Genomic DNA, 40576 nt, shown 5'->3' with positions numbered 1-40576 from the left:
CAGTAGGATTCGAACCTACGACCCCCTGGTCCCAAACCAGGTGCACTACCAGGCTGTGCTATGCTCCGATTTCTCAGCTTTTAGTGTATCGCACATCGTGCGGTACGGTGTGCATTCTAGGCGCGACGCCCTAGAACGTCAACACCTATTTTTCAAAAATATTAAAAATCCTTACCAAATGTATATTTAACAAGCATCTTGATGCTTTTTAACGCTTTAATGAGGCACTAAAGTTCAACATTCGATCTAAAGGCAATTTAGCGCGTTCCGCCAAGGCCGGATCAACGTGTATTTCTTGATCGGCATGCTGCAAGACATGCAAAATTCCATCCAGTTCGTTCATTGCCATCCACGGACAATGTGCACATGAACGGCAAGTTGCCCCCTCACCTGCAGTTGGTGCTTCAAATAATTCTTTATCAGGCACCGCTTGCTGCATTTTATAGAAAATACCCCGATCGGTTGCCACGATCATTTGCTGATGCGGTAAAGTCTGGGCAGCTTTGATCAGTTGCGAGGTACTTCCCACGGCATCGGCAATATCGACCACCGATTCAGGTGACTCTGGGTGCACCAATACCGCTGCATCTGGATAAAGCGCTTTCATTTGCGCAATGCCGCGGGCACGGAATTCTTCATGCACGATACAGGCACCATCCCACAACAACATATCAGCGCCAGTTTTCTTCTGAATATAGCGGCCTAAATGCTGATCTGGTGCCCAAATAATTTTTTCACCCAAACTGTCCAGATGCTCAATGATCTCAACCGCACAACTTGAAGTCACCACCCAGTCAGCACGTGCTTTCACTGCTGCTGAAGTATTGGCATACACCACCACGGTATGATCAGGATGCTGATCACAGAATGCCGCGAACTCATCCACAGGGCAACCCAAATCCAGTGAGCAGGTTGCTTCCAGTGTCGGCATCAATACCGTTTTTTCCGGTGACAAGATTTTGGAGGTTTCACCCATAAACTTTACACCCGCTACCACCAGCGTCGTTGCAGGATGATCGCGACCAAAACGCGCCATTTCCAATGAATCAGAAACACAGCCACCCGTCAGTTCTGCAAGCTCTTGCACTTCCGGATCACAGTAATAGTGCGCCACAAGCACAGCATTACGTTTTTTAAGCTCTGCTGCGATTTGAGCGAACTTTTCTTGTTTCACTTCTGGGCTGAGGCTATTGTCCTTTGGCTCGCCCAAACGATCTAAATGCGCCTGCACAATATTTTTGGCTTCGTTCGCAATTAAATTCGCATCATTCATAAAACGTCTTCTCTATCCTGCGTGCTTGCATCATTGCAAAGCTATAACGTGGGTGTCGGGGTGATCATTTATTAAGAATCACACTGTCCACAAACCAGCTTATAAAAAAAGCCCCACTGTGGAGGCTTCATTATAACGCAAATTTATGAGCGATAATCGGCATTAATTTTCACATAGTCGTAAGAAAAATCACAGGTATAAACCGTGTCTTTTGCCGTACCACGACCAAGATCAATCCGGATGGTAATTTCTTTTTCAGCCATCACCGCAGCACCTGCTGCTTCGGTATAGTCTGGGTTTGCACCACCATCCAGGCAAATTTGCACGTCACCCAACCAGACTTGAACCTTGCTACTGTCGAGATTTGGCACGCCCGCCTTACCAATCGCCATCACAATACGGCCCCAGTTTGGATCTGACGCAAATAATGCAGTTTTAATGAGTGGTGACTCGGCAACGCTATACGCCACATCACAACATTCTTGCGTATTTGCACCGCCCTCAACCTGAACCGTGATGAATTTGGTTGCACCCTCACCATCACGTACGATTAATTGCGCCAGACGATCCATAATACGTGCAAGTACATCGAGCACGTGTTGATAACGTGCATCGTCTTGGTTCTGGATTTCTGCACCACCTGCCAAACCGGTTGCCACAAAGATACAGGAATCATTGGTCGAGGTATCACCATCAATGGTAATGCGGTTAAAGGAATGCTCAACCGTGGTTTGCAATAAGCGCTGTACCAGTTCTTGGCTAATCGGCGCATCGGTTGCAACGAAGCTGAGCATGGTCGCCATATTCGGACGGATCATACCTGCACCTTTACTGATTCCCGTCATGGTATAGGTCACCCCATCCAGTTCGAACTGTTCGGATGCACCTTTCGGCGTAGTGTCAGTGGTCATAATGCCAGATGCCGCTTCAGCCCAACGATCTGCATTTAACTCATTTAATGCAGGCTGAATGCCTTGCAGTAAACGCTCAATCGGGAGCTGCTCACCAATCACACCGGTTGAAAACGGTAAAATCTGGTTGGTCTGTACACCGGTTAACTCAGCTAGTTTGGCACAAGTCGCTTCTGCATTTTTATAACCGACTGTTCCTGTTGCAGCATTGGCATTACCCGTATTGATAATCAGGTAACGTGGGGTATTTTCTGTTAAATGCTTTTTACTCAATTGAACAGGCGCAGCCGCAAAAGCGCTTTGGGTAAATACCCCGGCAACCTTTGATCCTTCAGCAAATTCAAAAATGACTAGATCTCGTCGATTTGGATAACGTACATACGCCTCAGTTGAGCCAATTTTTACACCCTGCACCACATGCATAAGTGGCATAGTTACGTCACCAACAGCCATTTTTAAACTTCCATTCAATTTGTTATGAAAAAGAAAATGAATACATACCCTATATATGAGACTCGGAAAGGTCATCTACAACCTGCGTGGTATTTGTAATATCCCGTTTCTGCAATAGATAAAACAAATGCAACAAGTGAACAGGTTTTGTAGATGACAATGCCTTTGGTTACTTTGGGCGAAACCAAAGTAACTCGAACCGAAGGTTATTCCTAATATTGGATTACACTAGGCAAGACACCGCCTCGCGAATAACCGAGTTACCGTTCAAGTCATAAAATATGTGGATTCATATCTGTTAAGTAGCTTATTCCAAAAAGAAATGAAAATCGAGTATTAACACTACGGATTATGGAATTTGGCTTTGCTCTAAACTGAGTAAAATCTGCTTCTTATCCAGACCACCTGCAAAACCCACCAACGCCCCACTCGAACCAATCACCCGATGACACGGCGCAATAATCGAAATCGGATTCTTACCATTGGCAGCGCCCACCGCACGCACCGCTTTCGCGTTCCCTAGCTGTACTGCAATCTCTTTATAACTGCGCGTTTCCCCATAAGGAATATTCAATAATGCTTGCCAGACCTGTTGCTGAAAAGCCGTTCCCTGAAAGTCCAGAGGCAAGTCAAATTGCTGACGTTGCCCTGCAAAATACTCTTGTAATTGTTGCTTTACTTTATGCAATATCGGATGCTGGCGATCTTCAACTAGCTCGGCTAAACGAACCCGTTTATGGTCTTCGTTATCCCACATCACCGCAACCAGTGCCTGATCATGTGCAACCAGTTTTAATACGCCTACAGGCGAATCCATATACATATAAACCAGTTGCATCATGTTCTCCTTAAGTGGTTAATTTGATGACAGTTTCATCAACATCAAACCCGATACGATCAAGACTGCTGCAATCATTCGCATCGCGGTCATCGGTTCGTTTAACACCATGATCCCGACAATAAAAGATCCAATCGCACCAATCCCGGTCCAGATGGTATATGCCGTTCCCAGCGGAAGGGTGCGCATTGACATCGACAGCAATACCACACTTAAAACCATGAAAACAATGGTCACGATACTTGGCGTTAATTTGGTAAATCCTTCAGACAACTTCATCGAGTATGCCCAGATGACTTCAAAAATACCTGCCAAAATTAAAATTGCCCACGCCATTTTATTACGCTCAACTTTATCAAGGGTTGGGTCGTCCCAACGTGATTCTTTCGAGGGAGGTCGTCCTCCTAAGCTCAGCAGTGTACTGTAAAATAAACCATGATGTGATTTGTTATGTTTCAACTCGGTTGAAAGTTTAAGGAATAATCAATGACTGATCCTATTTCTTGCATAAGGCTTTTAACCATTGTGCGAAACGTGCAAGAAGCTTGGATAAAAACTGTTGCAGCTGATATAAAGCATTTTCATCTGAACGGTTCAATTGACCAGTAGCTGTCTTTTTCTTGGCAGTTGCAAGCTCTAAAGGCTCATAATGTGGCATGGTTTGCTGTAGCTCAGCCCCCAGATTGAGGCGCTGTAAAGCCGCAGTGACAGTCTCAATCGGGTCTTGATGATAAAGCGCCAAATGTCGGGCATCTACATCAATACAGTGTTCAAGTAACAGTGCTGAAAAAGGAATGAGGGCCTGTCTTACCCGCTGTTCATGTGCAGCGCTACACATTGCCGGAATATGATAAAAACTGACATACATGCTACCCTCAGAGAGAATGCGTTCAGATTGAGAAGTAGAGACGTGCTGAGGCTTTTCACCCGCTGGAGTAGCGTGAGTATTTTTATCTGTTATTGGATTGTGTTGTTGTTCTAAAGCCATTTATGCACCATGAATGACTCAAAAAAGATACTGTTAGTATAAACCAACAGTATCCCGAAAAAATGACATTTTAAACAAAATATCAAAACTTTAGCGTAAGACCTGCACCATAGATCCAACCTGTTTTAGAATCCGAAGCTTCTTGCCAATCAGTTGCCTTGCGTCCCTTGTTATAGCCATAAGCCACATCAATAAAAGGCATTACACGGTTCTTCACAATTTCATAGCGGGTTTTAATCCCGAGTTCCGCATCGGCAAGCCCGGTTTTGGCTGCATATTTGGATTGATCTCGTAGTACCCATTCCATTTCCAGATAAGGCTGCATAATCAACTTTTGTGTGAGCAAGAAATCACGTTCAGTTTCTAGCACAAAGCGCCATTGCTGATCCTGTCCCGCATACAGATGGGCATCGGTTTCAAAGAAATATTGCGCCATGCCGTGTAAACCCACAACACCTTCAAACTGTTCCTTATCGACTTGATGCTCAGCGTTATAACGATAATTTACGCCAGCTTGAACATCCCAAAAATCTGAAATATTACGGCTATATAAGGCCGCAATACGTTGCTCCGATTTTTCAGACTCGGCCTTGGCATAATCGGCGTTGATAAACAGTTTATTTTCATCGCTGCCCACCCAGGTTTTTAACTTAGATTTAACCGTACCCGTGCCATCTTCATCCAGCAACCATGCAGTATCCAACTGAGTCGACTGATAGATTTGTCCACCATGTTCACGGGTATGGTCGTGCTGCCCATGTTCTGTTTCAGGTCGTTGCTGAACTGTTATCTCGCGTTGATGTTGTGAATGATCCATTGGAGATGCAGCAGCCACCGGCATATGCTGCTGTGCGGGCATCTCCATTTGCATCATCTGATCATGTCCTTCATGCGCATAGGCAAATGCACTGAACGAAGAAACCAAGCCACCGATTGCCAACAATTGTGTATATCGCTTCATTTTGGAAACTTGCTTAGTGATGTGCATGGCTCGCTCCTTGAGATGATTGAACAGGGGCTTGAACTGGCGTTTTTGAATCGTCCACATTGGCAACAATCAGCTTGCTCATCATGCCTGCACTCATGTGATATAACAGATGACAATGGATTGCCCACTCCCCTAATTCATCCGCAGTCAACAAGGCCGTTACCGTCTTGCCAGGCGGCACAATTACGGTATGTTTATTCGGCATATCTTGCGGTGCCTGCCCATTTTCCAGTTGCATAAACATGCCATGTAAATGCATCGGATGCGCCATCATGCTGTCATTGACGAATTTCAGGCGGATACGCTCACCATAACGCACCGTTAAAGGCTTAAAGTCAGGATCACTAAACTTCTTGCCATCAATGGTCCAGATATAACGCTCCATGGTTCCACCCAGACGAATCACCACTTCACGCTCTGCTGGACGGCGATACTTTTCTGGCTGGGGTTGCAAGGATTGCAGATCGGCATAGGTTAAAGCTTTCTGACCTGCAGGTGTTGCTGCATTGGCCCAGCCCTGCACAGTATCCCTGCCTTCTTGTGCAGAAGAGTCTGCCATTTGATGCTGACCATGCTCCATCTCTTTCATGTTCATCTGTGCATGGGCACTATGATCCATTTGCGACATGTCCATATTTTCTTGTGAACCATGATCCATACCGACATGTTGTTTAGAGGCATCGGCCTGTTTGTCCTGAGCAGTCTGATGCTGGCTATGATCCATCTTGCTCATATTCATTTCAGCATGTGCACTATGATCCATGGCAGGTTGTGAGGATGTTGCAGCCTTCTCTTGTTGCTGTGGCATCTGGTGCTGACTATGGTTCATTTCGCCCATTTTCATTTGACCATGCGAGCCATGATCCATGCCCATGTCTTCCATGGTTAATAGGGCACGTGGACGTGCTTTTGGAATCTGGACACTGGTCGGACGGGTCAGCATTTCATTCTGCAATGAGCCGATGGCAAAACCAGAACGATCGATCGACTCTGCTTCAATTTGATAATGTGCCTGTTTTGGCTCGACCAGCACATCATAAGTTTCTGCGGTACCAATACGGAACTCACCTACAGGAATAGGCTTTACTGGCTGTCCATCAGCACTGACCACGGTCATTTTCAGGTTGGGAATACGTACATCAAAAAACGACATCGCCGATGCATTGATAAACCGTAAACGAACCTTTTCTCCCGCCTTAAAAGCACCGGTCCAGTTTTGTTGCTGGGTCTGACCATTGACCAGAAAGGTATAACCCGTGACATCGGACAAGTCCGTTTTCAGCATGCGCATCTGGTTCCACATCGAACGATCTTGCCAGGTTGCTTTCAACCCTTGTTGCTTGAACTGTTTCCAGACGTCACCGACTGTTTCACGCTGGTTCTGGTAATACTCGGCTGATTTCTTCAGATTTGCCATGATCTTGTCGCTTTCGGTGTCATGGAAATCAGACAACATCACCACATAATCACGCTCCGCTTGTTCATGGGCCGCGACAGGCTGTTTTCCTTTGGGATAAATCACCAAAGGACCATATAAACCATCCTGTTCCTGACCCTTGCTATGCGCGTGATACCAGTAAGTGCCATTTTGACGAACCTTAAAACGGTACTCAAAACTGCCATTCGGCTTAATACCTTTGAAACCGTTAAAGCCTGGTACACCATCCATGAGTCCGGGTAAAAGCAGGCCATGCCAATGTAAAGAGGTATCTTGATCTTTGAGCTGGTTATGAACATGAATGACAGCTTCATCCCCCTCCTCAAACTCAAGCAATGGGGCAATAAACCTGCCATTTACGGTGATACGTTGCACCGGTTTACCCGTCACATTGACAGTACCCTGATTAATATTGAGATGATATTCCTTGATTGCAGCCACACTATAAGATGCAAACAATAAGCTTAGGCTAGCGACAACACCAGCATATATTTTTGAGGACATGATGATTTCCTAATCTGTTAACTTTAAAAATGCTCAGCTCCCTTTTCACAAAGAGCAAGAGCCTGCAAAGACAGATCAGGTTCTAGGTGGACGTAAAATCTCTTGCCAATAGCCTGCCAGATGCCGCGCCTGATAATCCGCATGGATATGCATACTCAGCTCTAAAAATGGCGAAGCAGAAAGGCTTGGGGTATTTTGGTCTAAAGCGAAATTGATGCTTTGACAATGCGAGGTACTATTACAATCCTGACAATGCAGATGGTCCTGCATTTGCCCGTCATGACATTGACCGGGACTCATGCGATCTGCATGTGAGCTTTGTGCAGAATGATGTTGCATCATTTGCTGATCATGACAGGATAAGCTTGAAACCGTAGATGAATGATGAGAATGAAGCTCTTGAACTGCTGCAACGGCCGCACTGCTGCCCCCAATGAAAAAGATCATCAGGAATACAAACCACAGATGTCTGTATTGCTTGCGAAATTGCACTAAAGGTTCCTTGTTTCCATCAATTCAGGTGATTGAATATGCCTAGCATAATTTCTTTCTACTTTATGCACAATGATCTCACTGTTTAAATTCTTACACACCATTCAAAATCATTATGCTTTTGCTGTTTTATTGGTCACTCCAACCACTTTCATCCACTGCGCAAAAATAGTGCAAAATAAATAAGTTAGCGCATAAAAAAAGGACAAAAACTTGTCCTTTTTCCATTATTTTGCTGCCAATATAAACAACTGAAATCATTTTGTTTATTTTAACAACATCTTATCCACTTGGTTATCAACACGGTTATCCACCCAGTTATAAACAAAGTTATCCACAATCCTAGGTGAAAAATAGGATGAAAACACTAAACTTCTGTTGCACCCACTTGAGCCAGCTCTGCACGCATTTGGTCAATCACGGCTTTATAGTCTGGTTGACCAAAAATTGCTGAACCAGCAACGAACATATCCGCCCCCGCCTCGGCAATCTCACGGATATTTGCAGGACCCACACCGCCATCGACTTCCAGACGGATATCACGACCACTGGCATCAATAATCTGACGCGCCTGACGTAATTTATCCAAAGTCATAGGGATGAATTTCTGTCCGCCAAAGCCCGGGTTTACGCTCATTAATAAAATCTGGTCGACTTTATCCAACACATAATCAAGGTAATGTAAGGGTGTCGCCGGGTTAAAGACCAAGCCCGCTTTTGCACCACCCGCCTTGATCAGTTGCAAAGAACGGTCAATGTGATCGGTTGCTTCCGGATGGAAAGTAATGATTTCCGCACCTGCTTCAATAAAATCACCAATCATGCGATCCACAGGCGAAACCATCAGATGCACATCAATGGGTGCTTTAATCCCGTAGTTTTTCAGTGCTTTACACACACCTGCACCAAACGTCAGGTTGGGTACATAGTGGTTATCCATCACATCAAAATGTACAACGTCTGCACCTGCAGCTAGAACTTTTTCCACCTCTTCACCTAAACGCGCAAAATCAGCAGATAAAATCGAAGGAGCAATCAAATAAGGCTTGGACATGGATGACCTGGCAAACTCTGAGAAAAATGATAAGGCGATTATAGCAAATTCAGCCCACTTAGGGCTGTTACAAAGTCATTATTCAAGCATTGCAAACTTGCAACAACGCGTTGCATCTCAACTATTTTTATCTGCTTTATGCTTTGTTATGTTAGTCAATGAAATAAGAGGAAGAAAAGCAACATGAATAGCAGCACCAATATCACGACGACTGAAGGAAAACGCATCAGTAAGCGTTTGCTTAATCACTGGAAGCATAAGTTTGAAGTTGCAGAAACGGAAACAGAGACAAAAATCTTTATGCCTACTGCAACCGTTACCCTCACACCGCATGAACAGCATTTGGCGGTACTGATCGAAAACCAGCAAGAAGATGTCGCACATCTCGAACAGGTGGTGATCAATCACTTAAACCGTATGGCGCAGCAGGAATTTGTGGCTGAATGGCAGCACAATTAACAAGAAGCTCAACATGAGCTTCTTTTTTTATCCCGCTACTTTTTCAAGCTGAATGGCGTGAAACTGGAGATGATCATCAATAAAACTTTGAATAAAGTAATAGCCGTGATCATAGCCCTTATGCAGGCGTAAAGTGAGCGGTTGCTTCGCCTCAAGACAGGCCTGTTTGAATTTCTCGGGGTTCAACTGAGCAAAGAACTGATCATCCAGTCCCTGATCAATCAGGATTTCTTCAAATAACCCACCTTTTTGCTGTACCAGCGCGGTGGCATCATGGGCCGCCCATTGCTGCTGATCCGGTCCCAAATATTGGCCAAATGCCTTTTCGCCCCACGGGCAAATGCTGGGTGCGCAGATTGGCGCAAAAGCTGACACCGATTTGAATTGATCCGGATATTTAAAGGCTAAGGTCAATGCACCATGTCCGCCCATGGAGTGACCAAAAATTCCGACCTGATTTTCAGCGACCGGGAATTCTTGTAAAACATGTGCATAAAGCTCATCAACCAGATAAGACTCCATTTGATAATGCTCAGCCCAAGGTTGTTGGGTGGCATTAATATAAAAGCCAGCCCCTTGCCCAATATCCCAATGATCACCTTGTGCAACATTATCCCCACGCGGAGAAGTATCAGGTGTAATTAAAATCAGGCTGAGTCGGGCCGCCATGCGTTGTGCATGCGCTTTAATCGCAAAGGTGTCTTCGGTGCAGGTTAAGCCTGCAAGATAAAACAGGGCTGAACATGCTTTACCTTCCAGAGCAGCAGGCGGCAAATAGACGCCGACTTTGGTGCTACCTTTCAGATGTTGAGAATCAAGTTGATAAATACGTTGCTCACCCTCAAAACAACGGTTTTTTTGCAGTAGCTGCATGTTCATCATCCTGTGTTTTTGTAATGTCTGTTGATGCAATATTTTGTGTCGGGAACAGATACGGTTCAAGCTGTGGCAGCATCAGCTCCATATTACGGCCCATCGACCATTGCGGTTCAGAGGGTTCAACACCTTGTGCCACTTCCCACTTGGTCACGGTCTGTTTGGCCTGCTCAAAGGCTTTCTTCATTGAAGATTGTTCGCGCATTGCCAGATCAAAAAACGCCCGACCAAAATAAGTATAGTCTGCTTCGTTATTACAGCCAAAAGAAGTTTTATCTGCCGCAGAAGCAGTAATGATTAAAGTATCCGGTGATTGTAAAGCCGGAATAAAACTGCCCGAATAACAGGCTGAGATCACAATCACACGCCAGCGAATCCCAGATTTATCCAGCGTTTCTCTTAACCATTTTGGATCAACCTGATCCAGATTCAGCGGTGCATTTTCAATTTCAAAATGATTCCGCTCACCATGTGAGGTCATATACAGAAACAAGACATCGCTATCACGATTCATTTGCTGACCAATACGGCGTAACGCCAGTTCCATGCTGGTTTTCGATGCGATTGGCACTTCTAAACGCGTAGCTGGGTTATTGATGAGCATGATGGAACGCCCAAAGGTGCCAAAACGGGTATCAAACTGTTCTCTGATGCGTTCAATTTCCGACTTGAATACATCCACATAGCTATCCCCCGCCACACCCATAAAATACCAGTGGCTTTGGGCAATATCGCCATATTGAATCTGATCCAGTGCCTTATCCAGCAAATGGCTTTGCGCATAAAAGGCATCTTCGGCAAAACTTGGCGGGGTCTGCTCCACTTTCCAGATCGGCTGATCCTTCACGGAAAGCTGCCATACCACCATGGTTGCAATGGTTGCCACAAAGACCAGTGCACGTTCCCACCACGGCCAGTTGAGGGCACGTGAAAACACCCAGATCACTGCCAGACTTTGCCAGACAAATAGCCCAACAAACAGCGGTGGCAAGAAACCGTTATAGATACTGTCAGGAATAAAATTCAGATAACCGTTAGAACCCAGATACTGGATAATGCATTGTAACAGCAGAATATTGGTATCAAGCACTAGCCACAATAAGGCAGGCACCAGCATCAAACGTGGCTGATTCATCCGTTGCGAAAGAAAAATACCGACAATCAGGGCAATAAAAGGCCATAGTGCATAGCCAATCAAGCCTTGGGAATTAAACTCTCCCATTTGTCCAGCCACCAGCCAGCTATACAGCGAGTTGGTACAGCCACCGAGAATTCCCCAGAGAATCAGTTGGGTAATGGATGGATGCACAACCTGTAAGGAACGGCGAGACCCGAGGAACAACCACATTCCAGCAATTTGGTTACTTTTAAAATCATGCCAGAGATTAATGGACGGTTTGAGGTCTATCATAAAATTCTTCGGGAGTTTCTCTTTTCAAGCCTAAACTGAAAATATGCCATCCTAATATTTGAATGTGCAGTACTTTTCCTAAAAGACGCAATGCGTGACTGTAGTGTAAGCTCGACAAGAATTTTTTAGCAATCATGCTTTTGCACTATATCACAAAACTTTACCGAGCATTGACGCAAGCCAAACAATCATTTGAATCTGATTTAGAATTAACCTTTTGGAAAATATGCATCAAAACGGCAAGCATCACCTAGCCATTGGTGATCAGGGCTTTGATCTGCCAGATAAACCGCATGTCTTGGGCGTTTTACAATCACCCGTTTGCCAATCTGGCTGGCCAGATGCAAGAGTTGATCGCCAAGATCCATTTCCCCATCTTCAGGCAACAACAGATGTAACAACTGCATTTGCTTCTTGACCTGAGCCTGCTTCTTTGCCGCTTGCTGATTCTGATCCCGTTGCGGAAACATCGGATCCAGATACACCACATCGACCTGCTCACCGTGCTGGACCAGTTGTTGCAAATAGCTGTTGGAATCCGCATAGATCAGTTGAATACGCGACATGAACGACTGTAAAAACGGATCTTGCTCAGCCTGTGCTTTGGTATATTCCAGTAACACAAACAGGATGGGATGGCGCTCCACCAACCGGACTTCAGCACCCAAATAGGCTATCAGTAAACTGTCATGCCCCAAACCTGCAGTTGCATCGATCAAGCTTGGCTTTTCCCCCAGTTGGCAGGCTCTGGCAATCATCTCTGATTTTAAGCTGGCTCTTTTTAAACGGGGAATCTCGGCACGCCAGTCCGGTTGCATTTTCATGCCGTTGGCAGCCAGGCTAAGCCCATCGCTATCGATGACCAAAGCCATCTCTGGATTCAAACGTAAAAAACGGGCATTGATCTTTTCAACCGCTTGACCGTTCAACTGAACCTTCAATTCAGCCAAACGGCTTTTCAGTTGCTGAAATGCCTGTTCATATTCCGCTTGATAGTAACACTGCATCTGCATTACCAGTGCACCCAACCTGTCCACCACGTCGCCAGAATAAACAATCCAAATACGATACGATAATAGGCAAAAGCGGTGAAGTCATGCTTGGACACATAGCGAATCAAGGCACGGATCACCACCAAGGCTGAAATAAAAGCAACGATAATACCGACGGCTAACACCAGCATGTCATTGCTGTGCAAGTCATGACGCATCTTGTACATATCCAGCAAGCCAGCGCCCATCAATACAGGGATGCCCAAGAAGAATGAAAATTCGGCTGCGGCTTTACGAGATACACCCAAGAATAATGAGCCAATAATGGTTGACCCTGAACGTGAAGTTCCTGGAATCAAGGCCAGACACTGAATCAGACCAATTAAAGTCGCTTGCTTAAAACTCAGATCATCCACCTCTTTGGTGACGATCTGATGCGGGCGACGTTCCGCCCATAAAATGATAAAACCACCGACAATCAAGGCAATCGCAACAGTAATGGCATTAAATAAATAGGCTTTAACCACATCACCAAAAGTCAGGCCAATAATCACAATTGGAATAGAGGCGATGATCAGGTTCAGACTCAGACGGCGGCCCTGTTCCTGTCCTGTGAGCGCACCAATTAGCGCGCCCCACAATTTGCCCCAATACTCATAAATCACCGCAGCAATTGCACCAATCTGCACAGCGACAGCAAACATATCGCGCTTTTCAATGGTCCAGAAATCAAGCAGTTGACCTGATAAAATGAGATGACCTGTGCTTGAAATGGGCAGGAACTCGGTAATCCCCTCAACCAAGCCCATAATTGCTGCTTTAAATAGCAATAAAAGATCCATAATTAACCTTAATTCGCCTTACCTTGTTCTGGAATTTTTTTCCACGCATCATCACGCAAATACACGGGCAATGCCTGCTCAGCATCAACCCATTTTTGCTGTGCCGCATATACACGGGCAATGGTCGCAATGTCCTGTGCCGTTGCCTTAATCTGTACCCATGCTGTGTTTTCAGTGGAAGCCTCAGCGGAGTCTATTGCTGTTGGCTTAATTAATTCTGAACCCGAGCCAATCGGCGTAAATTTGCAATACGCAGCTGCTTGCTCGTAATTCATTAATTTTTCTTCATCCAGCGCCTGCATTATGCCCTGCTCATCCAGACGGAAGTTGGCGATATACACTTCCTGCATACGCGCATCCAGAACCGCGGTGACTTGCGCTAAACCTGTAACACGATAAGCGGCCTGTGCCAGAGCCTGCAAGCTGGAAACTGGAATCACCGGTAAATCCTGTGACCAAGCCAATGCCTGTGCAACAGCAGCATTAATTCGCACCCCACTAAATGAACCCGGGCCCCGGCTAAACGCAATTGCCGACAAATCAGCAAGTTGGCTTTGTGTCTGTAATAGAGCTTGTTCAATTAAGGGCAAAATGGTTTGCGTTTGTGCTTTCGGTCGGTCATCCAACTGAAAGTAGAGTTCTTGAGTATCATCAATCAATGAAACAGAACACTGCTCATTTGCAGATTCCAATGCCAGCAACTTCATGCAAAAACCTTAGCCCGAAACAGATAAAAACGTCGAGTATCATACTCCACTCAAACGCGATAGGCGAGTTATTGGCTTTTTTATCTCCATAAAAAGCCAAGCATAAACTTGGCAACATGAAGGCTTGATTTTTAAACGTCCATTAAAAAGTAAAAGCTTCCAGATTTAAAAAGTTTTTGTAATGTTCAGCATAATGCAAGGCACTTAAACGCAAGCGTGCAGCGCCCTGTTCATCCAGTGTTTTCACCACTTTTCCTGGTGAGCCCATCACCACAGAATTATCTGGAATAATCTTTCCTTCTGGAATCAAGGCATTGGCACCAATAATACAGTTCTTGCCAATCACGGCGTTATTCAAAATCACCGCATTCATGCCAATCAGTGAATTATCACCAATCGTACATCCATGTAACATCACCTTATGCCCGACCGTCACATACTCGCCAATAGTCAACTCGATGCCGGCGTCGGTATGTAAAACTGCATTTTCCTGAACATTGGAGAAATCACCAATCCGTATCACGCAATTATCGGCACGCACCACGGCGCCAAACCAGATACTCACTTGCCGACCAAGTTCTGCTTGGCCAATGACAGTAGCCGTTGGTGCAACCCAGCCATCCCAAGGTTCATGTAAAGCTTTCGGACTCAATCCCTGATAGGTATACATCATGATAAAAAACTCTTAAAAAAATTAGAACTTTGCAATCCCAAAGTGCGGTGGATTCACGAGAAAAGGCCAGCTTTTTTGATAGCCTAATCCATATTGAAATAATGACACCAGCATCCGGGCAGTCAGCCCCCAGACCACTTCACTGTCTACCTGCATGCTCGGGAAATATAACGATTGTCGAGCTAAACGCACTTCATAAGGTAAAGGGGGAGCATCAATCAGTTCTTGCAGCGGAACAAAGAAAATCCGGTCAATCTCAGTCGGCTGGGCAATCAGTTCGACCTGCGCTGGAATTAGCCCGACAATCGGCTTAACCGACAAGCCACTACGCGCCCGCTGAATCGGTAAGTCACCCAAGAGCTTTACATCAAAGGGATTCAGTGCAGTTTCTTCTTGTGCTTCACGGAGCGCCACCACGATATTACTGGTATCGCTTGGATCACGTTTCCCCCCAGGAAAGGAAACCTCCCCTGCATGTTGCGACAACTGCATCGAACGACGGGTGAGCAAAACTTTAGGCTGACTTTCCTGGGTAATCGCAATCAATACAGCAGCATCCGCCTGCTGGATTCGTTTGGAAAAACGTAACCGTTGTTGTAAAAGCGCGATTAACGATGGTTCTTCCATCTCAATTATCTCTTGTTCTCATTTTCCTTAATCAGCATCATAGCCGAATTTTTAGCAGCAATCATAGATCATGATGCGAAGTCATTAAAATTCGGTTATGCTGAGTTATCTCTACGGCTGATGATAATTATGAGCTTTTGCGTTGCGTGTGGACATCAAACTGAAGCAAAAATTCCACTGGGTGATCATAAATCACGATTGGTCTGCACACATTGCGGCAACATTCATTATGAAAATCCCAAAGTGATTTGTGGTGCATTAGCTTTATGGGATGACAAAGTTTTACTGTGCCGCCGTGCCATTGAGCCCCGCTATGGCCTCTGGACTTTACCTGCAGGTTACATGGAATTATTTGAAACCATGGAACAAGGCGCTGCACGCGAAACCCGAGAAGAAGCTGAAGCCGAAGTTGAAATCGAACAATTGTATTGTATGTACAATATTCCGCGTATTGGACAGATTTATGTGCTGTTTAAAGCTTTGTTAAAACAAGGACAGTTCGGTGCCGGTGAAGAAAGTATCGAATGCCGCTTATTCGAAGAACATGAAATTCCATGGAAAGAACTGGCTTTCCCAAGTGTAGAACAAACACTCAGACATTATTTTGCTGATCGTAAAAGTGGACAATTCCCTCCCCATTTAGAAACACTCGGCACACGCCTGGACCATACCGGCTAAATAAAAAAGACCGCATTGCCGCGGTCTTTTTTATTGTGACTATCCTTTAAGATTTTATCTTAATCGCATTACAGGCTGGAATTTTTTGATCTGCAATACGAATACTCGCTGTTCCTTGATACCCTTTTGCGAAAGCTCGCTCTTGAGCTGTAGGCTCAACAAATTTGCTCTTATCGGTACCTTCCTTATCATAGGTATTGATATAAGAAGTAAGATATAACGCATAGTTGTTTAACCAAGAAACCGTATTATTTGAGAAATTGGTTAAGTTAATCCCTGTGGCTTGACCATTTAATAAATTATGGATATTAATCTTCGCCCCACTGATATTTTGTTGACCAGATAATGAAGTAAAGTTAAGACCTAACAATAGACCTTCAATTGCACCAAATTTTGGATTTGCAAAGATCATACGTACCGTAATTGATTTATCATTGGCTGAATAAAGCGCACCACCGGTAGTACCTACCCGATACTGTGTAACCCCATACTCATCAAGATAAGTTCCATCTGGCTGAGGTTCTGCTTGAGCACAATTACCCGACATATCTGTTGCAGTCGCATCTTTCTTCATATCAGTGCGGATATCACCGTGTTCATCGATGACGATCCCTACATCAACCGGTGCAATACCCGTATCTTTAAATTTAAAGGTTAAGGTCGCATATAATGGAAACGCATAGCGCTGTCCAGATTGGACATTTGCTTCTGTAGTAAACACATCTTTTGGTAAATAACTTGCCGGATTCACCTTAAAGACATCAGTTACGCCTTTATAATTTATTCCAGCAATACTTTGCTGCCATAAGCCCAAGTCTTTCGCATTATTAAAAGGATCGGTAGATTTAGCTTTAGTGAGTTGGCGATAAACCGCTTCAGTACTGGCAATATTGGTCCCATTAATTAATTTGCCTTGAGTCATTAAAACATCATTGGCAGAGTTATCATTTAAGGTAAAACGTAAAGGCTGGCTTGGATTAATTTCTTGGTTAATTAAGTTAAACCAGTCACTTTGAGCATTAACACGCAGTCTATCAGGTTTGGTGGTTCCCAATAATGCAATTGGCGGTGATACAACATCATTGGTAATGATCGGATTGCCTCGCCATTGTTGACCATAACCAATAATATAGCCCTGACGGTCATTTAATAGTTCAAATCTTCCCATTGAATGAACTAAGTTAGCACCTTTATCACCCTTGATATTCAGACAATCTGCATAAAGTTCTCTATTACAACCAAAGAGACCGTCAGGAAAGACACCACTTCCTTCTTCTGGTACCTCAATCACTGCGCCATTACTTCCTGCTTTAAATAAAGGTAGCTCTGCATACCAGACCCCTAAATTACTAAGCTTGAGTAATTGGGTAATAACATCAAATGCCTGCTCATCACTGATTTTACTCACGTCCAGCCATGGTTTTAGTATTTCAGTATAGGCACCGCTACTTAACTCAGTTACCCCAATATCACGACTCAAACTTGAAAGCGTATTTTTTTGCTCGGTACTAAACTCGATCGGCTGAATATCACCAATGACATTCTGATCATCTACAATACTCTGGCTTTGAAAAATCTTAACCAATGCCATTGCCACTCTAATCGTTTCATCATTCATATTTAGATTAGTAGCAGATTGACCAGTCAAACCCATCGCTAGATCAATCACCCGAATACGAACGGGTATTCCCATTTTCATTTTCGCAAGCTTATCGAGCTGAATCGTGCCTAAATTAATTTTCCGAGAGTTCTGCTCGCCTTGTAAGTAAAAGGTAACCGTATCACCTAACTTACATGCGCCAGTGACCACGTTACTATCTAATTTTGTCTCAAAATGATGAACCTTATCTGTACTACAATCAAAATTTAGACCTGCTACAGGATAATCCATTACAAATTGCAAGCAATCCACTGCCGTAACATCACAACTGGTATTTGAGGTCACACCAGATGTACCCTTGGTTGGGTCTTCATTGATTTTGGCGCTTTCACTGCCACATCCATGTAAAAAAAGAGCCAATGTTGAAAAAGCAAATGGCAATAATATTTTTTTATTCATCACTGGTTAATCCTATCCTTGCTTACTGTAAAACAGAAATTTTGATCTGCCCTTGGTTTGAGAGTTCTTGTTCTGGCACATCAATCGCTGAAGCCAGTGGTGTCATTAAGATATAACGTACATCTTTCGGTACTTTTATCACGCCTTGCAGAGCAGCATGCTGTAACACCGTCTCAGTTGTCTTATTACTTTTAAAACCGCTTACACCCTCTTCAATACAGCCTTTTTCATCCAGAAATACGACCAGTGGCCAATAATAGACTGGTTGTTTATTATTTGAAGAATAGGAGTCGATCTGCATATATTGAATTGAGGGATCGAGTTGCACTAACTCGTACTCAAATTTTTCTTTAAGCGGTTTGCGCGGCCAGAGTCCTACATCATTTTTAAGCGTTAGCGTTTTAATGGTTTTTTTATAGCCTTCCAAGAAACAACGATCATTTTCAAATGCAGATTTTAAGTCCTCATTTGATAGGCGTGCATAGGTGGTTGACAACACGATCGGAGCTGCTGATTGTGAAGAGCGATTGAACAACTTGTCCAGAACTGATCGACTAATCCCCTTTTTCCTTTCTATGGTTTCCAATCGTCCTGTACCATCTGGCATCGTATAAAAACGTTTTTTCCCATCAAGATTAAATTCTTGATTTTCAAGGTATTCATTATCGACATATTCAACCCCATCTACTTGGCTAAAGCCTTTTGACGCAACAGCCTTTGTGGAGACATCTGTCACATTTGGCGTAGATTTTACTTTTTCGGCTAGAACAGTTTTTTTCTCAACGGTAGGGGGTTGAACATCTAATTTTTTTGACGTTTTTTCTTGCTTAACTTTAGCTTTTTCGACAGATTGTAAAGGTATTTTCTGCGCACTTGCAGGTTCTGGCGGAGTGATTTTAGGTGGAATATCTAGCTGTTCAGTAACTTTTGGCTCAACTTGTGAAATTCTCACAGGTTCAGCCACTTTTACTGTATTTGACTGGGTCGGCTTTATTTCAACTAACTTAGGCTGAACCTCAACAGTTTTTTTCTGTTCAGATGATGGGAGGTTACTTTTAATAATAGTCTGACTACTCGGAGCTAGTTCAGTTTGTATGTTCTGCTTTGGCTCGGCTTGCTTTTTTCCAATTTTCATAGGCACAACCATTGGACGTCCATCCGGTCCAATAATCGTATAGAAACCATCTGCATAAACGGTCGAGGCACTTGTTACCATTAAACAAAGTAATGAAATAACCAGCGCCGTTTGTCGAGTCCTTCTTTTTTGCATTACCATCTTGTTCTGTAGTTAATTCCGAGTAGAGTGACTTTGGTATTGGTTTTTACGTTCAAACCAGCATACGGATTTAATAAAAGATTATTTACGCCAGTTTGGTTTGAAAGACTACTGGTATTGGCTGGAATATCATCCCGGCTACGTAAGAACCCTAAGGACAAATCCAGATCTGTATCCTGATCAAAACGGTAACCGATACCTAAACCGAATAATTGCGCATTATTAATCGGAACCATAGTATTACGCTTGTCATCTGGAATCGAGCTGGTACGTGGTTCATATCCCATCCGAAGCTTCAAACGATCCGTTGCTGAATACTCCAGGCCAATCCCCCAACGCCAAGACGACTGGAATTTTAGCGGTAAAGCAAGTGAACGATCAGTCACATCATTCGATAATAACTTCGCCACTTTCAGCAAAGAAATTTGACGATCAAACTCGAATTTGAACTTGTCCCAAGCCGAGAAGTCCGTCCAACCCACATCAAAGTTCATTTGCAAGTCTGGGAATATCTTATATTTGATCCCTGCTTTAAAATGCTGTGGATATTTAAAATCCATTGCTAACAACCCAGATTCAACTGGAGGAGCATATCCAGGAAAACCTAGAATCGCGGCAAGAATTTGACCTGTAGCTGACGAATTCAATCCAGCAATTAACTGTTGTGGGGCATCCGCGACATTGATTAAATATTTACCCTTTAAGCGCATCTTGGCTTCACTTTGATATACCATACCGAAACTAAAGTCATCAGTGGGTTCCCAAAGTAAACCTAAGTTATAGCTTGGACTAAGCGATTGTTCCAAAGAGACATCTAATGAACCGACCTTACTAAAAGGATCCATGCCCTCTTTGGCATTACATATACCAAAGAGTAAGAGGTCAGTAATAATGTCACCATTTTCTTTAAAAGGACCACATACCACTTCATCAACCATACGTAACACCCCGATTAACTCATTCGGGAAACGTAAATCCGTTTTCATGGCAATGGCTTGATAGGACATCCCAACAGACGCCCCCAGATATAAGTTATCGTTTACCTGATAACCGAATGAAGGTGATAAATAGGTAATACGCTCTAAGGCAACTTGTTGCCCCATATAGTTACTTGGATTGCCATCTTCCGCACCAAAACCAGCAACCAACGGTGCATACACGGCTGTTGCATAGGTCACTTTAGAACCTGGTGGCTTATATGAGATACCTGCAGTAGGTGCGACTAAAGGTGAGTTTGGGCCTAAATCTACAATTTTCTTTAAGACCGGCACATAAATACTGGCATATTCCACATCACCATGTACCGTACCTTTAAAGTCCGTACAAATATTGGCAGTAATTTCAGGTCCGTCATTACATACCAGAGGGTCATCTGAGTAACCAAAAACGTTATATCCCGCTGGAGCAGCATAATCACGTTTAATGGCAAAATTTGCCAAAATTCCCTGTACATCGGTTTGCAAACCATCGAGTTTGGCAAGCGCTGCCGGGTTAAAATGTACCGCACTAATCCCAGGAGGATCTGCAGTGACAGCATTCCCTAATGCCAAAGAACGTAAGTCTACCGATAAGTCTTGTCCAAGTTGTGCATGAGTAGCACTCGATAGTCCTGCAAAAAAAATCGCTATCGCTAGTGGACATAATTTAAGGTTTTTCACCATTATTACATCTCCTTAACGAATTTTTTTACCGAAACCTATGATATCAAGCGGGAAAGATAGGCCGAGTGAGACATCAGGCGCATCTTCGGTTAAACCAATTCCAACCGTGCCATTGACAATTGTTTCAGGTGATACACGCACCCCTAAAGCAAAAGACAACATGGCGCTACTTTGGTCCGCAGACTTATAACTTTCATCATTTTCAAAATAGAATTTTGCGCCAGTATTAAAGCTTTGTTGATATGACATGGTTAAAGACACATCATAGTTAAAGGAATAAGCGAATCCGAAAGAAAAACCACCACTCAAACCTGGATCAAAACTTTCTAGAACCCGACTACCGCGTAGTTGATTAAGACCAGACTCTTTTAGACCATAACTTGTTGAAACAGAAGCAAATAATACAACAGGATCAATATATTTGCGTGTACTCGCACCTGCACCGACCGAGTAATACCCTTTACCTGTGGAAAGCTCATCAATCCCCACTTCATAAGGGCTATCTCCCGTTTTAGTCGACAAGCTACCAAACAGGACCAAAGGCAAGCGTCCTTGTTTTAATGGAAATGGTTCCCAACGGGCACCAAAATTGATATCACCTAAACCTGCAGTAGTTTGATCTTGTAATAAATCTTTTTTAGCAACAAACGGCACTGAGGCAGATAAGGTAAGGTTATCTAATAATCCATACTGGACTGTGAAGGTATTGGTTAAAGTATGGTTAGCATCTTCTTCAACACGTAATCTTGATAATGAACTATTACTATCATTCATGGCCAAATCAAGGCGACTATCTCGGTAATAGGTATAATCTAAATCATAATAAGATGAAAAAACCCCTTTCTTAATTAATGAATATTGACGTTCATTCGAGGTAAATACTTCTTGTAAATTTGTTTCCTGTGTTGCGTCGCTTTCTTTTTTCTGCAAGGCACTTGCAGCCTGATCTGCCTGACTATTCTCAGTAACCTGACCTGTGTCAGCAACAGGGGCTTCCGTACTTTCTGTAGCAGTATTAGCCTGTGCTTCCGTGACTGGCGCTGCTTGGTCGGCCTCAGCGCTAACAGGCTCAACAGGCGGTTGTGGTTCTGCTGCGTAAAGTGTCGATGTGATTGCGCTCAAACTTAACGCCAACACAGTCATCTTCATCCATGTATGATTCATTTTACTTTTGCATCCTATTACATTAATTTTACTGATTTTTTCTAAACTTATTTCCGCTTGTAATATAAGCGCATATACGTGGTAATCGGTTGATTATAGTTCTCTGAGTTAGGGTCCGAATCCAATACTCGACGCATAGTTGAAGCTTTATCTGCCAGACGCTCAAATTTCTGCGTTGGAAATTGAATTTCAGCCAAGGCATAACGATTTACTGTTGCATCCTCAACATGACGCATATCCGCATCTTGCAGCGCTAATAAGCTTTTTTGGTATTGTTGAGGGATATCCACAATAAATAATGTATTGTTATCCCAAATTTCCTTAAATCGAGATTCATCAAAGCTAATATTGCCTAGAGCAGGATCAGCAACATAAACCCTTCCATCTTTATAAGCTTTATATACTACAAAATGTTTAAAACCAGCATAGGTAATAGGTACAATGGCCGGCTGTTTTAATGCGATAAGATCCGTAAACTCTCCGCGATAGCCTCCACTGTTAATCCCCAAAGCTGAGACAAAGCGTTTCATATCTAATAAAGAGAAACTACGACGTTCGATAATCCTTTGATATTCACCATACTGCAGCAAGCCACTCATGGTTTGCTGTTCTGTAAGGCGTAAGCCACCATAACCATTCAATAAGGTTGTTAGCGCGGCTGAACCACAACTATAGTCATAAGCCTGACGTACAATCCCGCGGAATTGCTCCTCTACAGCAGGTTTAATGACAACTGCCTCACGATGATTACGAGTAAAGGAAGGATTACGAGAATCCATGGTTTCTGTATAATAAACAGTCCCCTGTGGTTTTTTTTCTATTTCAAAGGCTTGCGTTGTAAAGTAATACATCAATGCCGAGCCTAAAGCGATCTCTAACATAAGTCTCTTTTTCTAACAATGGCAACACTTGCCTTATTCATTTTATTTTTAGTGTCAACGACACTACATCCCTGCAAGATGAAGATACCTTTTTTTATAAGAAAATACATCTTTTTTTTGGTTTTTTTTGACAGGATGTTAATTTTTTTATAATTGATACTCAAATTAAACAATTAACACCTTAAGGCAAACAACTTTACTACAATAAAAACGATTACTTCCTCCCCTCCTTCCATCACACATGCTGTATTTCATAAATCAAGAAAATCCGCGATAGGCATAAAATAACAGATGACAGACTAAAACATGCCAATTATCTTAAAAATTCATTACAACAAATTGCAAACTTTATCTTTGTTCAAAATTAGATATATAAAAACAAAAAAAGCGCCAAAGCGCTTTTTTTGTTCGATAATTGCTTAGTGACCAGAAATCGTAATCGCAGCACCTGAACCGCCAGCATAGGTGGTTTTCAAGCCTTGAATTTCTACATCACCGATTGAACCTGCAGTTTTACTACCTAAATGTACACCTGAGATATAAATGTCAGTCCCGTTTGCAGGTGCTTTACTGATAATTTTCAAGTAACCATCATTTGCAGCTGCTGCACTTTCACCTACTACGCTAATATCAGTATTAACGCTTAGGCTATTCACACCGCTATCAGCGACTTTAATGCTATCAAGATGAATTTCACCAGCAGCTGTACTTGCAACACCAGTTAATGTTGTTTGACCAATTGTTGACTTATCTAAAATGCCAAGGTTAGTAATTTCCAGACCAGATGCTAAAGTCGTATTTAACTTGATCATAGCACCTTGAGGAGCAGCACCTAACTGAATGTTCGCATCCATTTTACCAGTTTTAATGCTTAAACCAGATAGAATTGCATTATAGTTAGCGGCATCATTACCACGCTGAATGCTTGTTGTACTTGCTGTACCCGAACCAGAAACACCGATTTCACCTAAGCTAATATTCAAGCCAGATACTTTCGCTGCAACGTTAAGGAAAGCACCACCATTTGCTGCAGTACCAGCATCAGTATCAATCGTTAAATCAGCCAAGTTATGAGAAGCTAGTAATTCAGCACCTGAATTATCCATATTTGGTGTAATAGAAATATTGTTAACTACGATTGCACCAGCAGTTCCTGTACCACCTGAACCAAGATCAGTGCCTACAACACCGTTAGCTGCAAGACCATCGTTGTCATGAATTAATAATTTGTCGATCGTAACAGAAGTAACACCAAGACCAATATTGATACCATCTTGACCTGTTGCAGCGCTTAGTGCAGCATCATCCATTGACTGCATAGCCATTGCATTTGCGCTAATCGCCATTGAAGAAACTAAAACAAGTTTAGTAAACATTTTCATTGAGCACTCTCCCAAGAGCATTTATTTTTTGACTTTCACTACTCTAAACTGTCCACGGTCGTTTTTTTATTAATGACAACTAGAACTTCCAATCCTTGAGTAGTTCGCTTAGCAATTACTAAATTACCTGTTTGTTATTTTATGTTCAACTCCTGTTAACTGCTTTTTAAGTACAACCCGACAAACGGCATATAATTCACCCACTTTCTTATTTTGATAAATTGATCCTAAACCAATGTAAATTATATTTATTTTTTATTTTTATCTACAATATTGCAGATAAATAGATTAACCATTGGCCATTTATCCACTCAGAAGGTTATGGTTACAAGTGTATACAAAAATGCGTTTTTCAGTATTTGAGTGACTATCCTATCAATCCATCTCCTAAAGCAAAAATCAGTTCGTATTCTTACCATTAAATTGCTGGTTTTTTACGTCATCAGATTATAAATGTCAGTCCAGTGTTTTTGGATGTAGTACAATTCATTCCATCAAATGTATCTGTAAGTATTTCCGTTTTTATGTCTTATTTTCAGCAAAAGCTTAACACGCAACTCACCTCTGCATTTGACCTTCTTGTACAACTGTATGAATTAACAGGTTTAGTCTACTTATATGACCAAAACACCCCTATTATTGCCTTTTTACCGCAAGAATTTTTAGTTTTCCAACAATCCGAATTAAAACAATTTCAAAAAATTCAATTTAATCAATATCAAATAACATCTGAAGCGTCATTAGTTACTGCATTCTCAAAGTTTAAGCCCCTCTCAGAGACATCTGATAGCGTCGCGTTTAATGGTGGCTATATTGGTTTCTTTAGCTATGATTATAGTGCAGAGCAATTTGTCGAAGTAAATTCACGTCATCAACCCGGATTTTTCCTAGGTCAATATTCAACTTTTTTAAAGTATGAAAATGATGGCTGGTATTTTCACAGCGATGAACAACAAGCAGTATTCATCTTTCAGCAGATCTCTGATCTGATCAATCAAGCTGTTCAAACACCTACCCCACTTTATCTGCTTGAGAAATGCCAAGCCCGTTGGTCAAAACAGCAGTATTTAAAGGCCTTTCAGCAAGTACAAGAATACATCAAAGCAGGCGATTGCTATCAAATTAATTTGACTCAAGAGTTTACCGCCCATGCGCAGGGCTCACTGTTAAGCCGTGCCAATGATTTATGGGAACTGACCCATGCACCTTACGCAGGATATCTCAAACTCGCTGACTTCGAATTATTGAGTTGCTCACCTGAATTATTTATTGAGTTTCAGGCTGATCGAAAAATTAAAACGCGTCCAATCAAAGGCACGATGCCACGCTTTGATGATCCACAACAAGACCAAATTTCCAAAGACAAACTCAGCCATTCTAAAAAAGATCAGGCTGAAAATGTCATGATTGTCGACCTTTTGCGTAATGATCTGAGTGTCTATGCAGAAACAGGCTCTGTTGAAACCACTAAACTATTTGAAATTGAAAGCTTTAATCAGGTTCATCATATGGTCAGCGAGATTACAGCGAGCTTAAAAGCAGATATCAATCCAATGCAAATGTTATTGTCAGCGCTGCCTGGCGGTTCAATTACTGGCGCACCAAAGATTCGGGCCATGCAAATTATTGAAGAGCTTGAAGGTGCACCACGTGGTGCTTATTGTGGCAGCTTGGGTTACTTTAATTTCGATGGTACAGGCAGCTGGAATATCTTGATCCGTAGTATTCAGAAATATCAGGATCAATTATCCATGTGGGCGGGTGGCGGCATCACCATTGCGTCTGATGCAGAAGCCGAATATCAGGAATGCTTTGATAAAATTTCTGCCATGCTGGATTTACTCAATACATGGCAGATTTCTAAACAATAAGCTTTCCTACAGATTTATAAAATTTGCGTTTTAAGCGTACCCACTAAACGCTGATTTTGCTCATCGGTCCCAATCGTGATACGCAGGAATTGATTAATACGTGGTTTATTGAAATAACGCACAATAACGCCCTGCTCTCGCAATTGTTGGGCCAACTGCGCAGCTTCATGCTTTGGATGTGTGGCAAAGATAAAATTGGCTTTCGATGGCAATACCTCAAAGCCTAAAGCAGTCAGATCATCGACCAGTTTTTCCCGGCTGGCAATCACCTTGGCACATTGCGCTTCAAAATAAGCTTGATCTTCAAATGAAGCCACCGCTGCGGCAATGGCAAAGCGATCGATTGGATACGAATTAAAACTATTTTTCACGGCTTCAAGTGCCGCAATCAAATGTGCTTGCGCAATGGCAAAACCAACCCGTAAGCCAGCAAGCGAACGTGACTTGGATGTCGTTTGGCAAACCACTAAATTGTCATAGCGATTGACCAGTTGTACTGCGGATTCGGCACCAAAATCGACATATGCTTCATCAATCACCACCACTCGATCTGGGTTTGCCTTCAGCACGTGTTCAATCTCATCTAAACCCAGCGCAATACTGGTGGGTGCATTTGGATTGGTGATGATAATTCCGCCATTTTCCTGCTCATAATCCGATATATCAATTTCGAATTTTTCATTCAATGGAATCTGCTTGGTCTGCGTTGCAAAGAACTGGCTATACACCGGATAAAAGCTATAAGTAATATCCGGATAAAGAATTGGCTCTTTCTGGATAAAAAAAGCTTTAAAAATATGCGCCAATACTTCATCCGAACCATTACCAACAAACACTTGAGTTACATCAACATGCTGCTGCTTGGCAATCGCCTGCTTTAAAGCGGTTGCGTCAGGATCTGGATATAAACGCAAAGCATCGGCCTGTTCAGTTAAAACGGCTTGAACAGCCTGCACCACTTTTGGTGATGGCGGATAGGGATTTTCATTGGTATTCAGTTTGAGTAAGTTCTGAATCTTAGGTTGCTCACCCGGTACATAAGGCTCTAATTCACGAACCTCTGGACTCCAAAAACGCATCTGTTCTGCTGTAAACGTCATTGTTCTACTCTCATGTATCCTAAAAAAGGGGCTAACCAGCCCCTATCAATCTTTGAATCAGTTATTGGTAACGATAACGGGCTGAGCGCGCATGAGCATCAAGATTTTCTTGCACTGCCAACACATCAGCTGCTTTTGCCAAGCTTTTTACACCCTCTTCAGAGCACATGATCAAGCTAGAACGCTTCTGGAAATCATAAACACCGAGTGGCGAAGAAAAACGTGCTGTGCCCGACGTCGGCAGGACATGGTTTGGCCCCGCGCAATAATCACCAATGGCTTCTGGCGTATAACGTCCCATAAAGATTGCCCCAGCATGACGAATCTCCTGACTCATCAACTCTGCATCATCAAGACATAACTCCAGATGCTCTGGTGCCACCTGATTAATCAGTTCAACTGCTTCAGTACGGTCTTTTACCAGCACCAATGCACCGCGATTTTGAATCGAGGTTCTGGCAATTTCTGCTTTTGGCAATTCACTTAAATGCTTTTCAATCGCAGCTTCAACGGCATTGAGCAATGCTTCGTCAGGGGTAATAAAAATCGCTTGTGCAACGGTGTCATGCTCTGCTTGAGACAACACATCCATGGCCAACCATTCCGCATTATTTTCACCTTCGGCATAGACCAGAATTTCCGAAGGTCCTGCAATCATATCAATACCGACTTGGCCAAACACCGCACGTTTTGCGGCTGCAACAAAGCGGTTGCCTGGTCCTGTAATTTTATCCACCGCAGGAATGGTTTGTGTCCCATAAGCCAATGCCGCCACAGCTTGTGCACCACCAATGGTAAATACGCGGCTTACCCCAGCCAAATAAGCTGCAGCTAATACCAATGGATTCAGTTCACCATTTGGTGCAGGAACCACCATGATAATTTCTGGGACACCCGCGACATGTGCTGGCAACGCATTCATTAACACCGATGAAGGATATGACGCTAAGCCACCCGGTACATAAATTCCGACACGGTCCAGTGCTGTGACTTTCTGGCCTAAGGTATTACCCAGCTCATCAACATAGGTCCAGCCTTCCTGCTTTTGTGCCTGATGGAACGAACGGATACGTTTTGCTGCCAGTTCCAGTGCTTCACGAATTTCAAGACTTAAGCCTTCAAATGCCGTTTTGAGCTGTGCCTGAGTCAGTTCTAATTCAGAGAATTGATGCGCGGGATGTCGATCAAACTGTTGCGTTAGTTTAAGCACATGATCATCACCATGCTGACGAACATCAGCAATAATCTGATCTACAGTTTGTATAAGTTGAGGATCATTCACGGTTTCAAATGCTAAAAGTTCAGCAAATGTCTGTTTAAAATTTTGATCCTGAGTCGATAAACGTCGCATCAATTTACCCACAAGGCGAAAAAGAGAACGCTAAGTTTACTCTTTTTCAGTACGCTTGTGGGCAAGATAACATCAGCATTTCCGCAGCTTTTATAGGAAAAAACATTTAATGATAAGAGATCTATAAGTTTTAAGTACTTACATCCGGATTATCCCAATCCGCATCGGCCTGTATCAGCCAGTTTAAAGCGCCATGACGCTCCAGAACGATGGAAGCATTTAAATTTGCAGGTGCATGCTGCTGTTTTAATCGCGCATTAACACATGCCCAGTCATAACGATAGATCAGATCTACCTCATCCAGAATCTCTTCAATATTTCTTAATTTCACCTGCTGCATAAATTCCTGCAATGAATCACAGCCTGATACCACCTGAATGGCAAAATCACAATCTGCGATTTCATCTGGATATTTCAACTCTTCGACAATCCCCAATGCCCATAGCAACACCCAATAGGCTTCATACTTCCAGACCATGTTGACAATCTCTTGCTGCGAAGCATTTCGATTCAATATGTTTTTTTCTTTAACAGTTAATTCATCAGTGACTGCAAATTTATTCAATAGATCGACAATAAAATCTTCTGTTTCTTGATCAAATTGGTTTTGATCTAGATCACATGCCACCTGAATCATCAGTAAACATGCGATCGCACGCTTGGCAATGCGCTCAGCGGAGCGCTGGATTACATCATCACTTGATTCAATATGCGGCAACCAGTCAATATAAGGTATGGCTTTAGCTTTTAATTTTAGAATAGATTCTTGTTTACGCTGCTGTGGATTTTTCATTGTTCCTGACATTTTCAACACATCATTAGCTTTTTTAACATAGCCTCAGCTCAGAAACAAAGGTGTTATATCTCCCACACAATCTTCAAATGTAAAAAAACCGCTCATGAGAACGGTTTCTTAATTTGATGAACAACAATCAGTTTTGACGTGCTTTAATCGCTTCTTCAAGTTGCGTCAAAATCGGATTTAAAACAGCTTGTTTACGTTTAAAGCTGGCTTTGTTCACAATCAGACGAGAAGAAACCTTGCAAATTTCTTCCAACGGCTCCAAGCCATTGGCACGTAAAGTATTACCCGTATCCACTACATCGACAATGTAATCACCTAAACCAACCAAAGGCGCAAGCTCCATTGATCCGTATAGCTTAATCACATCCACCTGCTCACCGAGGCTTGCATAATATTGGCGGGTTAAGTTGACGTATTTGGTCGCAATCTTTAAGCGGCCTTTTGGACGTTCCATACCGACTTTCCCCGCCGTCATTAACTTACAATTGGCAATTTTCAGATCAAGCAACTCATACACATGTTGGGCACCATGTTCCATCAACACATCTTTACCCGCGACACCAAAGTCTGCTGCACCATTCTCAACATAAGTCGGTACATCAGAAGCACGTAAAATCAAAATACGGACTTTCTTGTGCGTGGTAGGAAAAATCAGTTTGCGTGATTTATCCGGATCTTCAAGTAAATTAATACCCGCCTTTTCAAGCAAGGGTAAAGTTTCCTTTAAGATACGACCTTTACTGAGTGCTAAAGTTAAACCATGATCAAAATTACCCATTACGTCAAAATTTGGATCATCGTTTCTTAAGTCATTCATCCTTTTACTCGCTTAATCTGAGCACCTAAACTTTGCAATTTTTCTTCCACATGTTCGTAGCCACGATCAATGTGATAGATACGGTCAACCAGTGTTTCGCCTTCAGCAACCAAAGCCGCTAAAACCAGTGAAAATGAAGCACGTAAATCCGTCGCCATGACAGGGGCAGCTTGCAGTGTTTCCACACCAGTAACCACCGCATCATGTCCTTCCACCTGAATATTGGCACCCATACGTGAAAGTTCCGGGACATGCATGAAACGGTTTTCAAAAATCGTTTCTGAAATCGTTGCAAAACCACGACCAATCGCATTCACCGCCATCAATTGAGCCTGCATATCAGTTGGAAAATCTGGATGCGGTAATGTTCTAAAACTCACCGCTTTCGGACGTTTACCTTGCATGTCCAGTTCGATCCAGTCATCACCACGCGTGACTTCTGCACCCATTTCTTCAAACTTATCCAATACTGCTTCGAGCAATGCAGGATCGGTATGCGTAGTTTTCACTCGGCCACCGGTAATGGCAGCAGCAGCTAAATATGAACCGGTTTCAATACGGTCAGCAACCACTGCGTATTCACAGCCATGCAGACTTTCCACACCTGTTACCACCAGTGTATCGGTGTCGAGACCTTCAATCTTGGCACCCATCTTGATCAACATTTGCGCAAGATCGGTAATTTCAGGTTCACGAGCAGCGTTACGAATCGTAGTCACACCATCAGCCAAGGCCGCAGCCATCAAGATGTTTTCGGTTCCACCAACGGTCACCATATCAAAAACAACTTCACCGCCTTTTAAGCGACCATCTACTGAAGCATGGACATAACCATTTTCCACTTCAATATGCGCACCCAAAGCTTCTAAAGCTTTGAGATGTTGGTCGACTGGACGCGAGCCGATAGCACAACCGCCCGGTAAAGACACCTTGGCGTTGCCATAGCGCGCCAACAACGGGCCAAGCACTAGGATAGATGCACGCATAGTTCGTACAAGTTCATAAGGTGCAAACTGGTTGTCTAATGTTGAAGCATCAGCACAAACCGTCTCACCTTCATAGCTCATGGTCACGCCAAGGCCAGCAATCAACTTAACCAATGTATTTACATCTTTTAAGTTCGGTACATTGGTTAACGTAATCGGAGAATCAGCAAGAATCATTGCTGCAAGTAAAGGCAATGCCGCATTTTTAGCACCCGAAATGCGCACTTCACCCTCGAGCTTAACACCGCCCGTAATTAAAAACTTATCCATTAATATTTAAGCTCCGAAAAGGCTTGCTTTGCGCCATTCGTCTTTTGTCATTGCACGAATCGTGACTGCGTGAACTGCACCACTCGCGATATAAGAATTTAGAGGTGCATAAACCGATTGTTGACGAGCAACGGTACGTTTACCTTCAAACTGATCATCAACAATACGCAGGTCAAATTTGCCAGCTTGTCCGCTCACCGCTACTTCTGCTTCAGGGAAAGCTTCTTTTAAAATTTGCGTGAGCTGCTCACTATTCATTCCAAGACCTCTTATACAACCATTGGTGTAAAACGCGCTATTTTACTATAACTTTTTCACATAATTCAGTAAGCAGTTTCTTTTTTTATCAATAAAAAAAGAGGCTTCACAAAAAGCCTCTTATATAAAAATAAAAATTAACTCAAAAGTGCCAGTTCATGCTGGTACGAACACTGGATTTTCCGATGTTTTGCAAGCTGACGTTTTAATTTATCGGTCAATTTCCGAATCGAGGTATACATATCATCGGCTGTCGCCTGGGCAAACAGTTCCACCCCTGGCAAACGTATAATTGCCTCAGCAATATGGTTTGCACTTCCTTTGTGTGAACGTTTGTCAATTTGATGATCTTTAGCCAGCTTGATCTGCATACTATTCACTTGATCCAGATGCTTGGTCATTTGACTAAACTTTTCTTTTATATTTTCTTCAATTGCTGGTGTAATGGTTAAATGGTGTCCACGAATTGTTATTTGCATAATTCTATCCCTCACCTTTTTCTCAGGATACAAGCAATCGCTCAAGCAAATTTAATGCACATCAGTGGTTCAATATCCATTAAATCATTTCAGCGATTCCTCTAGTGATCATTAAAAAAATTCATTATTCCGTAATAATGAACCAATAGAATAGTCACACCTTAAAATTTAGATCAAGACTTTTCTTTCAGAAGATGAAGGAATATGTAACGATTCACGATATTTCGCAACGGTCCGCCGAGCCACCTCAATCCCTTCTTTTTTCAGCATCTCGGCAATTGCATTATCCGACAAAGGTTTACGTGGATTTTCATTAGAAACCAGCTTTTTAATCATGGCACGAATCGCAGTTGATGACGCCTCCCCGCCTGTTGTTGTCCCCACATGACTTGAAAAGAAATATTTCAATTCAAATAAACCACGCGGAGTCAGCATATATTTATTAGTCGTAACCCGGGAAACGGTAGATTCATGTAGCTCAACTTCTTCTGCTACATCACGGAGCACTAAAGGCTTCATTGCCTCTGGACCTTGCTCCAAAAAGGCGCGTTGATGCTCAACAATACAGGTTGCAACCTTTAATAAGGTTTTATGACGTTCATCAATACTCTTGATAAAGTTTTTCGCTTCCAGCATTTGATTTCTTAAATAAACATTGTCATCACTCTGATCTGCACGACGAATCATACCTGAGTAAAATGAATTGATCCGTAATTTAGGCAGAACATCGGGATTGAGCTGTACCTGCCAATGCAAATCCTTTTTAGAAACGACGACATCGGGAACCTGATATTCAGACTCCTGTTGGTTGAACTCTAATCCAGGATAAGGCTTGAGGGTCTTGAGTAAATCGACGGCACTTGTTAACTGTTCTTTGGTCAAACCTGTTTGCTTTAATAATTTGTTCAAATCATTAGAGATCAATAATTCATAATATTTTAGTAAATTCTTGGCTTCTGCGACATAAGGAACTTTCTCATGAACAGTTTCAAGCTGGATCTTCAAACATTCCGCCAAGTTTCTTGAACCAACCCCGATAGGATCCAAACGTTGAATATGTTTTAAAACAACAATAATTTCATCTTCCTCAACTTCTTCATCACTTTCTATCTCCTGCAACAACCGAGAAACAGCAAGCAGAATATCTTCTAGTTCCGCATCCAGGAAACCTTTATCATCCAGAGAATCAACAATGCAATATGCAATAAGCTTATCGACTTTCGAAAAATGTAACAGATTAACCTGATCTAAAATATGCTCTTTCAAACTCATTTGTGCTTGGCGATTGTCTTCTCTTTCTTCGTATTCTGGTGAAGCCAAAGCAGTGGATTGATGGGTATAAATATCATCCCACTCAGTATCTACAGGTAAGTCATTTGGAAGATGATCAGCATTCAGCTCAGTCGTTAAGTCTCCTGTCTCTGCTACTTCTAGCGCCGAAAGACTTTCTACGGTCCCCATCTCTTCTATTTTTTCAAGCAATGGATTACTGTCTAACTGGATCTGAATTTCTTGTTCGAGCTCTAAGCTTGAGAGTTGTAAAAGACGTATGGCCTGTTGTAATTGAGGCGTTAACGATAAACTGTTCGCAACTTTCAATCCAACAGATAATTTCATAGTCTTTCCTTTTATTTAGATAAGCAAAAAACATGCCTATAAAAATATTTATAACATAAAAGCAATGTTTACGCATACAAGGAAAAACCTTTTCAATTGACTTATTCGTTCAAAAAACAGGCAGACACATGATCTTTACTAAGAATCATAAAAACTATTAAATAGCAGAGATTTTTTACTTAGTTAACTCATATTTAAGTCCAAAGTGAAGTCCCATGAATTGCTCTGTTAACTCATGCAAAGTTTTGTGAATATCATTTAATACATCTTCATCACTTACATACGACTCTATAATTTCATTATTTTGATTTTCTACTAATAAAAAAACTTTAGACCGATTAGGTCTTTTATCCAACTCATTTAAATTACTAGGAAAACTATAATTCTTAAAAGTAGATTTTTCATAGTCTAAATCGGAATTCATTGTTATTGGATATCTAAACATAGTGGAGTTCTTATCAAATGCCTCAATAGACTTTACAAGGTCATAAAGATCATGAGGAATATCCAACCAATTAGTTTCACACTTTTCCCCAATATAACTTTGATTTTCTGCAAGAAGCCTTAGAAAATTTTCAAATAATGTATTAATTGAATGTACATTAAAAATTTTCTTTTCCTTATCATTTTCCAACAATAAAGGTAAGTTATCACCTGACTTCATCTTTTCATCAGAAGGGCATATTCAATAAATCAAAGTAATTACTGATTTTAAATATAATTCGATGCTGTGGCGATAGAGATATAGAATTGGTAACTTACTACCACCAATACCAAATCCCAAAATATTCTCTTTGCTGTCTTCCAATGCCTTTGCAGCATAATAAAATGAATCTGCTGTAGAGCCTCCTGAATCCACCTGTAAAGTCAAAGGCTTAAAATAATCTTCTATCATGATTTCTGCTTAAATTTACTTTATATTCTATAGTTAAACTCAAAGGCAATACGAATTTAACTAATTTTTATTCAATTTTCTTTCCTTCGCGCAATAAAAAAACACCCCCAACCGTCAGGTTAGGGGTGTTTAGATTTAAAAGCTGGCGATGACTTACTCTCACATGGCAAGTGCCACACTACCATCAGCGCTAAGAGGTTTCACTTCTGAGTTCGGGAAGGGATCAGGTGGTTCACTCTTGCTATTGTCGCCAGCAAACTGTTTTGGTTTTGGGTGGTCTTACGTTTTTTGCCACTTAGTACCGAAAGAGTTATTAACGGATTAGTTAATTGAGTCGTATTGTAACTAGTTTTGACACTAAATCAAGTTATGTATTGAATTTATCTTGAATACAACAACTGTTTGGGTGTTGTATAGTCAAGCCTCACGAGCAATTAGTATTGGTCAGCTTCACACGTCACCGTGCTTCCACACCCAACCTATCAACGTCCTAGTCTCGAACGGCTCTTTAGAGGAATAAATTCCTAGGGAAATCTTATCTTGAGGTAGGCTTCCCGCTTAGATGCTTTCAGCGGTTATCCCTTCCGAACATAGCTACCCGGCGATGCGACTGGCGTCACAACCGGTACACCAGAGGTTCGTCCACTCTGGTCCTCTCGTACTAGGAGCAGATCCTCTCAAATTTCCAGCGCCCACGGTAGATAGGGACCGAACTGTCTCACGACGTTCTAAACCCAGCTCGCGTACCTCTTTAAATGGCGAACAGCCATACCCTTGGGACCTGCTTCAGCCCCAGGATGAGATGAGCCGACATCGAGGTGCCAAACACCGCCGTCGATATGAACTCTTGGGCGGTATCAGCCTGTTATCCCCAGAGTACCTTTTATCCGTTGAGCGATGGCCCTTCCATACAGAACCACCGGATCACTAAGACCTACTTTCGTACCTGCTCGACTTGTGGGTCTCGCAGTTAAGCGCGCTTTTGCCTTTATACTCTACGCGTGATTTCCGACCACGCTGAGCGCACCTTCGTACTCCTCCGTTACTCTTTAGGAGGAGACCGCCCCAGTCAAACTACCCACCAGACATGGTCCTCGCCCCGGATTACGGGGCAGAGTTAGAACCTCAACATTACCAGGGTGGTATTTCAAGGACGGCTCCATTAGAACTAGCGTTCTAACTTCAAAGCCTCCCACCTATCCTACACAAGTAAGGTCAAAGTTCAATGTCAAGCTGCAGTAAAGGTTCACGGGGTCTTTCCGTCTAGCCGCGGGTACACTGCATCTTCACAGCGATTTCGATTTCACTGAGCCTCTGCTGGAGACAGCGCCGCCATCATTATGCCATTCGTGCAGGTCGGAACTTACCCGACAAGGAATTTCGCTACCTTAGGACCGTTATAGTTACGGCCGCCGTTTACTGGGGCTTCGATCAAGAGCTTCGCTTACGCTAACCCCATCAATTAACCTTCCAGCACCGGGCAGGCATCACACCCTATACGTCCACTTTCGTGTTTGCAGAGTGCTATGTTTTTAATAAACAGTTGCAGCGGCCTGGTTTCTGTGGCTGCCAACAGCTCAGGGAGCAAGTCCCATCACCGTCAGCAGCGTACCTTCTCCCGAAGTTACGGTACCATTTTGCCTAGTTCCTTCAGCAGAGTTCTCTCAAGCGCTTTGGTCTACTCGACCTGACCACCTGTGTCGGTTTCGGGTACGATTCCTGTGTAACTGAAGCTTAGAGACTTTTCCTGGAAGCATGGTATCAGCCACTTCACTGTACAAGTACAGCTTGCTATCAGCTCTCAGCATAGAGCACCCCGGATTTGCCTAAGATGCATGCCTACAGCCTTCCACCTGGACAACCAACGCCAGGCTGACTTAACCTTCTCCGTCCTCTCATCGCATTACACAGAAGTATTGGAATATTAACCAATTTCCCATCGACTACGCCTCTCGGCCTCGCCTTAGGGGTCGACTCACCCAGCCCCGATTAACGTTGGACTGGAACCCTTGGTCTTTCAGCGAACGGGTTTTTCACCCGTTTTGTCGTTACTCACGTCAGCATTCGCACTTCTGATACCTCCAGCATACTTCTCAATACACCTTCATCGGCTTACAGAACGCTCCCCTACCACGTATACTAAAGTATACATCCGCAGCTTCGGCACATAGTTTTAGCCCCGTTACATCTTCCGCGCAGGCCGACTCGACTAGTGAGCTATTACGCTTTCTTTAAAGGGTGGCTGCTTCTAAGCCAACCTCCTAGCTGTCTATGCCTTCCCACATCGTTTCCCACTTAACTATGATTTTGGGGCCTTAGCTGGCGGTCTGGATTGTTTTCCTCTTGACTACGGACGTTAGCACCCGCAGTCTGTCTCCCGGATAGTACTCATTGGTATTCGGAGTTTGCATCGGTTTGGTAAGTCGGGATGACCCCCTAGCCGAAACAGTGCTCTACCCCCAATGGTATTCGTCCGAGGCGCTACCTAAATAGCTTTCGGGGAGAACCAGCTATCACCAGGCTTGATTAGCCTTTCACCCCTATCCACAAGTCATCCCCTGGCTTTTCAACGACAGTGGGTTCGGTCCTCCAGTTAGTGTTACCCAACCTTCAACCTGCTCATGGATAGATCGCCTGGTTTCGGGTCTATACCCAGCAACTAAACGCCCTATTAAGACTCGATTTCTCTACGGCTCCCCTATGCGGTTAACCTTGCTACTGAATATAAGTCGCTGACCCATTATACAAAAGGTACGCAGTCACACCACGAAGGTGCTCCCACTGCTTGTATGCATGCGGTTTCAGGATCTATTTCACTCCCCTCACAGGGGTTCTTTTCGCCTTTCCCTCACGGTACTGGTTCACTATCGGTCAGTCAGGAGTATTTAGCCTTGGAGGATGGTCCCCCCATATTCAGACAAGGTTTCACGTGCCTCGCCCTACTCGTCATCATTATGTGTGCCCTTTCGTGTACGGGAATATCACCCTCTACGTTCGCACTTCCCAGAGCGTTCCACTAGAACACACATAACTTAATGGGCTGCTCCCCGTTCGCTCGCCGCTACTAAGGGAATCTCAATTGATTTCTTTTCCTAAGGGTACTGAGATGTTTCACTTCCCCTCGTTCGCTTCATAAGCCTATGTATTCAGCTTATGATACCCGCCTTTTAGCGGGTGGGTTCCCCCATTCAGAAATCTCCGGATCAAAGGATATTTGCCGCCTCCCCGGAGCTTTTCGCAGGCTATCACGTCTTTCATCGCCTCTGACTGCCAAGGCATCCACCACATGCACTTAATTACTTGACTATACAACCCCAAACAGTCGTTACACCTACAAGTGGGTGTAGCAACAGAATCAATGTAAACATTAATTCATACAGCTTGTTGTTTCGTGAACTTAATCACCGTACAGCTTCAATCTAAATTCATATACCAAAACGCTTGATTCAGTGTTTTTGCTAGTTCTCATTTCATTCAACTTAAACATCGAAATGTTTAAATCAAAGAATGAGTGAACAATTTATTTCAGACTCAATTCTACTAATCTGTTAATGATTAACTACCACCTCGTCGGTGCGTAGTAAACTGTGATAAATCACAGAGATTAATAAACCAGTCAACTTGGACTGTATTCACTAAACTCTATAATCTATTTAGCTCAGAATTACTAAGTAATTCATGGTGGAGACTAGGAGAGTCGAACTCCTGACCTCCTGCGTGCAAAGCAGGCGCTCTACCAACTAAGCTAAGTCCCCAGCTTAAAATCATAATGAACGATATATCTCAATCTCAGCTTCAGCTATCAGATTTGGTGGGTCTGACAAGACTTGAACTTGTGACCCCACGCTTATCAAGCGTGTGCTCTAACCAACTGAGCTACAGACCCTCAGATACATCTTCGAAGAACAACTTGTTGTGGATTCTTACCGGTCACCAATCTTTCGTTAAGGAGGTGATCCAGCCGCAGGTTCCCCTACGGCTACCTTGTTACGACTTCACCCCAGTCATCGGCCACACCGTGGTAACCGCCCTCTTTGCAGTTAGGCTAGCTACTTCTGGTGCAACAAACTCCCATGGTGTGACGGGCGGTGTGTACAAGGCCCGGGAACGTATTCACCGCGGCATTCTGATCCGCGATTACTAGCGATTCCGACTTCATGGAGTCGAGTTGCAGACTCCAATCCGGACTACGATCGGCTTTTTGAGATTAGCATCCTATCGCTAGGTAGCAACCCTTTGTACCGACCATTGTAGCACGTGTGTAGCCCTGGCCGTAAGGGCCATGATGACTTGACGTCGTCCCCGCCTTCCTCCAGTTTGTCACTGGCAGTATCCTTAAAGTTCCCATCCGAAATGCTGGCAAGTAAGGAAAAGGGTTGCGCTCGTTGCGGGACTTAACCCAACATCTCACGACACGAGCTGACGACAGCCATGCAGCACCTGTATCTAGATTCCCGAAGGCACCAATCCATCTCTGGAAAGTTTCTAGTATGTCAAGGCCAGGTAAGGTTCTTCGCGTTGCATCGAATTAAACCACATGCTCCACCGCTTGTGCGGGCCCCCGTCAATTCATTTGAGTTTTAGTCTTGCGACCGTACTCCCCAGGCGGTCTACTTATCGCGTTAGCTGCGCCACTAAAGCCTCAAAGGCCCCAACGGCTAGTAGACATCGTTTACGGCATGGACTACCAGGGTATCTAATCCTGTTTGCTCCCCATGCTTTCGTACCTCAGCGTCAGTATTAGGCCAGATGGCTGCCTTCGCCATCGGTATTCCTCCAGATCTCTACGCATTTCACCGCTACACCTGGAATTCTACCATCCTCTCCCATACTCTAGCTTCCCAGTATCGAATGCAATTCCCAAGTTAAGCTCGGGGATTTCACATCCGACTTAAAAAGCCGCCTACGCACGCTTTACGCCCAGTAAATCCGATTAACGCTCGCACCCTCTGTATTACCGCGGCTGCTGGCACAGAGTTAGCCGGTGCTTATTCTGCGAGTAACGTCCACTCATCTTAGGTATTAACTAAGAGAGCCTCCTCCTCGCTTAAAGTGCTTTACAACCAAAAGGCCTTCTTCACACACGCGGCATGGCTGGATCAGGCTTGCGCCCATTGTCCAATATTCCCCACTGCTGCCTCCCGTAGGAGTCTGGGCCGTGTCTCAGTCCCAGTGTGGCGGATCATCCTCTCAGACCCGCTACAGATCGTCGCCTTGGTAGGCCTTTACCCCACCAACTAGCTAATCCGACTTAGGCTCATCATTTAGCGCAAGGTCCGAAGATCCCCTGCTTTCTCCCGTAGGACGTATGCGGTATTAGCATTCCTTTCGGAATGTTGTCCCCCACTAAATGGCAGATTCCTAAGCATTACTCACCCGTCCGCCGCTGGGTCAGTTACCGAAGCAACCTTCCCCGCTCGACTTGCATGTGTTAAGCCTGCCGCCAGCGTTCAATCTGAGCCATGATCAAACTCTTCAGTTTAAAATCATTAGTAGCTTA

General features: G+C 43.3%; 36 protein-coding genes, 2 tRNA genes and 3 rRNA genes. 4 read left to right on the top strand and 37 right to left on the bottom strand.

Going from position 1 to position 40576, the window contains the following annotated elements; all coding sequences use genetic code 11:
* Positions 1-208: 208 nt before the first annotated feature.
* The 9 genes from nadA to rpe form a co-directional block, all read right to left on the bottom strand.
* The gene (gene nadA, locus J699_RS00460) at positions 209-1273 is read right to left on the bottom strand and encodes a quinolinate synthase NadA (RefSeq protein WP_005228872.1); all 1065 of its coding nucleotides are present in this window, start codon (positions 1271-1273) and stop codon (positions 209-211) included.
* A gap of 143 nt (positions 1274-1416) precedes the next feature.
* Positions 1417-2637, bottom strand: coding sequence for a bifunctional glutamate N-acetyltransferase/amino-acid acetyltransferase ArgJ (argJ, locus tag J699_RS00465; RefSeq protein ID WP_032868116.1), 1221 nt, complete (start codon positions 2635-2637; stop codon positions 1417-1419).
* A 349-nt stretch (positions 2638-2986) separates the two neighbouring features.
* A complete protein-coding gene (locus J699_RS00470; RefSeq protein ID WP_032868118.1) occupies positions 2987-3475 on the bottom strand; it encodes a methylated-DNA--[protein]-cysteine S-methyltransferase in 489 nt (162 codons plus the stop codon).
* Between the two features lie 18 nt (positions 3476-3493).
* Entirely contained in the window at positions 3494-3811 is a 318-nt protein-coding gene (locus tag J699_RS00475) for a DMT family transporter (protein WP_005228866.1), read from the bottom strand.
* 160 nt (positions 3812-3971) lie between these two features.
* On the bottom strand, positions 3972-4463 hold the full coding sequence (locus tag J699_RS00480; RefSeq protein ID WP_032868119.1) for a hypothetical protein: 492 nt from the start codon (positions 4461-4463) through the stop codon (positions 3972-3974).
* An 82-nt stretch (positions 4464-4545) separates the two neighbouring features.
* Entirely contained in the window at positions 4546-5451 is a 906-nt protein-coding gene (locus J699_RS00485; RefSeq protein ID WP_032868120.1) for a copper resistance protein B, read from the bottom strand.
* Positions 5438-7393 (bottom strand): multicopper oxidase domain-containing protein, encoded by a 1956-nt coding sequence (locus tag J699_RS00490; RefSeq protein ID WP_032868121.1) that lies wholly within the window; start codon positions 7391-7393, stop codon positions 5438-5440. The genes J699_RS00485 and J699_RS00490 overlap by 14 nt, the downstream gene beginning before the upstream one ends.
* Before the next feature lie 75 nt (positions 7394-7468).
* Positions 7469-7885, bottom strand: a complete 417-nt coding sequence (locus J699_RS00495) for a hypothetical protein (RefSeq protein WP_032868123.1) — start codon at positions 7883-7885, stop codon at positions 7469-7471.
* A 367-nt stretch (positions 7886-8252) separates the two neighbouring features.
* On the bottom strand, positions 8253-8939 hold the full coding sequence (gene rpe, locus J699_RS00500; protein ID WP_004774957.1) for a ribulose-phosphate 3-epimerase: 687 nt from the start codon (positions 8937-8939) through the stop codon (positions 8253-8255).
* Between rpe and J699_RS00505 the strand changes: the two genes are divergently transcribed.
* Positions 8938-9126, top strand: coding sequence for a hypothetical protein (locus tag J699_RS00505; RefSeq protein ID WP_032868125.1), 189 nt, complete (start codon positions 8938-8940; stop codon positions 9124-9126). The genes rpe and J699_RS00505 overlap by 2 nt on opposite strands.
* Positions 9123-9398 (top strand): DUF2218 domain-containing protein, encoded by a 276-nt coding sequence (locus tag J699_RS00510; protein WP_005283533.1) that lies wholly within the window; start codon positions 9123-9125, stop codon positions 9396-9398. Before J699_RS00505 ends, J699_RS00510 begins: the two co-directional genes overlap by 4 nt.
* A 27-nt stretch (positions 9399-9425) precedes the next feature.
* Here J699_RS00510 and fghA read toward each other — a convergent pair whose 3' ends face one another.
* From fghA to J699_RS00545, 7 genes are all read right to left on the bottom strand, one after another.
* Complete coding sequence (gene fghA / locus J699_RS00515) at positions 9426-10271, bottom strand: S-formylglutathione hydrolase (protein ID WP_032868127.1); 846 nt, start codon at positions 10269-10271, stop codon at positions 9426-9428.
* Positions 10240-11685, bottom strand: coding sequence for a C13 family peptidase (locus J699_RS00520; protein WP_005228851.1), 1446 nt, complete (start codon positions 11683-11685; stop codon positions 10240-10242). Before J699_RS00520 ends, fghA begins: the two co-directional genes overlap by 32 nt.
* Positions 11686-11894: 209 nt before the next feature.
* Positions 11895-12698: a class I SAM-dependent methyltransferase gene (locus J699_RS00525; RefSeq protein WP_032868128.1), complete on the bottom strand. Its 804-nt coding sequence runs from the start codon at positions 12696-12698 to the stop codon at positions 11895-11897.
* Positions 12698-13519: an undecaprenyl-diphosphate phosphatase gene (locus J699_RS00530; protein ID WP_009512322.1), complete on the bottom strand. Its 822-nt coding sequence runs from the start codon at positions 13517-13519 to the stop codon at positions 12698-12700. Before J699_RS00530 ends, J699_RS00525 begins: the two co-directional genes overlap by 1 nt.
* Positions 13520-13527: 8 nt before the next feature.
* Positions 13528-14226, bottom strand: a complete 699-nt coding sequence (gene tsaB / locus J699_RS00535; protein ID WP_032868130.1) for a tRNA (adenosine(37)-N6)-threonylcarbamoyltransferase complex dimerization subunit type 1 TsaB — start codon at positions 14224-14226, stop codon at positions 13528-13530.
* 142 nt (positions 14227-14368) lie between these two features.
* On the bottom strand, positions 14369-14896 hold the full coding sequence (locus J699_RS00540; protein ID WP_165569327.1) for a gamma carbonic anhydrase family protein: 528 nt from the start codon (positions 14894-14896) through the stop codon (positions 14369-14371).
* 24 nt (positions 14897-14920) lie between these two features.
* The gene (locus tag J699_RS00545; RefSeq protein ID WP_005228843.1) at positions 14921-15526 is read right to left on the bottom strand and encodes a CoA pyrophosphatase; all 606 of its coding nucleotides are present in this window, start codon (positions 15524-15526) and stop codon (positions 14921-14923) included.
* 129 nt (positions 15527-15655) lie between these two features.
* Between J699_RS00545 and J699_RS00550 the strand changes: the two genes are divergently transcribed.
* Complete coding sequence (locus tag J699_RS00550; RefSeq protein ID WP_004774970.1) at positions 15656-16204, top strand: NUDIX hydrolase; 549 nt, start codon at positions 15656-15658, stop codon at positions 16202-16204.
* A 46-nt stretch (positions 16205-16250) separates the two neighbouring features.
* On the opposite strand, the gene J699_RS00555 is transcribed toward J699_RS00550, so the two are convergent.
* From J699_RS00555 to J699_RS00580, 6 genes are all read right to left on the bottom strand, one after another.
* Positions 16251-18263: a hypothetical protein gene (locus J699_RS00555; RefSeq protein ID WP_032868132.1), complete on the bottom strand. Its 2013-nt coding sequence runs from the start codon at positions 18261-18263 to the stop codon at positions 16251-16253.
* Positions 18264-18285: 22 nt separating this feature from the next.
* The gene (gene filE / locus J699_RS00560) at positions 18286-19533 is read right to left on the bottom strand and encodes a putative pilus assembly protein FilE (RefSeq protein WP_032868133.1); all 1248 of its coding nucleotides are present in this window, start codon (positions 19531-19533) and stop codon (positions 18286-18288) included.
* Positions 19533-21197, bottom strand: a complete 1665-nt coding sequence (locus J699_RS00565) for an OmpP1/FadL family transporter (protein ID WP_171070851.1) — start codon at positions 21195-21197, stop codon at positions 19533-19535. Before J699_RS00565 ends, filE begins: the two co-directional genes overlap by 1 nt.
* A 15-nt stretch (positions 21198-21212) precedes the next feature.
* A complete protein-coding gene (locus tag J699_RS00570) occupies positions 21213-22364 on the bottom strand; it encodes a hypothetical protein (RefSeq protein ID WP_032868137.1) in 1152 nt (383 codons plus the stop codon).
* A gap of 47 nt (positions 22365-22411) precedes the next feature.
* Positions 22412-23245, bottom strand: coding sequence for a C39 family peptidase (locus J699_RS00575; protein WP_005228835.1), 834 nt, complete (start codon positions 23243-23245; stop codon positions 22412-22414).
* A gap of 419 nt (positions 23246-23664) precedes the next feature.
* Positions 23665-24627, bottom strand: a complete 963-nt coding sequence (locus J699_RS00580; RefSeq protein ID WP_032868141.1) for a DUF6160 family protein — start codon at positions 24625-24627, stop codon at positions 23665-23667.
* Between the two features lie 524 nt (positions 24628-25151).
* Here J699_RS00580 and J699_RS00585 point away from each other — a divergent pair.
* A complete protein-coding gene (locus J699_RS00585; RefSeq protein WP_032868143.1) occupies positions 25152-26498 on the top strand; it encodes an anthranilate synthase component I family protein in 1347 nt (448 codons plus the stop codon).
* A 14-nt stretch (positions 26499-26512) separates the two neighbouring features.
* Here J699_RS00585 and hisC read toward each other — a convergent pair whose 3' ends face one another.
* The 15 genes from hisC to J699_RS00655 form a co-directional block, all read right to left on the bottom strand.
* On the bottom strand, positions 26513-27598 hold the full coding sequence (hisC, locus tag J699_RS00590; RefSeq protein ID WP_032868145.1) for a histidinol-phosphate transaminase: 1086 nt from the start codon (positions 27596-27598) through the stop codon (positions 26513-26515).
* 61 nt (positions 27599-27659) lie between these two features.
* Positions 27660-28949: a histidinol dehydrogenase gene (gene hisD, locus J699_RS00595; RefSeq protein WP_032868147.1), complete on the bottom strand. Its 1290-nt coding sequence runs from the start codon at positions 28947-28949 to the stop codon at positions 27660-27662.
* Between the two features lie 130 nt (positions 28950-29079).
* Positions 29080-29742, bottom strand: a complete 663-nt coding sequence (locus tag J699_RS00600; RefSeq protein WP_032868149.1) for a DUF4272 domain-containing protein — start codon at positions 29740-29742, stop codon at positions 29080-29082.
* Positions 29743-29881: 139 nt separating this feature from the next.
* Entirely contained in the window at positions 29882-30571 is a 690-nt protein-coding gene (hisG, locus tag J699_RS00605; RefSeq protein WP_005283487.1) for an ATP phosphoribosyltransferase, read from the bottom strand.
* Positions 30568-31827 (bottom strand): UDP-N-acetylglucosamine 1-carboxyvinyltransferase, encoded by a 1260-nt coding sequence (gene murA / locus J699_RS00610; RefSeq protein WP_032868151.1) that lies wholly within the window; start codon positions 31825-31827, stop codon positions 30568-30570. Before murA ends, hisG begins: the two co-directional genes overlap by 4 nt.
* 6 nt (positions 31828-31833) lie before the next feature.
* Positions 31834-32085, bottom strand: a complete 252-nt coding sequence (ibaG, locus tag J699_RS00615; protein ID WP_005228821.1) for a BolA family iron metabolism protein IbaG — start codon at positions 32083-32085, stop codon at positions 31834-31836.
* A 137-nt stretch (positions 32086-32222) separates the two neighbouring features.
* Complete coding sequence (gene hpf / locus J699_RS00620; RefSeq protein ID WP_004655596.1) at positions 32223-32564, bottom strand: ribosome hibernation-promoting factor, HPF/YfiA family; 342 nt, start codon at positions 32562-32564, stop codon at positions 32223-32225.
* Positions 32565-32732: 168 nt separating this feature from the next.
* Positions 32733-34181, bottom strand: coding sequence for an RNA polymerase factor sigma-54 (locus J699_RS00625; RefSeq protein ID WP_032868153.1), 1449 nt, complete (start codon positions 34179-34181; stop codon positions 32733-32735).
* Between the two features lie 175 nt (positions 34182-34356).
* Positions 34357-34845: a hypothetical protein gene (locus J699_RS19870; protein WP_228131913.1), complete on the bottom strand. Its 489-nt coding sequence runs from the start codon at positions 34843-34845 to the stop codon at positions 34357-34359.
* 21 nt (positions 34846-34866) lie between these two features.
* A complete protein-coding gene (locus tag J699_RS00630) occupies positions 34867-35076 on the bottom strand; it encodes a hypothetical protein (protein WP_032868155.1) in 210 nt (69 codons plus the stop codon).
* A gap of 140 nt (positions 35077-35216) precedes the next feature.
* Positions 35217-35331: ribosomal RNA gene (rrf, locus tag J699_RS00635) — 5S ribosomal RNA — on the bottom strand.
* Positions 35332-35489: 158 nt separating this feature from the next.
* Positions 35490-38382, bottom strand: a 23S ribosomal RNA gene (locus J699_RS00640).
* 373 nt (positions 38383-38755) lie between these two features.
* Positions 38756-38831 (bottom strand) — tRNA-Ala (locus J699_RS00645).
* Positions 38832-38885: 54 nt separating this feature from the next.
* A tRNA-Ile gene (locus J699_RS00650) sits at positions 38886-38962 on the bottom strand.
* A gap of 59 nt (positions 38963-39021) precedes the next feature.
* Positions 39022-40558, bottom strand: a 16S ribosomal RNA gene (locus J699_RS00655).
* Together the 16S, 23S and 5S rRNA genes with 2 tRNA genes alongside form the textbook arrangement of a ribosomal RNA operon.
* Positions 40559-40576: the final 18 nt, after the last annotated feature.

Origin of the sequence: Acinetobacter sp. 1000160, assembly GCF_000588715.1 — a bacterium.
Lineage (GTDB): Bacteria > Pseudomonadota > Gammaproteobacteria > Pseudomonadales > Moraxellaceae > Acinetobacter > Acinetobacter courvalinii.
The sequence above is the reverse complement of the archived record's forward strand: the minus strand, read 5'-3'. Positions and strand labels throughout refer to the sequence as shown.

Coding starts and splice junctions, on each gene's coding strand:
- argJ (WP_032868116.1), bottom strand. CDS start 2,637: ATGGCTGTTGGTGACGTAACTATGCCACTTATGCATGTGGTGCAGGGT.
- J699_RS00475 (WP_005228866.1), bottom strand. CDS start 3,811: ATGGCGTGGGCAATTTTAATTTTGGCAGGTATTTTTGAAGTCATCTGG.
- J699_RS00470 (WP_032868118.1), bottom strand. CDS start 3,475: ATGCAACTGGTTTATATGTATATGGATTCGCCTGTAGGCGTATTAAAA.
- J699_RS00570 (WP_032868137.1), bottom strand. CDS start 22,364: ATGAATCATACATGGATGAAGATGACTGTGTTGGCGTTAAGTTTGAGC.
- J699_RS00555 (WP_032868132.1), bottom strand. CDS start 18,263: ATGAATAAAAAAATATTATTGCCATTTGCTTTTTCAACATTGGCTCTT.
- fghA (WP_032868127.1), bottom strand. CDS start 10,271: ATGCAGCTACTGCAAAAAAACCGTTGTTTTGAGGGTGAGCAACGTATT.
- filE (WP_032868133.1), bottom strand. CDS start 19,533: ATGCAAAAAAGAAGGACTCGACAAACGGCGCTGGTTATTTCATTACTT.
- J699_RS00540 (WP_165569327.1), bottom strand. CDS start 14,896: ATGTATACCTATCAGGGATTGAGTCCGAAAGCTTTACATGAACCTTGG.
- J699_RS00575 (WP_005228835.1), bottom strand. CDS start 23,245: ATGTTAGAGATCGCTTTAGGCTCGGCATTGATGTATTACTTTACAACG.
- J699_RS00490 (WP_032868121.1), bottom strand. CDS start 7,393: ATGTCCTCAAAAATATATGCTGGTGTTGTCGCTAGCCTAAGCTTATTG.
- J699_RS00510 (WP_005283533.1), top strand. CDS start 9,123: ATGAATAGCAGCACCAATATCACGACGACTGAAGGAAAACGCATCAGT.
- J699_RS00480 (WP_032868119.1), bottom strand. CDS start 4,463: ATGGCTTTAGAACAACAACACAATCCAATAACAGATAAAAATACTCAC.
- rpe (WP_004774957.1), bottom strand. CDS start 8,939: ATGTCCAAGCCTTATTTGATTGCTCCTTCGATTTTATCTGCTGATTTT.
- ibaG (WP_005228821.1), bottom strand. CDS start 32,085: ATGAATAGTGAGCAGCTCACGCAAATTTTAAAAGAAGCTTTCCCTGAA.
- hpf (WP_004655596.1), bottom strand. CDS start 32,564: ATGCAAATAACAATTCGTGGACACCATTTAACCATTACACCAGCAATT.
- J699_RS00525 (WP_032868128.1), bottom strand. CDS start 12,698: ATGCAGATGCAGTGTTACTATCAAGCGGAATATGAACAGGCATTTCAG.
- J699_RS00580 (WP_032868141.1), bottom strand. CDS start 24,627: ATGAAAATGTTTACTAAACTTGTTTTAGTTTCTTCAATGGCGATTAGC.
- J699_RS19870 (WP_228131913.1), bottom strand. CDS start 34,845: ATGAAGTCAGGTGATAACTTACCTTTATTGTTGGAAAATGATAAGGAA.
- J699_RS00600 (WP_032868149.1), bottom strand. CDS start 29,742: ATGAAAAATCCACAGCAGCGTAAACAAGAATCTATTCTAAAATTAAAA.
- nadA (WP_005228872.1), bottom strand. CDS start 1,273: ATGAATGATGCGAATTTAATTGCGAACGAAGCCAAAAATATTGTGCAG.
- J699_RS00585 (WP_032868143.1), top strand. CDS start 25,152: ATGTCTTATTTTCAGCAAAAGCTTAACACGCAACTCACCTCTGCATTT.
- J699_RS00625 (WP_032868153.1), bottom strand. CDS start 34,181: ATGAAATTATCTGTTGGATTGAAAGTTGCGAACAGTTTATCGTTAACG.
- hisG (WP_005283487.1), bottom strand. CDS start 30,571: ATGAATGACTTAAGAAACGATGATCCAAATTTTGACGTAATGGGTAAT.
- hisC (WP_032868145.1), bottom strand. CDS start 27,598: ATGACGTTTACAGCAGAACAGATGCGTTTTTGGAGTCCAGAGGTTCGT.
- J699_RS00520 (WP_005228851.1), bottom strand. CDS start 11,685: ATGATAGACCTCAAACCGTCCATTAATCTCTGGCATGATTTTAAAAGT.
- J699_RS00485 (WP_032868120.1), bottom strand. CDS start 5,451: ATGCACATCACTAAGCAAGTTTCCAAAATGAAGCGATATACACAATTG.
- murA (WP_032868151.1), bottom strand. CDS start 31,827: ATGGATAAGTTTTTAATTACGGGCGGTGTTAAGCTCGAGGGTGAAGTG.
- J699_RS00505 (WP_032868125.1), top strand. CDS start 8,938: ATGGATGACCTGGCAAACTCTGAGAAAAATGATAAGGCGATTATAGCA.
- J699_RS00530 (WP_009512322.1), bottom strand. CDS start 13,519: ATGGATCTTTTATTGCTATTTAAAGCAGCAATTATGGGCTTGGTTGAG.
- J699_RS00630 (WP_032868155.1), bottom strand. CDS start 35,076: ATGATAGAAGATTATTTTAAGCCTTTGACTTTACAGGTGGATTCAGGA.
- hisD (WP_032868147.1), bottom strand. CDS start 28,949: ATGCGACGTTTATCGACTCAGGATCAAAATTTTAAACAGACATTTGCT.
- J699_RS00545 (WP_005228843.1), bottom strand. CDS start 15,526: ATGGAAGAACCATCGTTAATCGCGCTTTTACAACAACGGTTACGTTTT.
- J699_RS00550 (WP_004774970.1), top strand. CDS start 15,656: ATGAGCTTTTGCGTTGCGTGTGGACATCAAACTGAAGCAAAAATTCCA.
- tsaB (WP_032868130.1), bottom strand. CDS start 14,226: ATGAAGTTGCTGGCATTGGAATCTGCAAATGAGCAGTGTTCTGTTTCA.